The sequence below is a fragment of the Albibacterium sp. genome, from assembly GCF_035514885.1.
In the GTDB taxonomy this organism is placed as follows: Bacteria; Bacteroidota; Bacteroidia; order Sphingobacteriales; family Sphingobacteriaceae; genus Albibacterium.
This window is the reverse complement of the sequence record NZ_DATJCH010000023.1, coordinates 1-57,671: the sequence shown is the minus strand read 5'-3', so window position 1 is coordinate 57,671 and position 57,671 is coordinate 1. Positions and strand designations below refer to the sequence as shown.

At 36.8% G+C, this 57,671-nt stretch carries 55 protein-coding genes, 3 tRNA genes and 1 pseudogene (1 of these 59 running past the window's edge); 32 read left to right on the top strand and 27 right to left on the bottom strand.

Going from position 1 to position 57,671, the window contains the following annotated elements; all coding sequences use genetic code 11:
- The 3 genes from glmM to VL047_RS10955 form a co-directional block, all read left to right on the top strand.
- Window positions 1-43, top strand: the 3' portion of a protein-coding gene (gene glmM / locus VL047_RS10965; RefSeq protein WP_325360521.1) for a phosphoglucosamine mutase. The gene continues 1,349 nt to the left of window position 1, outside the view; the window shows 43 of its 1,392 coding nt (coding positions 1,350-1,392); the start codon falls outside the window, past its left edge; the stop codon is at window positions 41-43.
- 9 nt (window positions 44-52) lie between these two features.
- The gene (locus VL047_RS10960) at window positions 53-1,195 is read left to right on the top strand and encodes a cysteine desulfurase family protein (protein ID WP_325360519.1); all 1,143 of its coding nucleotides are present in this window, start codon (window positions 53-55) and stop codon (window positions 1,193-1,195) included.
- A gap of 63 nt (window positions 1,196-1,258) precedes the next feature.
- Window positions 1,259-1,462, top strand: coding sequence for a hypothetical protein (locus VL047_RS10955; protein ID WP_325360517.1), 204 nt, complete (start codon window positions 1,259-1,261; stop codon window positions 1,460-1,462).
- A gap of 37 nt (window positions 1,463-1,499) precedes the next feature.
- On the opposite strand, the gene accD is transcribed toward VL047_RS10955, so the two are convergent.
- Window positions 1,500-2,342, bottom strand: coding sequence for an acetyl-CoA carboxylase, carboxyltransferase subunit beta (gene accD / locus VL047_RS10950; protein ID WP_325360515.1), 843 nt, complete (start codon window positions 2,340-2,342; stop codon window positions 1,500-1,502).
- A gap of 168 nt (window positions 2,343-2,510) precedes the next feature.
- Here accD and fbaA point away from each other — a divergent pair, with 168 nt between their 5' ends.
- On the top strand, window positions 2,511-3,590 hold the full coding sequence (gene fbaA, locus VL047_RS10945) for a class II fructose-bisphosphate aldolase (RefSeq protein WP_325360513.1): 1,080 nt from the start codon (window positions 2,511-2,513) through the stop codon (window positions 3,588-3,590).
- Window positions 3,591-3,718: 128 nt separating this feature from the next.
- Window positions 3,719-3,916: a cold-shock protein gene (locus VL047_RS10940; RefSeq protein ID WP_325360512.1), complete on the top strand. Its 198-nt coding sequence runs from the start codon at window positions 3,719-3,721 to the stop codon at window positions 3,914-3,916.
- A gap of 74 nt (window positions 3,917-3,990) precedes the next feature.
- On the opposite strand, the gene murI is transcribed toward VL047_RS10940, so the two are convergent.
- Complete coding sequence (murI, locus tag VL047_RS10935; RefSeq protein WP_325360510.1) at window positions 3,991-4,815, bottom strand: glutamate racemase; 825 nt, start codon at window positions 4,813-4,815, stop codon at window positions 3,991-3,993.
- 112 nt (window positions 4,816-4,927) lie between these two features.
- Between murI and aroQ the strand changes: the two genes are divergently transcribed.
- Entirely contained in the window at window positions 4,928-5,341 is a 414-nt protein-coding gene (gene aroQ, locus VL047_RS10930; RefSeq protein ID WP_325360572.1) for a type II 3-dehydroquinate dehydratase, read from the top strand.
- A 4-nt stretch (window positions 5,342-5,345) separates the two neighbouring features.
- On the opposite strand, the gene VL047_RS10925 is transcribed toward aroQ, so the two are convergent.
- Both VL047_RS10925 and VL047_RS10920 read right to left on the bottom strand, forming a co-directional pair.
- The gene (locus VL047_RS10925; protein WP_325360509.1) at window positions 5,346-6,374 is read right to left on the bottom strand and encodes a glycosyltransferase family 2 protein; all 1,029 of its coding nucleotides are present in this window, start codon (window positions 6,372-6,374) and stop codon (window positions 5,346-5,348) included.
- Complete coding sequence (locus VL047_RS10920) at window positions 6,367-7,236, bottom strand: lysophospholipid acyltransferase family protein (RefSeq protein ID WP_325360508.1); 870 nt, start codon at window positions 7,234-7,236, stop codon at window positions 6,367-6,369. The genes VL047_RS10925 and VL047_RS10920 overlap by 8 nt, the downstream gene beginning before the upstream one ends.
- 71 nt (window positions 7,237-7,307) lie before the next feature.
- On the opposite strand from VL047_RS10920, the gene VL047_RS10915 reads away from it, so the two are divergent.
- Window positions 7,308-7,919: a WbqC family protein gene (locus VL047_RS10915; RefSeq protein ID WP_325360506.1), complete on the top strand. Its 612-nt coding sequence runs from the start codon at window positions 7,308-7,310 to the stop codon at window positions 7,917-7,919.
- Here the strand turns inward: VL047_RS10915 and VL047_RS10910 are convergent.
- Both VL047_RS10910 and VL047_RS10905 read right to left on the bottom strand, forming a co-directional pair.
- Window positions 7,914-10,106 (bottom strand): FUSC family protein, encoded by a 2,193-nt coding sequence (locus VL047_RS10910; RefSeq protein WP_325360504.1) that lies wholly within the window; start codon window positions 10,104-10,106, stop codon window positions 7,914-7,916. The genes VL047_RS10915 and VL047_RS10910 overlap by 6 nt on opposite strands.
- A gap of 126 nt (window positions 10,107-10,232) precedes the next feature.
- Window positions 10,233-10,643, bottom strand: a complete 411-nt coding sequence (locus tag VL047_RS10905; RefSeq protein WP_325360502.1) for an organic hydroperoxide resistance protein — start codon at window positions 10,641-10,643, stop codon at window positions 10,233-10,235.
- 280 nt (window positions 10,644-10,923) lie between these two features.
- Here VL047_RS10905 and VL047_RS10900 point away from each other — a divergent pair, with 280 nt between their 5' ends.
- From VL047_RS10900 to VL047_RS10865, 8 genes are all read left to right on the top strand, one after another.
- Window positions 10,924-13,488, top strand: a complete 2,565-nt coding sequence (locus tag VL047_RS10900) for a phosphoenolpyruvate carboxylase (protein ID WP_325360501.1) — start codon at window positions 10,924-10,926, stop codon at window positions 13,486-13,488.
- Window positions 13,489-13,544: 56 nt separating this feature from the next.
- On the top strand, window positions 13,545-14,123 hold the full coding sequence (locus VL047_RS10895) for a hypothetical protein (protein WP_325360499.1): 579 nt from the start codon (window positions 13,545-13,547) through the stop codon (window positions 14,121-14,123).
- Between the two features lie 17 nt (window positions 14,124-14,140).
- Window positions 14,141-15,175 carry a Gfo/Idh/MocA family oxidoreductase gene (locus tag VL047_RS10890; RefSeq protein ID WP_325360497.1) on the top strand — a complete coding sequence of 345 codons (1,035 nt, stop codon included), beginning with the start codon at window positions 14,141-14,143 and terminating at the stop codon, window positions 15,173-15,175.
- A gap of 100 nt (window positions 15,176-15,275) precedes the next feature.
- Window positions 15,276-17,348, top strand: coding sequence for a polyphosphate kinase 1 (ppk1, locus tag VL047_RS10885; RefSeq protein WP_325360495.1), 2,073 nt, complete (start codon window positions 15,276-15,278; stop codon window positions 17,346-17,348).
- Window positions 17,345-18,223, top strand: a complete 879-nt coding sequence (locus VL047_RS10880; protein ID WP_325360493.1) for an exopolyphosphatase — start codon at window positions 17,345-17,347, stop codon at window positions 18,221-18,223. Before ppk1 ends, VL047_RS10880 begins: the two co-directional genes overlap by 4 nt.
- A gap of 89 nt (window positions 18,224-18,312) precedes the next feature.
- Window positions 18,313-18,397: transfer RNA gene (locus tag VL047_RS10875), tRNA-Ser, on the top strand.
- Between the two features lie 227 nt (window positions 18,398-18,624).
- Window positions 18,625-20,103, top strand: coding sequence for a tetratricopeptide repeat protein (locus tag VL047_RS10870; RefSeq protein ID WP_325360491.1), 1,479 nt, complete (start codon window positions 18,625-18,627; stop codon window positions 20,101-20,103).
- Window positions 20,104-20,219: 116 nt separating this feature from the next.
- A complete protein-coding gene (locus tag VL047_RS10865; RefSeq protein ID WP_325360489.1) occupies window positions 20,220-20,801 on the top strand; it encodes a hypothetical protein in 582 nt (193 codons plus the stop codon).
- 39 nt (window positions 20,802-20,840) lie between these two features.
- On the opposite strand, the gene VL047_RS10860 is transcribed toward VL047_RS10865, so the two are convergent.
- Entirely contained in the window at window positions 20,841-22,298 is a 1,458-nt protein-coding gene (locus VL047_RS10860) for an NAD(P)/FAD-dependent oxidoreductase (protein WP_325360487.1), read from the bottom strand.
- 557 nt (window positions 22,299-22,855) lie between these two features.
- Between VL047_RS10860 and VL047_RS10855 the strand changes: the two genes are divergently transcribed.
- The 6 genes from VL047_RS10855 (at window position 22,856) to VL047_RS10830 (ending at window position 28,197) form a co-directional block, all read left to right on the top strand.
- Entirely contained in the window at window positions 22,856-24,049 is a 1,194-nt protein-coding gene (locus VL047_RS10855; RefSeq protein ID WP_325360485.1) for a glycoside hydrolase family 88 protein, read from the top strand.
- Window positions 24,050-24,084: 35 nt separating this feature from the next.
- Window positions 24,085-24,927 carry a 5-dehydro-4-deoxy-D-glucuronate isomerase gene (gene kduI / locus VL047_RS10850; RefSeq protein WP_325360483.1) on the top strand — a complete coding sequence of 281 codons (843 nt, stop codon included), beginning with the start codon at window positions 24,085-24,087 and terminating at the stop codon, window positions 24,925-24,927.
- Window positions 24,928-24,941: 14 nt separating this feature from the next.
- Window positions 24,942-26,084 carry a DUF4861 family protein gene (locus tag VL047_RS10845; RefSeq protein ID WP_325360481.1) on the top strand — a complete coding sequence of 381 codons (1,143 nt, stop codon included), beginning with the start codon at window positions 24,942-24,944 and terminating at the stop codon, window positions 26,082-26,084.
- Window positions 26,085-26,087: 3 nt separating this feature from the next.
- Window positions 26,088-26,858, top strand: a complete 771-nt coding sequence (locus VL047_RS10840) for an SDR family NAD(P)-dependent oxidoreductase (protein ID WP_325360479.1) — start codon at window positions 26,088-26,090, stop codon at window positions 26,856-26,858.
- Between the two features lie 124 nt (window positions 26,859-26,982).
- Window positions 26,983-27,150: a hypothetical protein gene (locus VL047_RS10835; protein ID WP_325360477.1), complete on the top strand. Its 168-nt coding sequence runs from the start codon at window positions 26,983-26,985 to the stop codon at window positions 27,148-27,150.
- 96 nt (window positions 27,151-27,246) lie between these two features.
- Window positions 27,247-28,197, top strand: a complete 951-nt coding sequence (locus tag VL047_RS10830) for a sugar phosphate isomerase/epimerase family protein (RefSeq protein WP_325360475.1) — start codon at window positions 27,247-27,249, stop codon at window positions 28,195-28,197.
- Between the two features lie 71 nt (window positions 28,198-28,268).
- Here VL047_RS10830 and VL047_RS10825 read toward each other — a convergent pair whose 3' ends face one another.
- From VL047_RS10825 to VL047_RS10810, 4 genes are all read right to left on the bottom strand, one after another.
- Complete coding sequence (locus VL047_RS10825) at window positions 28,269-29,141, bottom strand: alpha/beta hydrolase (RefSeq protein WP_325360473.1); 873 nt, start codon at window positions 29,139-29,141, stop codon at window positions 28,269-28,271.
- Between the two features lie 58 nt (window positions 29,142-29,199).
- Window positions 29,200-31,386, bottom strand: a complete 2,187-nt coding sequence (locus VL047_RS10820) for an alpha-galactosidase (protein WP_325360471.1) — start codon at window positions 31,384-31,386, stop codon at window positions 29,200-29,202.
- A 64-nt stretch (window positions 31,387-31,450) separates the two neighbouring features.
- Window positions 31,451-34,165 carry a PQQ-dependent sugar dehydrogenase gene (locus VL047_RS10815; RefSeq protein WP_325360470.1) on the bottom strand — a complete coding sequence of 905 codons (2,715 nt, stop codon included), beginning with the start codon at window positions 34,163-34,165 and terminating at the stop codon, window positions 31,451-31,453.
- Between the two features lie 51 nt (window positions 34,166-34,216).
- On the bottom strand, window positions 34,217-35,071 hold the full coding sequence (locus VL047_RS10810; RefSeq protein ID WP_325360469.1) for a sugar phosphate isomerase/epimerase: 855 nt from the start codon (window positions 35,069-35,071) through the stop codon (window positions 34,217-34,219).
- Window positions 35,072-35,305: 234 nt separating this feature from the next.
- Here VL047_RS10810 and VL047_RS10805 point away from each other — a divergent pair, with 234 nt between their 5' ends.
- On the top strand, window positions 35,306-36,478 hold the full coding sequence (locus VL047_RS10805) for an alpha/beta hydrolase-fold protein (protein WP_325360467.1): 1,173 nt from the start codon (window positions 35,306-35,308) through the stop codon (window positions 36,476-36,478).
- A gap of 14 nt (window positions 36,479-36,492) precedes the next feature.
- On the top strand, window positions 36,493-37,569 hold the full coding sequence (locus VL047_RS10800) for an esterase (protein WP_325360465.1): 1,077 nt from the start codon (window positions 36,493-36,495) through the stop codon (window positions 37,567-37,569).
- Window positions 37,570-37,639: 70 nt separating this feature from the next.
- Here VL047_RS10800 and VL047_RS10795 read toward each other — a convergent pair whose 3' ends face one another.
- Window positions 37,640-37,858 (bottom strand): hypothetical protein, encoded by a 219-nt coding sequence (locus VL047_RS10795; protein ID WP_325360463.1) that lies wholly within the window; start codon window positions 37,856-37,858, stop codon window positions 37,640-37,642.
- Between the two features lie 214 nt (window positions 37,859-38,072).
- Here VL047_RS10795 and VL047_RS10790 point away from each other — a divergent pair, with 214 nt between their 5' ends.
- Window positions 38,073-38,615, top strand: coding sequence for a dihydrofolate reductase family protein (locus tag VL047_RS10790; RefSeq protein ID WP_325360461.1), 543 nt, complete (start codon window positions 38,073-38,075; stop codon window positions 38,613-38,615).
- Window positions 38,616-39,192: 577 nt separating this feature from the next.
- Here VL047_RS10790 and VL047_RS10785 read toward each other — a convergent pair.
- The 4 genes from VL047_RS10785 to trxA form a co-directional block, all read right to left on the bottom strand.
- Window positions 39,193-39,579 (bottom strand): hypothetical protein, encoded by a 387-nt coding sequence (locus tag VL047_RS10785; RefSeq protein WP_325360459.1) that lies wholly within the window; start codon window positions 39,577-39,579, stop codon window positions 39,193-39,195.
- A 180-nt stretch (window positions 39,580-39,759) separates the two neighbouring features.
- Window positions 39,760-39,846, bottom strand: a tRNA-Ser gene (locus VL047_RS10780).
- Window positions 39,847-39,895: 49 nt separating this feature from the next.
- Complete coding sequence (locus tag VL047_RS10775) at window positions 39,896-40,372, bottom strand: rhodanese-like domain-containing protein (protein ID WP_325360457.1); 477 nt, start codon at window positions 40,370-40,372, stop codon at window positions 39,896-39,898.
- Window positions 40,373-40,376: 4 nt separating this feature from the next.
- Window positions 40,377-40,673, bottom strand: a complete 297-nt coding sequence (gene trxA / locus VL047_RS10770; protein ID WP_325360455.1) for a thioredoxin — start codon at window positions 40,671-40,673, stop codon at window positions 40,377-40,379.
- A 129-nt stretch (window positions 40,674-40,802) separates the two neighbouring features.
- Here trxA and VL047_RS10765 point away from each other — a divergent pair, with 129 nt between their 5' ends.
- From VL047_RS10765 to VL047_RS10745, 5 genes are all read left to right on the top strand, one after another.
- Window positions 40,803-41,588 (top strand): beta-carotene 15,15'-monooxygenase, encoded by a 786-nt coding sequence (locus VL047_RS10765; RefSeq protein WP_325360453.1) that lies wholly within the window; start codon window positions 40,803-40,805, stop codon window positions 41,586-41,588.
- A gap of 15 nt (window positions 41,589-41,603) precedes the next feature.
- A complete protein-coding gene (locus VL047_RS10760; RefSeq protein WP_325360451.1) occupies window positions 41,604-43,097 on the top strand; it encodes a GH3 auxin-responsive promoter family protein in 1,494 nt (497 codons plus the stop codon).
- 4 nt (window positions 43,098-43,101) lie between these two features.
- Entirely contained in the window at window positions 43,102-44,286 is a 1,185-nt protein-coding gene (locus tag VL047_RS10755; RefSeq protein WP_325360571.1) for a 1-deoxy-D-xylulose-5-phosphate reductoisomerase, read from the top strand.
- A gap of 5 nt (window positions 44,287-44,291) precedes the next feature.
- Window positions 44,292-45,614, top strand: coding sequence for an RIP metalloprotease RseP (rseP, locus tag VL047_RS10750; RefSeq protein ID WP_325360449.1), 1,323 nt, complete (start codon window positions 44,292-44,294; stop codon window positions 45,612-45,614).
- 58 nt (window positions 45,615-45,672) lie between these two features.
- Window positions 45,673-45,755 (top strand) — tRNA-Leu (locus VL047_RS10745).
- On the opposite strand, the gene VL047_RS13575 is transcribed toward VL047_RS10745, so the two are convergent.
- A complete protein-coding gene (locus VL047_RS13575; protein WP_414635308.1) occupies window positions 45,706-46,803 on the bottom strand; it encodes a recombinase zinc beta ribbon domain-containing protein in 1,098 nt (365 codons plus the stop codon). The two genes, VL047_RS10745 and VL047_RS13575, sit on opposite strands and share 50 nt — an antisense overlap.
- 111 nt (window positions 46,804-46,914) lie before the next feature.
- Here VL047_RS13575 and VL047_RS10740 point away from each other — a divergent pair, with 111 nt between their 5' ends.
- Window positions 46,915-47,139, top strand: coding sequence for a zinc-binding dehydrogenase (locus VL047_RS10740; RefSeq protein WP_325360447.1), 225 nt, complete (start codon window positions 46,915-46,917; stop codon window positions 47,137-47,139).
- 193 nt (window positions 47,140-47,332) lie between these two features.
- Here the strand turns inward: VL047_RS10740 and VL047_RS10735 are convergent, their stop codons facing one another.
- The 9 genes from VL047_RS10735 to VL047_RS10695 all read right to left on the bottom strand — a co-directional run bounded on the left by VL047_RS10735 (window position 47,333) and on the right by VL047_RS10695 (window position 54,079).
- Window positions 47,333-47,893, bottom strand: coding sequence for an alpha/beta hydrolase (locus tag VL047_RS10735; protein WP_325360445.1), 561 nt, complete (start codon window positions 47,891-47,893; stop codon window positions 47,333-47,335).
- On the bottom strand, window positions 47,856-48,152 hold the full coding sequence (locus VL047_RS10730) for a hypothetical protein (protein WP_325360443.1): 297 nt from the start codon (window positions 48,150-48,152) through the stop codon (window positions 47,856-47,858). The genes VL047_RS10735 and VL047_RS10730 overlap by 38 nt, the downstream gene beginning before the upstream one ends.
- 144 nt (window positions 48,153-48,296) lie before the next feature.
- Window positions 48,297-49,451 (bottom strand): ABC transporter permease, encoded by a 1,155-nt coding sequence (locus VL047_RS10725; protein WP_325360441.1) that lies wholly within the window; start codon window positions 49,449-49,451, stop codon window positions 48,297-48,299.
- A gap of 3 nt (window positions 49,452-49,454) precedes the next feature.
- Window positions 49,455-50,405 carry an HlyD family secretion protein gene (locus VL047_RS10720; protein ID WP_325360439.1) on the bottom strand — a complete coding sequence of 317 codons (951 nt, stop codon included), beginning with the start codon at window positions 50,403-50,405 and terminating at the stop codon, window positions 49,455-49,457.
- Window positions 50,406-50,435: 30 nt separating this feature from the next.
- The gene (locus VL047_RS10715; RefSeq protein ID WP_325360437.1) at window positions 50,436-51,830 is read right to left on the bottom strand and encodes a TolC family protein; all 1,395 of its coding nucleotides are present in this window, start codon (window positions 51,828-51,830) and stop codon (window positions 50,436-50,438) included.
- A 10-nt stretch (window positions 51,831-51,840) separates the two neighbouring features.
- Window positions 51,841-52,290 carry a MarR family transcriptional regulator gene (locus VL047_RS10710; protein WP_325360435.1) on the bottom strand — a complete coding sequence of 150 codons (450 nt, stop codon included), beginning with the start codon at window positions 52,288-52,290 and terminating at the stop codon, window positions 51,841-51,843.
- A 547-nt stretch (window positions 52,291-52,837) separates the two neighbouring features.
- A complete protein-coding gene (locus VL047_RS10705; RefSeq protein WP_325360433.1) occupies window positions 52,838-53,152 on the bottom strand; it encodes a hypothetical protein in 315 nt (104 codons plus the stop codon).
- Between the two features lie 367 nt (window positions 53,153-53,519).
- A complete protein-coding gene (locus tag VL047_RS10700) occupies window positions 53,520-53,864 on the bottom strand; it encodes an efflux RND transporter periplasmic adaptor subunit (RefSeq protein ID WP_325360431.1) in 345 nt (114 codons plus the stop codon).
- A 158-nt stretch (window positions 53,865-54,022) separates the two neighbouring features.
- Window positions 54,023-54,079, bottom strand: coding sequence for a hypothetical protein (locus VL047_RS10695; protein ID WP_325360569.1), 57 nt, complete (start codon window positions 54,077-54,079; stop codon window positions 54,023-54,025).
- 1,595 nt (window positions 54,080-55,674) lie between these two features.
- On the opposite strand from VL047_RS10695, the gene VL047_RS10690 reads away from it, so the two are divergent.
- A complete protein-coding gene (locus tag VL047_RS10690) occupies window positions 55,675-56,397 on the top strand; it encodes a class I SAM-dependent methyltransferase (protein ID WP_325360429.1) in 723 nt (240 codons plus the stop codon).
- A gap of 2 nt (window positions 56,398-56,399) precedes the next feature.
- On the opposite strand, the gene VL047_RS10685 is transcribed toward VL047_RS10690, so the two are convergent.
- Window positions 56,400-56,600 carry a hypothetical protein gene (locus tag VL047_RS10685; RefSeq protein WP_325360427.1) on the bottom strand — a complete coding sequence of 67 codons (201 nt, stop codon included), beginning with the start codon at window positions 56,598-56,600 and terminating at the stop codon, window positions 56,400-56,402.
- A 206-nt stretch (window positions 56,601-56,806) separates the two neighbouring features.
- Here VL047_RS10685 and VL047_RS10680 point away from each other — a divergent pair.
- Window positions 56,807-57,671: pseudogene (locus tag VL047_RS10680) on the top strand (sensor histidine kinase); the annotation flags it as partial.

The window sequence follows — 57,671 nt, the reverse complement described above, 5'->3', positions numbered from 1 at the left end:
AGTTATTAATGATGTGTTGTCATTGGTAGAGAGTAATTTGTAAATTTGCAGCATGCGTATATATTTTGATAATGCAGCTACAACTGCCATTGATCCGTTGGTCTTTGAGGAGATGACTAAGGTAATGAGAGACCATTATGGGAACCCTTCATCTATTCATGCACATGGAAGAGAAGTAAGGACCTTGATTGAAAAGGCCAGAAAGACTGTAGCTCATTTGCTCAATGTATCTCCTTCGGAAATATTTTTTACTTCAGGAGGAACGGAGGCAGATAATATGGCTATTCGTATGGCATTAGAAAGCTATAGCATTAATCATGTTATTAGTTCGCCAATCGAACATCATGCTGTATTACATACTTTAGAAGAATTAGAAAAATCAAAAGGTCTTAAATACAGTCTTTTGCAAGTTGATTCAAAAGGTAATATTAATTTGGAACAACTAGAAGAACTACTTCAGAACTCTCCAAAGACGCTTGTTTCTTTAATGCATGCTAATAATGAAATTGGTACATTACTAGATATTGAGCAGGTTTCTGCGATATGCCGAAAATACGATGCATTATTCCATTGCGATACAGTGCAAACTATGGGGCATTATAGGCATGATCTAGGGAAATTGCCCGTTGATTTTGTGACTTGCGCTGCTCATAAATTGCACGGACCTAAAGGGGTAGGATTTATTTATATCAACCATAATATAAAGATAAAACCTTTGTTGTTTGGTGGTGCTCAAGAACGTAATATGCGTGGCGGGACTGAAAATGTTTATGGTATTGTAGGTTTGGCTAAAGCTTTGGAGTTAGCTTATGATGAAATGGAAGATCACCAGAACTATATTCAGAATTTGAAGACCTACATGATTCAACAAATAAATGAGCATGTACCTGATTGCACTTTTAATGGAGAAATTGTTCCTGAAAAAAGCTTATATACTGTACTAAATGTTTGTTTCCCTGAAATGGATATGGCTGATATGTTACTATTTAACTTAGATATTGCTGGAATTTCTGCATCGGGTGGTAGTGCTTGCAGTTCAGGAACTAATATTGGTTCACATGTTTTAACGGCCATCGGAGCACATTCTGAACGTCCTTCTGTTCGTTTTTCTTTCAGCAAGTACAATACTAAAGAAGAAGTTGATATAGTAGTATCGAAGGTCAAGGAGATTTTTCTTCATGAAGCCTTAAGATAATCAAACATAATCTTTCTTTTCTTGTTTAACCTTTAATTGTATAATTAATTAAAGGAGGATATTATGTCAAATAACAATGAAAATAAAAAGGGGAAAATTATTACGCCAGATCGAATAGAAGAGGAAGGCTTGGCTGATATTAATTCATCAAGTGGAGATTCTCCAGATAATGTAATTTCAAATACCCAAAAAAAGATACAAGATGCTAAGCATGGAAGAAAACATGGAGAGCCTTTAACAGGGACCAGTCCCAAAGCGGGAGATTAAAATCAACTGTGCTTATTCACAATTATATAATTGCATCCTATTGTACTACACGTATAAAGGATGCAATTTTGTTTTTCATATTTCTGCGATCTTCAATAAAGTCTAAGAAACCGTGTTCTAATACGAATTCTGCAGTTTGAAAACCTTTTGGTAAATCCTTTTTTATAGTTTCTTTAATTACACGCGGACCAGCAAATCCAATTAGAGCTCCCGGTTCAGATATGTTAATATCGCCCAACATTGCATAAGAAGCAGTTACGCCACCTGTTGTTGGATCAGTTAAATAGGATATATAAGGGACTTTAGCTTTGCTTAGAAGAGCAAGTTTGGCAGATGTCTTAGCCATTTGCATTAGAGAGAATGCAGCTTCCATCATTCGTGCTCCTCCAGATTTTGAAATCAAAAGAAACGGAACTTTATGGTTGATACAGTAATCAATCGATCGAGCAATTTTTTCTCCAACTACAGAGCCCATCGATCCTCCAATAAATGCAAAGTCCATACAAGCAATTACAATATCCTCTCCCTGTATTTTTCCATGTCCGCAACGAATAGCATCCTTAAGGCCCGTCTTTAAATAGCTTTCCTTTAAGCGGTCTGTATATTTTTTTGTATCTTCAAAATTGAGAGGATCTCCTGATGTTAGGTTAGGAAATAACTCCTCAAAAGAGTTATTATCAAATAATATTGAAAAATATTCAGCAGAACCTATGCGTAAATGATAGTTGCAATATTGACAAACGTATTGATTCTCAATTTGCTCTGAGTTTAAAAGAGGTTTCTTACAAGAAGGACATTTCTTCCATAATCCATCTGGTGCTTCTTTCTTATTTTCTGTTGCAGTATTAATACCAATTTTACTACGTTTAAACCAAGCCATTCTTAATCTTTGAAGTTTATGCAAATTAACAAAAAAAAATAGACATAGACTTCCATAATATTTTTACTTCATTCCGTATGCATCATTGTTAAGGTTTTATCATTTGCATTCGGAGTTTTTTTGCTAAATTCGTACAGTTTTAATTAAATTCTTATAAATTCTTATTTAATGAGCTTAAAAAATTATAAAGGAGTATTGCACGGTGATGCGGTACAAGAGTTATTTGAAATAGCGAAAAAGCATCAGTTTGCTTTACCCGCCGTAAATATTATCGGAACTAATTCAATCAATGCAGTTATGGAAACTGCTAAAGCAGTTAATTCTCCTGTTATTATTCAGTTATCGAATGGTGGCGCGCAATTCTATGCAGGTAAGACACTGGATAATAGTAAATTACAAGCATGTGTACTTGGTGCAGTATCTGCGGCTCAACACGTGCATTTATTAGCAGAACATTATGGTGTTGCAGTAATCTTACATACAGACCATGCTGCCAAAAAACTCCTTCCTTGGATTGACGGTTTATTAGATCATGGTGAAAAATTCTTTCAGCAACATGGTAAACCTTTATTCTCATCTCATATGCTCGATCTTTCAGAAGAAACGCTTGAAGAAAATATTGAAACTTCAGCAAAGTATTTAAAGCGCATGAAACCAATGGGTATGACAATTGAAATTGAACTTGGTGTTACGGGTGGTGAAGAAGACGGGGTTGATAATACAGATGTTGATAGTTCAAAATTATATACACAGCCAGAAGAAGTTGCATATGCCTACGAGAAGTTAAAAGAAGTTAGCGACAAATTTACAGTAGCAGCGGCTTTTGGAAATGTTCACGGGGTGTATAAGCCTGGAAATGTGAAGCTTCAGCCGGTTATTTTAAATAACTCGCAAAAGTATATTAAAGAAAAATATAATACTAAAGAAGATAAACCAGTAAACTTTGTATTTCATGGTGGATCTGGATCTTCTCCAGAAGAAATAAAAGAGGCATTGTCATATGGTGCTGTAAAAATGAATATTGATACAGATATGCAATGGGCTTTCTGGGATGGAGTGAGATTATATTATCAAGCAAATGAAGATTCACTTCAATCACAAATCGGTGATTCTAAAAGTCCGGATACTCCTAATAAAAAATTCTACGATCCGCGTGTTTGGTTAAGAAAAGGTGAAGAAACTTTTGTAAAGCGCTTAACACAAGCATTTAATGAGCTGAATTGCATTGATGCAAATAGCAAATTATAAAAGGGGATTTATTCGTTTTATTCTTCCATTTTTATATCTTTGATATAATCAACTAACCAGCAATCTTTAGCTGTTGTATCACTATACAGTTAAAGATTGTACATTATAACAATTATAAATTTATAGTAATGAAAACCGGAAAAGTAAAATGGTTTAATGCCCAAAAAGGATTTGGATTTATTGTTCAAGAAGATGGCCAAGACATCTTTGTACATTTTAAAGATGTGATTGGTGGAATCGATGTTTTAAGAGACGGAGATGCCGTAGAATTTGAAGTAACAGACGGACGTAAAGGTCTCCAGGCTGTCAATGTAAGAAAGCTATAAGTACATATAGATTAATCCATAAAAAAAGTGGTCCTATTTAGGCACACTTTTTTTTTGCACCAATATTTAACAGCTCATAAAGATATGTGAGTAGAATTAACTTCTTTTCCAAAAAACAATCCTGCTTTTTCATTAAAAACCTCCGGACTTTCAGTTGTATAAAATAATATCTCCGAATCTTTCTTTAATTGATGATCGATTTCCGGATGATGTTCCAAATATTTGCTCAGACTCTTCGATACAATTTCTCCTTGTTGCAATATTTGAATAGATGGAGGGGTGAATTTTCGAATAAGAGGATAAAGTAATGGATAATGTGTACAAGCTAATAGAATGGTGTCAATCTTATCAGATTTTGCTAGTAACTGGTCTATGTGTTTCTTTACAAAATATTCTGCACCTGGACTGTTAATTTCGTTGTTCTCTACCAAAGATACCCATATGGGGCATGCTTCCTGAAATACCTCTATATCTGGAAAGAATCGTTTGATTTCTATCTTATAAGAGTTTGACATAACCGTTCCCGGTGTTGCTAATATTCCTACACTTCTGCTTTTTGTAAACTCGCCGATCCTTTCTGTTGTAGGACGGATTACTCCCAACACTCTCCGATTATCAGGGAATTGAGGAAGATTAATGGTTTGAATGCTTTTTAAAGCCTTAGAAGAAGCGGTATTGCAAGCTAAAACAATAAGTGGGCAGCCCAATTCAAACAGTGCCTGAACAGACTCCCAAGTATACTGATACACGGTTTCAAAAGAACGAGTTCCGTATGGAACACGGGCGTTGTCGCCTAAATAAACAAAATTATATTGAGGTAATTCTTTTATAATTTCTTTGAATACAGTTAACCCACCGTAACCTGAATCAAATATTCCTATTGGTCCTTGTTTATTCACTTTGATGTTGATAATTTCAGCTATTTTTCGTCTAATATCCGGAAAAAACGCCGGAAATGAAATTAAGAAAATAGAAAATGCTTTATTATCTTTGGTGAAAGATCTTAGCAACATGGAAGTATTGATAATTAACGGACCGAATCTAAATCTATTAGGGAAGCGTGAGCCTGATGTATATGGAAACGAGTCTTTTGAAAGCTATTTGGACACTTTGAGAAAGGATTATCCGCAGATTAAGATTGATTATTATCAAAGTAATAGTGAAGGAGCTATCATTGATAAGATTCATGAGGTAGGATTCTCAATAGATGGAATTATCCTTAATGCTGGTGCCTATACACATACTTCCTTAGCAATTTCTGATGCTATCGCTGCAATTTCATCCCCTGTTATTGAAGTTCATATTTCAAATATTCATGCTAGAGAGGCTATTCGTCATCATTCCTTTATAGCTAAAAATTGTAAAGGCAGTATTTGTGGATTTGGACTTAACAGTTATAAGCTTGCTCTTCAAAGCTTCTGTTAGAGTGCTATTTTTCGAATTTTTCAGGGTCTAGGTTATTGAAATGCCTTTTCCCCAGTATAAAATAATCCCATATTATTATTCCATTATAAATGTTTGTTACTTTATAAGGAGTTTTATTAGCATGCCGTTTCTTCTTGATATTTTTTAAATTTTTAAAGAAATGAAAGTGCGATTTACTTATCGCTTTGGCATCCTGAAACTTCCTGGAAAATATAAATCGTATTAATGCAATAAAGTCTAGCCAAAATCTAATAAAAAGAGTTGGATATGGATTCGGGTCATTCTTATAAATCATATATAAGTTATTCCGGAAATTTAAATAGGTTTTCATAGGGTTAGCTTTATCCAACGTTCCTCCACCCACATGTAGAATCTCAGAATTAGCACAATACCAAATTTTATACCCCATTCGTTTTAATCGCCAGCATAAATCTATTTCTTCCATATGTGCAAAGAAATCAGCGTCGAAACCGCCACTCTCCTTCCAATACTTGCTTCGAATAAAGAAGGCTGCCCCACTTGCCCAGAAAATTTCACAAGAGTCATTGTATTGCCCCTTGTCGATTTCTACACTTTGAAAAATCCTTCCTCGACAGAAAGGATAGGCGTACCGGTCAATAAAACCACCGGCGGCCCCAGCATGTTCAAAAGTGTTACGCTGTGTCCAGGATAGTATTTTAGGCTGGGCCACTGCAATTTGTATATCAGCCTCCATTTCCTCAATAACCGGTTCTATCCAATTTTCCTTAACTTCTACATCAGAATTCAGAAGTATAAAGTAATCAGCTTCAACATGTTTTAATATTTGATTATACCCCTCTGCGAAACCATAATTCTTTTCATTCTCAATAATGCGAATCTTGGGATATGTCTTTTTTATAAAAGCAACCGAATCATCACTAGAAGCATTATCTCCAACTACGAATTCCAGATTCGGATAAATAGTATTATAAATGGAAGGCAAAAGACTTTCAAGATAAAATCTTCCATTCCAATTAAGAATTACAATTGCAACTTTGGGGTAATTAGTCATTCGGTTTGTGCTTCCATCGTTTATGCGACCATAACCACAGCTCAGGTCTTTTACATATTATATCATCCAAGAATTTGGTATGAATGTTTGTTATCTCATCTTCCAAGAACTTGGCTGGCTCTTCTGCAAGTATAGTGAATTTAGCAGTATAATAACCACGTTTTATACGATCAATATGACAATAAATAACTGGATTATTAGTTTTTTTTGCAATTTTCTCTATCCCTTTAAATACTGATGTTTGCTGGTTTAGGAAAGGAATGAAATATTTGGATTCTTTCTTAGTCGGCGTTTGATCTCCCAGAAAAACACTACTATGAGTTTGATCTTTATACTCGATGATTTTGCGCAAAGTTTGCTTCATAGGTACCATGATTGCCCCAAAGCGACTACGCATCTTGTTATATAAATCTTCGAAAATTGGATCGTTTATAGGTTTGTAAATAATTAAGGAAGGGTGATTTGTCATTAATGATAATGAATGTATACCCCATTCCCAATTAGCATAGTGGCCGGTTACTATTATTATGGATTGATGATTGTTTAAATAATTTAAAATAATCTCAGGGTTTAATAATCTTAAACGTTTTTTTGATTGAGCAACTGTCATTGTTTTCATCTTTAGATTCTCAATAACTAAATCTGCTAAGAATTGGTAAAATTTATTCTTGATTTCCTCTCTTTCCTCTATGGATTTATCAGGAAAAGCAGATTGTAAATTTTCCATGATCACAGCTTTCCTGTATCTAATAACACGTCTTAAAAAAAAAGAGATAATATCTGACAGAACGTATAAAACCCCAAAAGGAAGAATTGAGATCAGGTGAATTGTGGTGGAAAGTACCTTGGATTTAATATTCATGTATCTGTTAACAATGCAAATATCTTTAATTATATTATTTTCGCATCATAATTTCTTATTATTACGAATATATGCAAAAAGGAATTCTTTTACCTGTGTTTTACTTAGGATCTCTGGAATATTATAGCAAAATAAAGCACCACTCAGATAATATTACCTTAGAAGCATGCGAGCATTATCCGAAACAAACTAATCGTAATCGAACCATTATCCATTCTGCCAATGGCAAATTAAACCTAACAGTGCCAGTGAAAAGTGGTTCAAATGTGCATACTAAAATGAAGGATGTTCGGATTAGTTATGATGCAAACTGGCAAAGATTACATTGGCGCAGCATTCAAACATCCTATCGGAGTTCATCTTTTTTTGAATATTATGAAGATGATTTTGCTCCCTTTTTCCATACGCAGACCGAATTCCTATTCGATTTTAATATTGAATTAATGCAGCTATGTCTTAAGCTTCTCAATTTAAAGCCTCATATTTCCGTAACAACTGAATATGTTAAGGATGTAGAAGGCTTAGAAGACTATAGAAATGCAATAAAATCCAACAGGCAGTCTGATTCATATAATCTAAAGCCTTACTTTCAGGTTTTTGAAGATAAAAACGGATTTATCCCTAATTTGAGTATCATAGATTTGCTATTTAACCAAGGTCCTCAAAGCAAACAATTCTTATAAGGCCGAACTATTTGATAAGGTACCTGTCATAAGAGGTGTTTTATCTCCAGAGTTTAAAAGCTCTTCGGAGTTTCTTTGCAGGTCATTACTAATTTTCTTTAGTTCCAATATTTGCCCATTAATGAATTCCTTTTCAGCACTTTCTTTGATATCAATTAGTAAGTAATCGGGGATTTTGAATTTTACTTCTTCAAAATTTGCTATCCCTTCCGACTTATAACTTTTAATTACCTTTTCTAAGGTAGCCAATACACGTCTAAGGTTTTTTACTGGTTCCCCTGCTATTTCATCGTTGGAGAGACTCCTTACGGTACTAATTAAGTTTGCAGTATGCGAAGAGAATAAATGATTGAAAACAATGAATTTATTCAATTCCTTTGAGTTCTTCTGCTTGCTTTTTGGTTCGGTAATCATCCGCTGGAAAGCCGAAGCCATATTTGCAGTTGTGATATAAACGTCTTTTCTGGCCAACTTATAGTCGGTAGGCGTTAAATCCCTATTGATAACTGTTTCTAATATTTTTGTGAAATAATTATAATTAGCTATTAAAAGCCTCTGCATGTTATCTTGTATTTTATGTTTTTCCCAATTTGGAAAAATGATATAGCTGGAAATAAATGCCAAACCACTACCTATAAATGTAGCGAAGATTCTTTCTTGAGCAATCTCCATGGTGTCTGCTCCTAAAAAACTAAACAGAATAAGGAGATATGGTGTCATAAACATTACACTAATAATATAGTTGATACGAATCAAACTATATGTCAAAACCATGAATATCAATAGTATAACAAAGCGTGCAGATGGGTCTTTTATCCAGATCAGAATAATAATACCAGCAATACCGCCTATGATGGTTCCTGCTAAACGCTGAAAATTCCTCTCTTTCGTTAAACTCCAACCTGGTTTTAAAATGACTAATATGGTTAGAAGTATCCAGTGAACATGTTCATTAAAATTGATAAGGTTAGCTAAAAAGAAACCAGCCACTAATACAATTGCCAATCTTAAAGAATGCCGAAACGTGTTAGATTCAAAGCTTAAGTTGTTGCGAAAACTTCGAAGGTCAAAAACATCGTGAGAGATAAATTTACTGATATCACCGATATTACGTTTTGTGTCTATTTCTTTCTTTTGAAAATAGTTGTACAATGTTTGAATTCGCAATGAAATACCTCTAACATTTATTAGAATCTTTTTGAGTACAAAGGTTGTTTCATCGCTTTCTTCAGTAGTTTGGTCAATTAGTTTCTTTAAATTCTGAAGGTCATCCTGAAGATTAAATAAGGGCTTTGGTCGGCGGTTTGCTGCCAAAGAATAACCGAAATTATCTAACTCATTGGCTAATCTTCTCAAGGTAATCTTAATTTCATTAAAGGCTTCTGTTTCTCCAAACTTCGATCGGATTTCCGCGTAATTATACTGGGTAGCCATGGTCTTCTCAAATAGATCAAGCGTGTCTGAGAAGATTAGAATAAGTGTACGGCCGATCGATGTAGAATCTTTAACAATCAACTTACTTTTAAATAGAATTTCTCGCAGACTATCTAAATGAGTATTAATTATTATTTGCTGGTCAATCATTTTACTAAATGATTTGTCTGTGTCAGAATTAAGATCATAGAATTCTGATTTTATTCGAATAAATGTGGCCACCTCCCGAATACCTTCCGCAAGCTCCTGCTGAGCAAGTCGGTAAGGCATAAATTGACTTAAGGAGAGGCTGAGCAAAGTGTACCAAGCACATCCTACAGTAACAAATATTGAATATTCTACCAGGTCACTTGTGCTTCCTGATTCAATTATGCTTAAGAAAATCATGATCAGGGTAGAGGTACCAACTGCAGCTGCTCTTGGTCCCCATGTAGAAAACATTCCAAATATGAAACCAAAAACAAGTAGTTCTATTCCTATTAGAATAGGGTATTTATTAATTAGCTGAGTTATAAGTGTGGTAACGAAAAATAGAAATAAGGTTGCTAACAATGCATTGCGACGATGAGAAACAGGGCCAGGTGTGTCTGGAATGCTTGAAATTAATGCTCCAAGTGAAATAGCGATACCAATGGATAGGTCGCCAAAATAGTAGCCAATTACTGCAGGGATAATGGCTCCAAAGGAAATGCGTAGTCCATTTTCAAAATGTTGACTATACAAAAAATGAAAAATATCCTGAGTTTTTACCATTTAGAAGCAATTCGCCAATAATTAGATCATCACTAATTTATAAAGGCTAAGCTATCAAAAAAAATACCTCAAGCAAACCCTTTCTATTGGGTTTATTTGAGATATCTTTCTGTTGATGGTAATATTTTATAGAGCAACGACGGTTGCATCTATATTACCCTTTGTAGCTTTAGAATAAGGACAAGCATGATTTGCTTTTTCTGCCAATCGTTGAGCTTCTTCAATATGGATACCGGGAATATGCACATCTAGCTCTGCAGATAGTAGAAAAGAATTGCCATCCTTATTAAAGGATACACGCGTGGTGACCTCTGCATTCGTAACATCAATTCCTTCTTTAATAGCTACAACTTCCAATGCGCCCAAATAACATGAACTCCATGCAGCTGCAAATAGTTGTTCAGGATTAAAGCCATCTCCCTGACCATCCATTTCTTTTGGTTTGCGCATTTCCCAGTCAATCATTCCATCGGTCGACTTTACATGACCATCTCGGCCACCAGTTGCGGTTACTTCTGCGGTATATAACTTTTCCATTTAATTTATTTCAAGTGCTAATCTGAATATTTTATTTTCATTAATTAAACAAAGATTGATTAGGAATGTTTAGCAAGAAATAAAATTCCCGTTTTTAAAGTTTTAACCAGGAAAAGAATAAAGATTGCTATTTTCGTATGAAATGGGCTGATTTAATGATAGCATTTCATGAATATTGATTAGTTAAAGAATTATTTTAAATATAAAAGGTTTTAATTTTGAAATATTTGAATTAACTTCGGGCATTTCCAAGAATATTATTATTCAAACCAAGGCTTATATGAAAGTAGAGAAGCAAGAGACAATTTACAAAAATGAAGTATTGACTCGTTTCGAGTTATATAACAGCTTATTTCAAACATTACCTTTTCAAAAAGTAAAACATACAGGGGCTCTATTGCCATTTTTTACGGCTCATTGTGAACGTGAAGTAGAAAATAGGGTTAATCCAAAAGAGATCATTGAACACTTTTTTGAACAATACGGGCAGTATCAACTAGAAATGGATGAAGTTGATCTGTTATTTCGTATCATTCAATATATAGAGCGCCGTGTAGTTTTGTTTGATGCTGTTGAAGATGCAGAATTCGTTAAAACAGGACGTTCAGAAGATGCCTATTTATTAGGATCATTATTAAAGCAGGCTGCTGCCAATCCAGAATTAAATGAGAAGATTGTAGAGAAGTTTAAGAATTTCTCATTGAGATTAGTGCTGACTGCTCATCCAACTCAATTTTATCCAGGTGATGTATTAGGGATTATAACTGATCTGACAGCCGCATTAAAGAAAAATGATTTAGATAATATAATATCTTTATTGGAGCAATTAGGGAAGACTCCCTTTATTAAAACAGAGAAACCAACACCAGTGGATGAGGCTGTAAGTTTAGCCTGGTTTCTGGAAAATGTATTCTATCCAGTAATTTCTACAATTCAAAAGAGATTAGATTCTAATTTCGAAAGTTTAGAGACTAAGGATCCTATTATTCAGCTAGGCTTTTGGCCAGGTGGCGACCGTGATGGAAATCCAAATGTAAGTGTACAAAGTACTAAAGAGGTTTCTTCCTTACTTAGAACCATTCTTTTCCGCGCTTACTACCGTGATTTCCGAGTTATAAAACGTCGTATTACTTTTAGAGGTGTAGAGCATTTTATGGATAATCTCCAAGAGATTTTCTACGAAAATAGTTTTAATCCGGCAGATGAACCAATAAATGTAAAACCAGTTATTTTAGAAAATTTAGAAGCCATCAAACATGTTTTATCAGAGAAACACGGAGGTTTGTTTGAAGAACTGGTAGACGATTTAATTCTGAAAGTTAGAAACTTTGGTTGCTTCTTTGCAAGTTTAGATGTCCGTCAGGATAGTAGCATTTTAAGAAAGGCTCATAAATATGTTCGTGAAAAAACATATCCAAATATTATAGATGGCTACGAAGAGCTATCTGAAGAAAGTAAAAATGCTGCACTTCAGTTTAAGGAAGCTAATATTGAATTTGATGAGGGACTTGACCCATTAGTACTAGATACATTTAAAGCAATCCGATATATAAAGAAGATGCAATTGGCAGGTGGCGAATTAGCTGCGCATCGTTTTATTATTAGTAACTGTCAGCAGGCATCGGATATATTTCAACTAATGGAATTATTCTTAGCGAATGGCTGGACAGTTGACGAATTACCAATCGACTTTGTTCCATTATTTGAGATGGTAGATGATTTGAAGCGTGCAGGTGAAGTTATGAAAACACTTTATACCCATCCGCTTTATAAAGAACATCTTAAAAAACGCAAAGGTCAAACCATCATGCTTGGTTTCTCTGATAGTACAAAAGATGGAGGGTACTTAATGGCTAATTGGTCTATATATAAGGCCAAGATTGAGCTGACCGCAGTTTCACGGGAGTATGATGTCGATCTGACCTTTTTCGATGGTCGTGGAGGCCCTCCCGCAAGAGGTGGTGGTAAAACCCAGGCCTTTTATGCTTCCATGGGTGAAGAGGTAGAAAACAATCATATTCAGTTAACCATTCAAGGACAGACGATTAGTAGTTTGTATGGATCATTCGATACAGCCCACTATAATATTGAACAATTAATGCAAGCCGGATTGGCTTCAACATTAAACCCAAGACCTGGTGATACCTTGAATGTAAATGAAAAGAAAGTGATCGAAGACATGGCTCAAGTTAGTCATGAAAAGTTCTTAAAACTACGTCACCATCCTTTGTTTTTACAATATCTGGAAGAAAAGAGTCCTTTAAAGTTCTTATCTGATATTAATATCAGTAGTCGTCCGGTAAAAAGAAATGGTAATTCTAAACTTCGCTTAGAAGATCTGAGAGCCATTAGTTTTGTAACTTCATGGAGTCAACTTAAACAAGGTATTCCAGGTTTCTACGGAATGGGTTCCGCATTAGAGAGTGCAGAAAAGTCTGGAGCATGGGATAAAGTACAGGCATTATACAAAAGCTCAGGAATGTTTAAAACAATCATTGATAACTGTGCTATGGCTATGTCAAAGATTAATTTTAACATTACTTCTCACTTATCAGATGATCCGGTATATGGAGATTTCTGGAAGATTATGAAAGATGAATACGATCGTACAAAACATTATTTATTAAAGATCAGTAATTCTGAGAGGTTAATGGATGAGTTTCCTGTAGATCGCGATTCAATTGCTATGCGTGAAAGGATTATTCTTCCACTAGTAGTGATTCAGCATTATTCTATTCAGAAATTAAGTGAACTGGATGAAAACGATCCTCAATACCACATTTATAGTAAGTTAATTACTAGAACTATTTTTGGTATTGTGAATGCAGGAAGAAATCTGGCATAATTGTTTCTTTTAACTAAAATATGTTATTTTTACTACTTATCTAATAATGTCATAAAATGAAACAGTTACAATTAATGATTGCTTTACTTTTGGTAGGAGTTGTTTTTTTAGGATCATGTATTGATCCCAATAAGGACATCAAATATAATCACTATACAAAAGCTGATACAGAAGCGTTTGAATTTCTTAAGACCACATACGAAGAGGCATTGTTTCAGCAATATGCAGCTAAAAATTATAATCTGGGAGCCGAATCTCAACAAATAGCTCAGGAATATAAAATACTTTCAGAAGAGTTAGTTAAACTAGCAACAGAAAATAACGTTTTAATGCCTAGTTTTTCTGCTACTCATTTTGATGAGAAAGCAGCTCCGGCAATTAATACTTTTGCAGTAGTAACAGAATCAACAGTACCTGATTCTGCTGCTACAGCAAGTCCTGTTGTTGTGCAAGAGCAAACTCAACCTGTTTCCAAAGAAACCCCTGCTCAAAAAGTAATTCATTCTCAGGAGACAATAGTTCATCAATTTGAGGTTGTTAGTAGGAACACCAATGTTTCTGTTCGCAATTACGCTCAATCTAAGTTAGAAGGTTTAAAAGAACTACTTGAAAGAACAAGGTCTTCAATTAATTAAAAATATTTGTTGAGATAATGACTGGAAAACCACTTAAAACCGGCTTGCTATCCTTTGGTATGTCAGGTAAAATATTTCACGCACCCTTTATAGCAGATAATCCATTGTTTGAATTTGTTGCTGTTGTTGAGCGCAGTAAAAAGGAAGCAGATAAACATTATCCAGGCATTATTTCTTATAATTCTGTGCAAGAATTACTTGATAATCCAGATATAGAACTGGTAATTATCAATACTCCGAATGACACCCATTTTGAGTTCTCTAAAAAGGCTTTAGAAAGTGGAAAACATATATTGGTTGAGAAACCCTTTGTGCCAACTTCACAAGAAGCAAGAGAATTGTTTGATTTGGGGAAATCGTTAAATAAGAAAGTGATGGTTTATCACAACCGTCGTTGGAATAGTGATTTTCTATCTGTTAAGAATGTTATAGAAAGTGAACGGATCGGAAAGCTGATCGAATTGCACATTCGTTTCGATCGCTATAAACCCGAAATTGGACCTAAGACTTTTAAAGAAGCTCCCATTCCGGGCAGTGGCATTGCTTATGATTTAGGCTCACACATGATTGACCAAGCAATTCACTTATTTGGCGCACCACAGAAAACTCTGAAAATAGGCACTAAGAATAGAGTAAATACTCAAATTGAAGACTATGTAAACTTTGTTCTTTCTTATGGAGAAGGATTGCAGGTTTTCATAACCATTAGTAACCTTGTTGTTGACAAAGGTCCGGCATATGTATTACGAGGTTCAGAAGGTACTTTCAAGAAATTAAGGTCTGATGTTCAGGAAGATCAATTAATTGAAGGTGTAAAGCCAAATGACCCTAGCTTTGGAGTTGAACCCGAGGGCAGTCAGGGTATACTTACTTATATTAATAACTTTGAAGAGAAAGTAGTATCACGCATAGCATCCCCAACGGTTTCCATTATTGGTTTGTTTGAAGAGGTATATCATACCATTCGATTTGATAAGCTTTTCCCGGTTACAGAAGAACAAGTTATTACCCAACTGGAAATATTAGAACAGCCTTACTGGAACCAGGAATAAATTCCTTTTAAATTTTATTCCTTAATTTTAATATTAGCTTTATATATACTTTATATTGCATTACAATATTTGTTATTGCTTTTAAGTTCGAGTTAATAATATGCAGAATAGTTCTGAATTAAAGGATATCCCCCTTATTAATAGGGAAATAAGCTGGTTGCATTTTAATGAACGAGTATTGCAGGAGGCTGCAGATCAGTCTGTCCCGCTTATCGAACGTTTACGATTTTTAGCTATCTTCTCTTCTAATTTGGATGAGTTCTACCGCGTTCGTGTAGCTACCTTAAATCGTCTATCAAATATAAATGTTCAGGCTAAGGAACTATTGGGATTCAGCCCTAAAAAAATTCTTAAGCTTATAAAGGAGCTAGTAGTAAAGCTAGAGCGGCAGTTTGATGATTTATATGAGGAAATAATCAAATTATTAGCAGCAGAGAAAATCTTTATTATCAATGAAGGTCAACTTAATGTAGGTAGGGGACAGTTTGTTCACAGATATTTTGTGGATGAAGTTCTTCCAAAGCTTGTGCCTATAATGCTCGATCATGGAAATATTAGCAGGCCTTTTCCTGATCTGAAAGATCGGAGAATCTATTTTCTAATTAAGCTTACGCATAAGAAGAAAATAAGCTATTCTTTATTAGAAGTACCAACTAAAGTCTTATCCAGATTCTTGATTCTTCCGTCCGAGAGAAACTTAAATTTCATCATTCTACTGGAAGATATTATTCGTTACTGCTTTAGTGAGCTGTTTTTTATTTTCAATTATAATAGTATCGAGGCCTATACAATTCAATTAACCAGAGATGCAGAGCTAGACCTTGATTTAAACCTCCAGGAGGAGTTTATCGATATACTAGCATCCAGTCTAAAGAAAAGAGATAAAGGTAAGCCTATGCGTCTGCTTTACGATTCTGAGATGCCGCAAGATATGCTCAACTATTTAGTGGATAAGATGAAGCTGGATTCGGATGCTTTTATTCCGGGAAACCGATATCATAATTTTAAAGACTTTATAAGATTTCCCAATGTTGGTGGAAAGCATCTTGAATATCGAAAGTTAAATCCTTTACCTGTGGCAGGCTTCAATTTACAGAAAAGCCTATTTAGTCAGATGAGGAAATCAGACTTTCTGATTAATTTACCTTACCAATCTTATGATTATATCATCCATTTTCTTCGCGAAGCCGCTATTGATCCGAAGGTGGTTTCTATTGCCATTTCTTTATATAGACTAGCTGAGTATTCAGATGTTGTTAATGCACTTATCAATGCGGTTAGAAATGGTAAAAAAGTTTACTGTTTTCTTGAGTTAAAGGCAAGGTTTGATGAGCAGGCCAACATAGACTGGAGTCAGAAATTAACAGAGGCAGGAGCTAAAGTTTATTTTGGTTTAGCAGACTTTAAAGTACATGCCAAAATATGTTTAGTTGGTAGAAAGGAACGTAAAGATATTCAATATTTTGCCACTTTAGCAACTGGAAACTTCAATGAGCAGACTGCTCATGTTTATTGTGATTATAATTTATTTACAGTAAATGATGCCATTATTGAAGATTTAAAACGCCTCTTTGCAGGCTTGGTACATAATGATTTTAATGATGATTATCAGGCTCTTATAACCTCTCCATTAGAAACTCGTCCTAAGCTTATCCAATTTATAGATAGAGAGATCGAATATGCAAAGGCAGGCATACCTGCGTCTATAATTTTTAAGCTAAATTCTTTAACTGATGAGGAAATCATTGCAAAGATGTATGAAGCAAGTAATGCCGGTGTGAAGATAGATTTGATTGTTCGGGGAATGTGTTGCTTAATTCCTGAAACCCCTGGTTTCAGCGAAAACATTAAAGTTCGTAGTATTGTTGATCGTTATTTAGAGCATGCCCGTGTATGGATATTCTCTAATAATGGAAACGAAGAGATTTATTTGAGTTCTGCTGATTTTATGAATCGCAACCTGGATAGAAGGGTAGAGGTAACTTTCCCGATTCTTGACCCTTCAATTAAACATCAGATCCGAAAAGTTATTGGATTTCAATTAAAGGACAATACCAAAGCAAGAGAAATTAATGCCGAGAATGACAATCGCTATATAAAAACTGAAGGTCGTTCTTCTCATCATTCACAACTAGAAACCTATTTATATTTTAAAAATAAAGTAAGCCCATGAGATACGCCGCGATAGATATTGGTTCCAATGCAGTCCGTTTATTAATAGCTGAAATAAGAGAAGACGGTAAAGAATATAATTTCAATAAGGATACGCTAATCCGTGTTCCACTTCGTCTGGGAGATGATGCTTTTCTGGAACATCGTATATCTGACAAGAAAACAAGTCTTCTGATAAAAACCATGTCAGCCTTCCGCAATCTTATGGATGCATATGAGGTGAAGGATTATATGGCTTGTGCTACTTCTGCTATGCGTGAAGCTGAAAACGGACCCGATTTAGTTGATAAAATAAAAGAAATAGGGATTGACTTACGAATTATTGACGGTAATCAAGAAGCTGAAATAATTTATTCCAGTCACGTTATAGAAAAATTAAATAGCAATAAGTCCTATCTATATATTGATGTTGGGGGAGGAAGTACAGAGCTTTCAATTTTTCATGCTGGTAAATTAGAAGCATCCAAATCGTTCGATATAGGTACTATCCGTATATTGGATAATCAAGATAAAGATGAAGTTTGGGATGATATGAAAAAATGGGCCAAGGATCATACAAAAGGTTTTAAACAGGTAATTGCAATCGGGTCGGGCGGGAATATTAATAAATTATTTTCTTTGTCGAATGAGAAGCCCGGCAATTTATTAAGCTATTCCACTCTGAAATCCCTATCAGATATGCTTAACAGTTATACATTGAAGGACCGAATTCAAATATTAGGTTTAAAGCCCGATAGAGCTGATGTTATTATCCCCGCTTGTGAAATATTTATCAGCTTAATGAAATGGGTAAAGATAAAAGAGATCGCTGTTCCACGTATTGGTTTAGTTGATGGAGTTATTCAGACATTAATTGATAAGAATCTGAAAAGTTAATCTTCAAAGAATGAACAGGTTAATGTGAAAGTATAAAAAAAGACAGCTTATTGTTTGCAGAATTGAGTAAAGTGTGTACTTTTGCCTCCGGAAAGCTGGCAGAGTGGTCGAATGCGGCGGTCTTGAAAACCGTTGACTGTCAAAGGTCCGGGGGTTCGAATCCCTCGCTTTCCGCACTCATAAAGGGCAATTAACTTAATTAGTTAGTTGCCTTTCTTTTTTTAAGGGCTGCGTAACTTAATGAAATTCAATAACATAGTTTGTTGTGAATAGGGAACTGCTGCAAAATTCCTGAAGGGTGGAGTAGTCTCAATGAAATACTTTTAAAGAATTAATTGATATTTTGAAAAAACCGCATGTTTTTTGCTTAGTAGTTGGCTAAAAAACTATTCACACGAATAATGATAAGGAAAGCTTTTATTTTAATAATACTCTTGGGCATTGAATTTCAAGCAAGTGCCAATTTTGACTTTAACGCTCGATGCAAGCAAGCCTATCAGGCAATATTTGATCTTCGTTTAAATGATGCACGAGATCTAATAGCACAAGAGAAATTGAGTAATCCCGATAATGGGATAACTATCCTTTTGGATAACTATGTTGATTATTTCACAATATTAACTTCAGAAAATAAAGCCGACTATGAAAGACTTAAAGGATCAAAATCAAGCCGACTAAATGCCTTGGAGAAACTGGATAAAGATTCTCCTTATTATTTATTTAGTCAAGCAGAAGTTAACCTTCAATGGGGAATGCTGGAAAGTCGGTTCCAGGAATACCTTTCTGCAGGCCTGACTATCAAAAAGGCAGATAAACTCTTATCATCAAATCAGACGAAATTTACAACATTCTTGCCTAATAAAAAGAGTTCAGGATTAATAGATGTAATTTTTGGCTCAATTCCGTCAAATCTGAAAGGAATATTCTCCACTATAGGCATTAAAGGAAATGCAAGTAGTGGAATTAGGACCTTGGAAAATCTAGCTATAACCTTACCTAAATCTTCGTATGCTTTTTATAAAGATGAAGTGGTTTTCTTCTTATGTTATATTGAGACGGATCTGGTGCAAAACAAATCCAATTACAATAAGATAATGGGCCATATTGCTACTTTAAATGATTCAAGCTTACTAAAAACATATTTACAGGGTTATGTGTCGGCTAAAAGTGGACGTAATGATCAGGCAATTGCGTACCTGCAAAAGCGCCCTGTAGGTGCTGATTACATTAAATTTCCCGCTTTAGACTATTTGTTAGGAAATGCAAAACTTCATCGTATGGATCCCGATGCAAATACATATCTTTCTAATTTTCTAAAAGAATATAATGGAATAAACTATGTGAAAGATGCCTACCTTAAACTTGCTTATTATTATTATTTAAAAGGAGATAATAATACGTATACTTCCTATTTGAAGGAAGTAAAGAGTAAAGGGGATTTATACGATGAGAAGGATAAACAAGCGCTTAAGGAAGCAAATGAAGCTGCACCAAATTTAAGCCTTTTGAAGGCTCGCTTATATTTCGACGGCGGTTATTATAGTAAAGCATTGGTTCAGTTAAGCAAGAAAAAGGAGAGTGATTTTAAACTGCAAAGAGATCGGATTGAATTCTATTATAGGTTGGGTAGAATTTACGATGAATCCGATAAGGTTTCATTCGCTATTGCAAATTACCAGCGTGCAGTTGAGATAGGGAAAAAGGCAACTTATTATTACGCAGCTAATGCAGCCTTGCATATCGGGGGTATTTATGAAAAGTTAAATTTTAAAAGCCAGGCAGCTAGTTATTATAAGCAGGCTGTCGCTATGAAAAATCATGAATATGAGAATAGCATTGAATCCAAAGCAAAAGATGGTTTAAAGCGGATAGGATATTAGTTAGCACCATTACTTAATATTGAATGCTGTTTACAATTTTCAATAAAAATTCTAAACTTTTTTCCCGGTTTGTTGGTTATGTAGTTATGAAGAGGGAATCAATAACTACAAAGCTAATGGATATAGTTAGGCAACTAAGCTTTCAGACTAACGTTAGGCCTAAATTACTGTCATCTTGTGAAATTTATGGCATGTGGGCACCCCCCGAAACCAAAGGAAATTGTAAGCGTTATGATTTTAAACTCGTTATTGCAATCGAAAATAAATCGATGCATACAGCTTATTCTGTTCGCATACAGCATATTTTACTGAAAGATAAACGAGTTTTTAATTTAACTGAAGAGGATACGGATCAGCCGGTAACTATTTCAGAAGGAAGTACACATAGCTTTAAATACAATTTCTCAGTGTGGTTACCGATTAGTCAGAATAAATTCTCTTCAACCACCAGACTGGATGAATTAAAAAAGAATATCGAGTTTGCATTGGTTTTTGAAGACGCTGCGGGAAAGCGATACGAAAGAGTTCAAGGTCTCCATTTTAGAAAGGGAAGTTTATTTGCAGCTGTTTCTATGAGCAATTTAAAAAAGAGTGGCGAGAATACAGCAGGAGGGAAATCCGGTTCTGGTACTAGCTTTCCATCTGTAACCCAAGGGAAATTCTCAAGTACGAGATATAAATATCTTAGGAGTCAATAAGTATCATAAGTTTCGAGATAAATTAAAAGCGAACATTCTTTATAAAGGGGTGTTCGCTTTTAATTTAAAGATATCTTTAAGAGCCCTTTTTGCAGCGTGATATCCACACATACCATGGACGCCTCCGCCCGGAGGTGTGGAAGAAGAACAGATATAGATTCCTTTGGCAGAAGTTCTATAAGGAGAAGCACTAATAACCGGACGAGTAAACAATTGTCCGATATCAATGATTCCACCATTAATATCCCCTCCGATATAATTTGGATTGTAGTTTTCCATTTGAGCCGGGTTAAAGCTATGCTTCGCTAAAATCCGATCTCTAAAGCCTGGTGCAAAGCGTTCTATCTGTTTTTCAATCCGGTCGGTCATATCCGTTGTAGAGCCATTGGGTACATGACAATATGCCCAGGCAGTATGCTTTCCGGCTGGTGCCCTGCTTTCATCAAATAAGCTTTGTTGAGCTAACAATACAAAAGGTTTTTCTACAATTTTACCTTTTGAGGATGTCTGTTCGCCAGCCGCAATTTCCTCTATTGTATTGCCAATATGAACCGTTGTTGCCCGCCTTGCTACATCTGCTGTAAATGGTATTGCTTCATCTAAGGCCCAATCTACTTTAAATACACCCATTCCATAGCGGTATTTTTCCAATTGCCATTTGTAAATTGATGAGAATTTATGTCCGGCTATTTCAAGTAATTGTTTGGGCGTAACATCCAGCAAAACGGCATGAGAAGAGGGTAATTGCTTGAGGGATTTTATATAAGTTCCGGTTTCTATCTTTCCCCCAAGAGAGGTGAAATAGGAAGCCATAGCATTAGCAATTTTTATGGATCCACCTTTTGGGATTGGCCACCCACCCAGATGTCCGGCAGCCATTAATACCAAGCCAATAGCCGATGTCGTTAGGTTGGATAAGGGTTGAATAGAATGTGCAGCCATCCCAGCCCATAAACCTCTTGCTTCTTGGGTCTTAAAGCGTTTGGCAAGCATTAAAGCAGATGTTAATGCCTTTAAACCAAATTGAGCCATGGGAATAGGTGCATCTGGAATTCGGAGTGCAGGCCCCAAAACATCTTTATCTATCTTGGGCCAATAGTTAACTATCGGTTTCATCAGCTTTAAATAGGTCTCTTTATCTTTTCCTAAAGCGGATGCTGTTTCCTCTATCGACTTAGTAAGGAAAGCTGCTTTCCCATTATCGAAAGGGTGAGCAGCAGCTATTTCAGGGTAAATAAGTTCCAAACCATGCGATTCTAAGGGGAGTGATTTGAAAAAAGGCGAAGCCGCTGCCATCGGATGAATAGCTGAGCATACATCATGAATAAAGCCCGGTAAAGTCAGTTCAGCAGAACCCATTCCACCGCCAATTGTATCCTTTCCTTCAATCAGCAAAGCGGATAAGCCAGCCCGTTGCAAAGTTATTGCAGCAGCCAAGCCGTTTGGCCCAGATCCAACCACTATAGCATCAAAATCTTTCTTTTCTAAATTATTCATCCGTATCAGTTATCCTTTCAAATTTAAGGATTCATTATTCATTTGAGGTGAAAGATGGTGTTTTCTTCTCTAGATTTGAAATGGAAAAAGCTTTAGGCAAATTTATACTAAATAGGAAATATACAAGAATTAAACAGGGACCAGACAGGGACCAAACAGGGGTAATATACGAGTTTTGCCCCTGTTTGGTCCCTGTTTGACCCCTGTTTGGTCCCTGTTTGACTAAATTGAGTTTTAAGCGATTCTTTAAGCCTTTACCTTTTATTTATTTGTTTTTTCTAACGAAATAAAAGGAAACTGTCAGGAAGGGTTCGAATGGGTTAGCGGATTATTTACTTTCACAAAGCGGCTTCCACAAGTTTTAGTGCAAAATGATGGATAGCTAGAAATTAATCGATTTTAAAAATTCTTCTTCCAATGATTATATTTATACAGTTAGTCGTAGATTCTTATTAATCCTTACATTAAACAGGGATTAAAATATTTTTCTAGTATTGTTATCGTAATACTTTAAATTTACAATATTAGATCATCCACTATATATTAAATTAACCAATATGAAAGTTAAACTATTGACTGCGCTATGCTTTTTATTAATCAATAGCGGAATGCTGAAAGCCCAGGCAAAGGATCAGAAGATGGGTGAATTAATTGATCAACAATTTAAGTTTGCTGATCAGCAGTATAAGATATTGGCTAAAAATGTTCCGGCCGATGTGATGCCTAAAACCTTGAATGCGACAACAGGAGAGGTGGTGACCAGTAATACAGCATGGTGGTGCAGTGGTTTTTTTCCCGGTTCTCTGCTCTACATTTATGAATATACGCAAGATGCTGAAATACTAGATGAAGCAAAGAGGAGGCTTACTATTCTTGAAAAGGAGAAGAATAATAAAGGTACGCACGATCTCGGCTTTATGATGTATTGCAGCTTTGGAAATGCATACAGGCTTCTGCATGATCCGGCATATAAAGATATTATAGAAGCCTCTGCTGCTTCTCTTTCAACACGGTATCATCCAGGTGCGCAGGTAATTCAGTCATGGAATTCAAATGATATGTGGGCTGGTCCTGTAATTATCGATAACATGATGAACTTAGAATTGCTAAGTTGGGTGAGTGATCATGGAGGTGATAAGAAATATAAGGAGATTGCAGTTAATCATGCTAACTCGACGATAAAGAATCATTACAGACCGGATTTCAGTGCTTATCATGTTCTTGATTATAATATGGAGACAGGGGAGGTATTGAAAAAAGTGAACTGGCAGGGATTTGCAGATGAATCTGCATGGAGCCGCGGACAGGCTTGGGGATTATATGGTTTTACTATGATGTATCGTTTTACAAAAGATAAACAATACTTGGATCAGGCAATACACATTGCGAACTTTATGTTAAACGATACCAATATGCCTGCTGATATGATTCCTTATTGGGATTATGATGCTCCGGAGATTCCAAATACCTATCGTGATGCTTCTGCTGGTGCAATTATGGCTTCTGCCTTATTGGAATTAGCTCAGTATACTGATAAAACAGCGAGTAAAAAGTATTTAGATGCTTCAGAAAAGGCTATCAGAACTTTGGCCTCAGATGCTTACCGTTCGAAACTTGGAGAAAATGGTGGCTTTCTGTTAAAACACGGAGTAGGGTTTTTACATCAGAATTCAGAGGTGGATGTTCCCCTTACCTATGGCGATTATTATTTTCTGGAGGCCTTACATCGTTATAAGGATTGGTATTTATAATTCTGTTTTTATTACAAATCGATTAAAATTAAATCATGCAAGAACATTTTGAGAAACGATATGCATTTAGTCCTGGTGAAACCAAGTTAATGGACACTGAGAAATTGCGAAAGAACTTTTTAATTAGTAAAATATTCGAGGCCGATCATATTCACCTTACTTTAACTCATTACGATCGATACATAGCAGGTGGGGCGATGCCGACAAGTGAGACTCTGCAACTTTCCAATCCTGATTATTTAAAGGCTTCTTACTTTTTGGAAAGAAGAGAGATGGGAATTATTAATGTTGGAGATAAAGGTACAGTAACGGTTGATGGAACTGCTTATGAACTTCAGTTTAAGGAGGCACTTTATATCGGTAGAGGATCAAAAGGGGTTAGTTTCTCTTCGGCTGATAAAGGTAAGCCGGCTAAGTTTTATATTAATTCGACTCCGGCTCATCATGCTTATCCTACTAAAAAAGTAACAGCGGCAGATGCAGAAGTTGTTGAGATGGGAAGTTTGGAAACTGCCAATCATCGGGTAATCAATAAGTTATTGGTTAATAGTGTCCTTCAAACCTGTCAGCTTCAAATGGGAATGACGGAATTAAAAACTGGAAGTGTCTGGAATACCATGCCTGTACATACCCATGATCGAAGAATGGAAGTTTACTTTTATTTCGAGGTGCCTGAAGGTCAGAGTGTTTGCCATTTTATGGGTGAAACACAGGAAACGCGTCATATCTGGATGCAGAATGAACAGGCAGTAATTTCTCCGGAATGGTCAATACATTCAGGTGCGGGGACCAGTAATTATACTTTTATATGGGGAATGGCGGGAGAGAATTTAGACTATGGCGATATGGATCATTGTGCTATTAATGATATTAAATAATTGAAAAGCATAAGATGAAAAAGATATTGATTCTTTTGTCATTGCTTTTTGGAACGGCACTAATGCTTTCTGCACAAACAAACGCAATAAACATAACCATAAGTAATTCGTTGGATATAGCAAGGGCAGATGAAGTAGTGGCTATTAGCTGGGCTTCCATTCTAAATAAATACCCTTCTATTGATACAGCAAATTTTAAAGTTGTAGATGCAGCAAGCAAGCAGGAGGTTCCTTTTCAGTTGGAGCATGCAGGACAGAAAGCTATTCAGAATTTATTGCTGCAGGTGAATGTGGTAGCCAAGGCAAGTATTCAGCTTTCGATCGTAGCAAATAAACCCGAAACTGTAGTTAGTAAAACTTACGGCCGCTATGTTCCTGAGCGTTATGATGATTTTGCCTGGGAGAATGATAAGGTAGCTTATCGGATGTATGGAAAGGCTCTGGAAACGAGACCCGACAATGCTTTTGGAATTGACGTTTGGGTTAAAAGAAGCAACAAACTGGTTATTAATGATTGGTACAAAACAGCCGATTACCATAAAGATCATGGTGATGGGATGGATTATTATAGCGTAGGATTGACCTTAGGCGCTGGTGATATTGCACCTTTTGTGATGGATTCTGTTTATTATTCTAAGAATTACCACCATTGGAAAGTGTTGGATAACGGACCCTTGCGCACAAGTTTTCAGTTAGGGTACGATGCATGGGATGTTGCTGGAAAATCTGTAAGTATAGTAAAAACTATATCGCTAGATGCAGGTTCTCGCTTTAATAAAATCGAGGTTGTTTACAGCTATAATGATGGTGAGGATTTGCCTGTAGTGATCGGCATTGTAAAGAGAAGTGAACCCGGTATTGTGATGATGGATGAGCAGCAGGGAATAATGAGTTATTGGGAACCGGAACATGGTGCAGATGGTATTACGGGCGTTGCTACAATTTATCCGCATGGATCCGTGAAAATGGATTCAGATAAAATTCATTTACTAACACATGCATCTGTTAAGAGCAATGTGCCTTTGGTATATTATAATGGTTCTGTATGGAGCAAAGCAAACGATGCTTCGGCGGGTACTTCTGCTAAGCAGTGGTTTAAATACGTAGATTTGTTTAATCAGAAGTTGAAAGAGCCACTTAAAGTTACAATTCAATAAATTATGTCAGTATTAGATTTATTTAGTTTAAAGGGAAAAATAGCCTTGGTTACGGGTTGTAAAAGAGGAATTGGAAAGGCTATGGCAGAAGCTTTAGCGGAAGCTGGTGCTGATATTATCGGTGTTTCTGCCAGTCTGGAGTTAAGAGATAGTGATGTAGAGCTTTCTGTTAAAGCAATGGGTCGGCAATTCTATGCCTACCAATGTGACTTTAGTGGCCGGAATGCAGTGAATCAGTTTGTTGAACAGGTGAAAAAAGATCATCCTGTTATTGATATCCTTATTAATAATGCCGGCACGATTTTGAGGAAGCCAATTGCTGAACATCCGGATGAATATTGGGATGAGGTTGTTGCAGTAAATCAAACTGCTCCGTTTATTCTTACCAGAGAAATCGGAAAGGAAATGCTTAAACGTGGAAGTGGTAAAGTGGTTTTTACTGCGTCGCTGCTTACTTTTCAGGGCGGAATAACTGTACCCGGCTATGCAGCCAGCAAGGGAGCTATCGGTCAGCTTACAAAAGCTTTTTCAAATGAATGGGCTGCAAAAGGTGTAAATGTAAATGCAATTGCACCGGGTTATATTGCCACTGATAATACAGCTGCTTTGCGCAAAGATGAAAATCGTAGTCGTTCTATTATGGAGCGTATTCCTGCAGGTCGCTGGGGTAATCCGGATGATTTTAAAGGGCCAGTGGTTTTTCTGTCTTCAAACGCTTCAAATTATATGCATGGTACTGTAATGACGGTTGATGGTGGATGGATGGGCAGATAATTGTTGCCTATGAATTCGTTAGCCGACAAAAACCTGTTATTTACCGACTAAATGAGCTGATATAACGATTAAGTGTTTATATATTAGATAGATGAGATTATGTTTGGTAATCAATTATACCGATATGTTCTCAGATTTTACTCCAATTAAGTATATTTTAAAGGCGATAGAGATAATAATTCTGTATTTGGCTTTGCTGTTTTCAGGTACGGGGAATGCTCTTGTTCAAAATGCAGAAATGGATACTCAAAATGAAAATACCGTAAAAACGACAGATCGTTATTTACCTTAATCATCTTTTTAAGAATTCTGGAACTTAGTATTGCTTCTCTGTAATTAATAATTGTATTTTTACGACAAAAGGATTACAAATAAGAGATTAACCAATATGACCGACTTTTCATTAAACCGCCGACAGGTATTAAAAACATTGGGTTTAACGGCAGGAGCTTCGCTGTTAAGATTACCAGCTTCTGCAAAAGAAAGTTCAACACAAGCAAATCCTAGTTTTAAGTATGCGCTCAATATGAGTACTATTCGTGGACAGAAATTAGGTTTTGTGAAAGAGTTGGAAGTTGCCTCGAAAGCAGGTTTTGGTTCAGTTGAAATATGGATAGATTCCTTTCAAACATATCTAAAAGGAGGAGGCTCGGTAAAAGAAGCTAAAAGAATTATCGATGATTTAGGTCTTGAAATAGAGAATGCAATTGGTTTTGCCAGATGGATTGTTGATGATGAGGCTGTTCGTAAAGCAGGACTTAAGCAATTGCAGGCAGAAATGGAGCAATTAGCAGGGATAGGTTGTAAGCGAATTGCTGCTCCACCATCGGGTGCCAATAGTGCTAACGCTGCATTAATTGATTTGAATGTTATTACTGAAAGATATATTAATATTCTTGAATTGGGGGAGCAAACTGGTGTGAAACCTGTGCTTGAGATGTGGGGTGCGTCACCTAATTTGAAGAAAATTAGTCAGGTGCTTTACGTGGTTGCAGAAAGCGGACATAAAGACGCGAGTGCTTTATTGGATATTTTTCATATTTATAAAGGGGGCTCAAGTTTTGACAGCTTGCCATTTGTAGGTAGGGGAGCTATTGATATCTTTCATGTTAATGATTATCCATCAGGCATTGTTCCTGCTAAAATATCTGAACCAGATCGTATTTATACAGGAGATGGTGTTGCACCGATTCGCCAAGCTTTGCAGGCGATTAAAAATCCTGATAAGCCAGTAATTATATCGCTGGAAGTTTTCAACGAAAGTTATTATCAACAGGATGCATTATTGGTTGCACAAACCGGTTTAGCTAAGATGAAAGCGATTGCTGAAGGAGTATAGTAACAGACAAATATAATTTACAAGAATCCCTAACAAATTGTATTAATAATAATTTGTTAGGGATTCTTGTTTTAGAATTGCATAAATGATTTTGATACAAATTCCAGGACTAAAGGTAGTTCGTGTCGCCAGTATGTCCAGGTATGGCCACCGTCTTTAACTCTGTATTCATGTGGAATTTCGTTTTTGCGAAATAGGACATGCATATCGCTGTTTCCTTCATAAAGAAAATCATCGTCGCCGCAGCTTATATACCAACGTATTCCTTTAATTTTCTTTAAGTTATCTTCTGACGAATTACTAATAATGCTTTCTATGCTGTGACGGTTAAAGTAATCTTCGAATTGTTTTTCCGTCGGACTAGTAGATGCATCTTTATACCTTGATTTAAGCTGATCAATATTCCAGCTACCGGTTGCTGCACTTAAGGGTGCAGCAGCAGCAAACATGTCTGGTTGATGTAGTGCGTAGAAAATGGTACCTCCGCCACCCATCGATAAACCTGCTACAGCACGGTAACGTTTTTCGCTGCGCACACGGTATGTTTTTTCGATGTGTGGAATTAGTTCCTTAAAGAAGAAATCCTCATAGTTATAGCTGCCGTCAATAACATTAAAATAACCTCTGGTTCCGGTATCGGCATCTGGCATTACAATAATCATGGGGCCAGCACTGCCTTCATTAATTGCTTTGTCAGCAATATTTTGAACTTGTCCGAATTGCACCCAGCCTGTATGGTTGTCCCCGCTGCCATGAAGGAGATACAGAACAGGATAGCTACGATCGCTTTGATCATAACCGGGTGGTAAATAGATTGCATATTTGCGATCCATTTTAAGAATTTCACTTTTTACTGTGCGTGTTTCAAAAACTTGCCCTTCTTGTGCCAGCGCAAAGGAAACCGTGCATAGAGTTAAGAATGCAATAATTACTGATCTTTTCATAATTGTTTGGTTTTATGGTATATACAATAATATAAAAAAGATTGATAGAAAGAGATTATTATTCAACTTCGCTCAATTGTAAAACTACACTTGTTCTTCTTGCATTTACATCCGGATTAAAACCAATCTTCATTAAGAATTCTCCAGAATAGATTTTCTCAGAATCAATACTTGAAGATGTTCCCGGATATAGATTTACTTCTTTGATACTATATTTCTTATTAGCATCAAGTCCTTTTAAACGGATGGGTAATTTACTGTTATCTCCGTATCTGTTTCCAACCAGATAGTTAAAGATGACTCCATTGCTTTTACTTTCATCAATGTAAAGCATAGATGCAACCTGACCCTCGGTAGGATTTGCTAAACGGTACTGATCACCATGCCAGATAGTTGATTTTAAACCGTCATATAATTTTATAGCAGCTTGGCAGAAGGCAAGTTCTTTTTCCTCCAACTCGCTTACTACAATATCAAAACCTAATTTACCCATCATGGCAACATCGGTACGAAACTTTATAGGCTGTTTTCCCCAATCGGTTACATGGTTAGCTGAAACAATCGCCGGGTAGAAATAAGAATACTCCCATTGCATGAAAATACGTTCTAATGGGTCTGTATTATCGCTTAACCAGAATTCAGTGAAATATTGCAGAGCTCCATAATCTACTCTTCCTCCACCTCCGGAACATAGCATGATTGGAACCGTTGGATACTTCGCTCTGATTCTTTCCAGTACTTTATATAAGCCGCGTACATACTCAATATAAAAATGAGATTGATTCTTTAAATAAGAAGAATGTGCATTGTAAATAACTGCATTGCAATCCCATTTGATATAAGCTAAGTCAGGATTTTCAGTAAATAAATCATCTACAATGCCATATACAAAGTCTTGTACCTCTGGATTACTAAGATCCAACACCAGTTGATTTCGATAATAATATTCCTCTCTTTCAGGTTGTTTAATTACCCACTCAGGATGCTTTTCGTATAATTCGCTTTTAGGACTTACCATTTCGGGTTCGATCCATATACCAAATTTCACATCGTTGTTTTTGGCTTCTCTTACTAGGGAGGATATGCCATTAGGCAATTTTGTTTTATTCGCTTCCCAATCTCCTAGGCCTGTATTATCAGCATTTCTAGGATATTTATTAGCAAACCAGCCATCATCTAATAAAAAGAGGTCTACGCCGAGCTTTTTAGTATCCTTTATTAATTCAAATAGCTTGTTTTCATTAAAATCAAAGTAGGTAGCCTCCCAATTGTTTAATAAGGTTAATCTTGTACCATTTCCATCCAATATTTTATAATCCCTTGCCCAGCTCTGAAGTTTTCTACTTGCATCTCCTTTCCCTTTATCAGAAAAAGTATATAAAAATGGGGGAGTTGTGAATTCTTCATTGGGCTTTAGTGTATAAGCAGATGCGTAGTTATTGATACCGGCTATGATTCTTAAATTATTCTGATTATCCAGTTCAAGGTCAATGCGAAAATTTCCACTCCACTCTAATGAGCCATAAAGAACTTTTCCTTCATCTTCGGTTGCAATTTTATCCAATGAAACCATAAATACAGATGGCTGAAATATATTGGCTCTGGTGCCCAGTTTTGTATCCAATGTTTTGATACCATGGGTTAGTTTTGCTTCTTCAGGCTGCATTTCTCTGGCCCAATCACCATGAAATTGTTTAAGCCAATAGCTATCAGCCTTCACGTACAAATTAGCTGATGCAAACTTGTTTAAGATAACATTCCCTTTTTCATGATGCTTTATTACACTCCATTGTTCCGTTACATCTTCTTTATAATAAGTTTTATAGTGTAAAGTAACTTCAAAGTTGTAAGCCGGATCCTTTAATAGAATGCTTGTAAGGGTAACATTCTCATCAATCTTAAATATGTTATGACTAACATATTTAAGGTCAAGTGAGTTGTTGCCATCTGCATGTGTAACCGATATTGCAGGTTCCATTAAATTTCGTGAACCAGAGGGTGTATAAGCTGAATTTAACACTCCTGTATAGTCTTCTGCTTGCTTATAAGTAGATGGTATTTGAGCATACTCTTTAGGGTCACCCAGTTTTTCACCAAAGTGAATAATATTTAAGCCTTTGTTGGAATTTACTTGTAAAACTAAAGCGTTGCTTTTCGTTTCGATTGGAATATTTATTGTTTGAGCTTTGCTATATCCAGCAATAAAAACAAGAAGAGATAGGATAAAAATTTCTTTAGATCGCATGTTATATTAATTAAAGCCAAAAGGGATCAATTACGATCCCTTTTGGTTTGATAGAATGATTGAACTAATTTAGTTTGACTCCGACTAAACGCAGAGTATCACCTTTAAAAACAATGTATAGGTCAGTTAGGCCTGCTTTGGAGCTTACTGGGATTTTTAGGCTTTCTTTTCCTGCATATACGCCAGAAAATTTACCAAGCAGCTTTCCGGTTGGAGAGCCATCGTATATTTCAATCGTTCCCTGAGTCTCAGGGTTAGTAGACTGTTGTCCTCCTGATCTTGAAGAAATAAGTTCTATTTGACTTATTCCTGTTAAGTCTATTTGGTCAAATTTTAATTCTGAACCTTCTTTTACAGTTGCCCGAGTGCTATCCGCATTAAGCTCTGTATTCTTAATTTGATTCGCTTGTCTGAACGAAAGGAACGGACTGCGTAAGACAAGAATATCTTCAGAGAACTGTGCCGGTGCTGTACTTGTTCCACGATCTGTATAAGCAGCACGTATAATAAAGCTACCAGTTCCATTTTCACCTGCAGGAACAACCGTAGTATAAGATCCTTTTGCCGGAAGTGTTTTTGCAACGCGTGGAGGATATGCCAGGCTAAGTATATATTTTATAATTGATTGTAAATCAGCATCCGCCATATTAGGGTGTGCCGGCATGCTGGCGTGTCCCCATACACCCGCACCACCTTTTGTAATTACTGAAGCTAGATGTGCTGGTCCTTCAGGATCATCTTTATATTTTTTAGCAACTTGAACGAATGCAGGGCCGAGTAAAGTTTCGTTGACCGAGTGACAGGCTTTACAGTCACTGTTGTTGATCAATGAAATAGCACCGGCATATTGTGCTGATGCATCTACACTTAACTGCTTCTGTGCTAGTACGGTTGGATTAAAGCCTTCAGCGAAGTAATTTCCGCTAACTGATATCTGTGCAGGCAATATATTCTTATCGGATAAACTACCATCTTCTTTATCCGTTACATCTACTTCATAATTTATCGACTTACCGGGAAAGAAAAACTGGCTGTTTCCGGAGGTAACATTTAATTTTACAACCGGTGGCTCATTTCCAACTTTGATTTCTACTGAACTACTATTGCTTGCGCCGTCTTGGTCTTTTACGGTAAGGGTTGCAACATAGATACCCGGAGCATCGAATGTTACTTCTGGATTGGCTTCTTCCGATGTGCTGAAAACTGCGTTATCCTTGGTGATCTTCCACTCATAAGTTAACACATCACCTGCATCAAAATCGTGGGTTCCTTCAGAAAAAAGAATGACCTTTAGGGGAACGGCACCCGCAACCTTAGAAGCAGAAGATTCAACCTGAGGTTTTCTATTGCCTCCATTATATTCGATTCTTACCAATTGCGCTTCCGGATTATCCTTGAAATAACCTTGACCGTACTCTATTACATATAGATCACCTTCAGGGCCAAATTTCATATCTAATGGACCTAATAACTTTACATCAGGAAGGAAGCTTTCCATTGATTTAACATCTCCTTGTTCGTCGAGTTCTACTAAATTGATCCATCCACGAGCAAAATCAGTGATAAACCATTTGCCTTCATAATAGGCAGGGAAAGGACGTTCGGGATTGTCGAAGTCTGATCTGTGATAGATTGGACCTCCCACTGCGCTGTTTCCTCCGCTTCCTAGTAAAGGATATTCTTCGCTTTCTGATTTTGAGTATTCTATAAGAGCGGGAATAGCTGGAGGAAGTTCGAGCATTCCTGTATTGTTTGGTGAGTTGTTAATTGGCTTGGCAGGATCATAGAATTCTCCAGATTCTTTGGTCTCAAAGTCATATTCGTTATAGGCTCTGTTATTCCCTACAAAATATGGCCAGCCATAGTTACCCGGTTCTTTTGCACGGTTAAATTCATCATAAGATTGAGGTCCTCTTTTCTCATAGTCGTCTTGTGACCCATCTGGACCTACTTCTCCCCAATACAACCAGCCAGTTTTGCTGTCAATGGTTAGTCGCCATGGATTGCGATTTCCCATTGTATATATTTCGGGTCTTGTTTTAGGTGTTCCTTCAGGAAATAAGTTGCCTTCTGGGATCGTATAAGTACCGTCGGCTTCAGGATGAATTCTTAATATTTTTCCTCTCAGGTCATTGGTGTTACTAGAACCTTTTTGTGAATCTTCGGCAGACATTCCCGGACGTTCATCAAGAGGAGAAAAGCCGTCTGAAGCTCTGGAGAACGTGTTATCACCTGTACTAAGATAAAGGTTTTTATCTTTATCGAACAATAAACCTCCGCCCACATGACAACATTCCTCACGTTGAGTAGGTACATCCAAAACTACTTTTTTGGAACTTAATATAAGTTCGTCTCCAAGCCATTCATATCTTTCTAATGTGTTTTTTGGAGGGTCTCCGGCAGGAGAATAATATACGTATATCCAATTGTTCTCTTCAAAATCCGGATCTAATATAACTCCCTGTAATCCATCCTCACCTTCAGTAACTTCGCCTTCTTTGCTTACATATTTGGTGCTTACCGGAAAATTGGCAATAACCTTTACATCACCGGAAGCCGGGTCGTAAACTTTTAACTTGCCTTTGCGTTCTGCAATGATAACCCTGCCATCTTTCAAAACTTGAAACTGCATGGGTTCTTCTAGCCTTTGAGCCAGTATTACTTTGGTAAACCTGTTGTCGTCAGGTTTTTCTAGGGAGTCTTGGGATGTTTTACATCCAAAAATAATTAAAACTAAAAAAAATGCACTCTTTAATGTAAAGTGTAAAATACGCTTCATGAATTTATTATATGTTAAATGGTTAATTGTTGATTTGAAATATGAAGCTTATTATATATCTAAATTATGCAGATATTCCATATTTTGTTTCATACTCTCCATAGGAGTACTGGTATATTCTTCTTGCTCTACGAAGAAGTATTTTAATCCAGATAGTTTACGGTTTTTTAATAGGTTGACTACATCTAAAGATCCTTTGCCGAATTCAGTACTGGTGTTACCATTCATGTCTTTTAAATGCCATAGTGGGAATCGACCGCTAAAGTTCTTAAAATATTGAATCGGATCTTTACCTGCGGCAACCACCCAGCCAATATCCATTTCCATGTGTACGAGCTTAGGGTCTGTATTGTTCAAAAGTACATCAAAAAGTATTTGTCCGTTTTCTTCCTGAAACTCCTCTCCATGATTGTGATAGCCGAATTTGATATTCAGTTTTTCACATTCTTCCCCGGCTTTATTAAACATTTCTGATATTTTCTTGTAATTATCAACTGTTTGACCGCGGCTAGGTAATGATGAAACAATCAGATATTCTTGTCCGGATTCAGCTGCATTATCCATTGTTTGTTGCCATTGCCCATTAAGTGATACATGGCCACTACGCAAGGTCATTCCCAAGTCTTTACAAATTTGTTTCATTTCCTTCGGTTGCAGACCATAGTAAGCTCCTTTAGCTGGATCACTTGCTGACTCAATTTCTTTTATACCGAGTGCAGCTAATTGCTTTAAAGTTCCAGTCGGATCAGTTAACATTTCTTTACGGACAGTATACAGCTGTATGCCTATATCCTTTACTTTGCCTAAGCTGCTGCCTTTAATAGATGCTTCTGCTAACGAAGGTAAAAATACCGATCCTAATGCTAGAGCACTGAGATTCTTTATAAAATCACGACGTTGTTTCATGTGTATTTGTTGGTTAATTGGTGATTATTGGGCTTAAAGGTAATTATTTTTTAAATAATGGCTATGTTTTATATATTGCATACAATAACCGATATATGAAAAAAGACCTAACCTATACTATTCTTTCTCTATTGCAATGGTATTCTTCCATTGAGATATTATCACAGATCAAACTTTCATGAATGTAATTTAATAGCAATAAACCTATAGTCAAATAATCAAAATCAGAATTTTATGAAACACAGTATGTACAGAACAACTGTTCTCAGACTATTTTTTACCTGTCTGACACTTTGCCTTTTCCTTTTTGTGAAGGCCCAACCTCCAACAGGCCCGTTTGTAATGTCGCCTCGGGTATTGTCTGATAAGAAAGTTGCATTTAGCTACCTGGCGCCATCGGCAAAAGAAGTAAAGCTTGCAGGTGGTGGATTTGGAGCTTCAGACGTTCCGATGATAAAAGATAGCATTGGCACCTGGCGTGTTACCGTTGGGCCTGTAATACCAGATATTTATTCCTATAATTTTGTGGTAGATGGAGTAAGAGTAATGGATCCGGCCAATGAATACTTTTTCCCTAATGAACGATTTAAATCAAGTTTATTAGATGTTCCTGGTTTTACGCCATTGATAAGTGCAGTTCGTGATGTACCTCATGGTTCTGTGAATTACGAATATTATACTTCTGTGGAAGGTACAACCGGCACTGTATTGGTTTACACACCTCCAGGTTATGATAAAAATTCTTCTGAAAAATACCCGGTTTTTTATTTAATAAGCGGGACAACAGATACAGAAGAAGCATTTTTTAAGGTTGGGAATGTCAACTTCATTTTAGATAACCTAATTGCAGAAGGAAAAGCAAAACCTATGATCGTTGTTATGCCATATGGCAACATCGAAGCAAGAATAGCTGAGCAGAAAGGTGGTGCTAAGCCTGCAGACCCGGTAAGAGACAGCCCGGATGCAATTACTCGCATGCGTCGATTTGAACAGGATCTGACAAAGAATGTGATTCCTTTCGTTGACAAAGCCTATCGTACTATTCCAGACAGAGATAATCGTGCAATTGGTGGTTTTTCTCGAGGTGGCGGACAAACTTTACGTACGGCATTTTGGAATCTTGATAAATTTTCTTGGATTTGTGCTTATAGCGCCAATTTGCCTTCTGATGAAATGGAAAGCACATATGCATCCATTGTTTCTAATCCGGAAAGTACTAATAAACAATTAAACCTCCTGTGGGTAAGTGTAGGAAACGAAGATTTTCTGTACAATGATGTTGCTTCATTCTTGAACTACCTGAAGTCAAAAAAAATCAATTATGAAAGCTTAATTACAGGGGGAGGTCATACATGGATGAACGTTAGGACCTATTTGACAGAAACTACTCAATTGCTTTTTAAATAAACAAACACATAATCATGAAATACTACATTATTATAATCCTATTATTTTGGGGATCAGTTACCTCCTTTGCGCAGCGACCACCATCTATCAGTTCGCCTGAAGTACATAAAAATAACACGGTTACATTTAAATATTATTCGAATACAGCTCAAAAGGTGTTATTACATGGAGAATTCCTGAAGACTCCTTTGGAAATGACCAAAGATGCTTCTGGTGTTTGGAGCATTACAACTGATCCGGTTAAGCCAGATATTTACCCATATTTTTTTGAGGTAGATGGTATACAGCTGGCTGATCCGAATAACACATACATTTTTGCTAATGAACGATTTAAACGTAGTATTGTTGATATTCCAGGAGACACGCCTTTAGTTCATTCTTTACAAAATGTTCCGCATGGGAAAATCAGCTATCGTTATTATCAATCAGAAACACTGGGAACAACCCGTCAGTTGTTGGTGTATACTCCGCCGGGCTTTAATCCAAGCGAGGCAAAGAAATATCCTGTTCTTTACTTAATTCATGGAGGATCGGATACTGAAGAAACATGGACCAAAGTAGGGCGTGCTAATTTAATTGCAGATAACCTGATTGCTCAAGGCAAAGCAGTTCCAATGATTATTGTGATGCCTTATGGAAATGTACGGCCTGCTCCAATGCCCGATTTTACCAAAGATGTCATGAACGATGTTATTCCTTTTGTGGAATCAAACTACCCGGTGCTGACAGATAGCGAGCATAGAGCTATTGCAGGATTCTCTGTTGGAGGAGGGCAAACACTTAATATTGGATTAACCAATACCGACAAATTTGCCTACATAAGTTCTTACGCTCCATATACAGCTACCGAAGAATTTCAAAAGAACTTTTCGAATTATTCTCCCGATGCGGACAAAATCAACAAGCAGTTAAAGCTGTTTACGATCAGTGTTGGTACAGATGATTTTCTGTACGAAAGTGTGAAGAAGAATATAGCTATGTTTGAGGAAAAGGGAATTCATCTAAAGAGTTATATTGTTCCTGGCGGACATGATTGGATGAACTGTAAGCTGTATTTGGCTACAACCTTACAGGAAATTTTTAAAGATTGATTTTTATAAATAAGTAGGAAACGGGGAAACCCGTTTCTGAAAATTTGATTTGACTACATATCTTTGGTTTCTAATCTAGAATCAGAATATCTTCTTTCCAAAGATTTGATATCGGGAAATCGGTGTCTTCAGCATCAACATTTACGTATTCTACATGAAAGGTTTTGCTATCCGCATAAGGAGCAAGTATGATGACGGGTTCGAAATGTTGTGTTATAGGGTCTAGTAGTACAAACAGTTTATCCCCAATTCCAACTTCTTCTTCTTTGACTTTAATGTATTTTGGCATAGTGTTTTTAATTTTTAACAATATGATGAGTGCTAAGTTTGGAATATTTTGAAAAAGCGAGATAAGAGCAGAGTAAACATTGAAAAGACACAATCAGAAGCATGGAAAGCTGTTTATGCATTGTCGACTGCCGTAGGAACTTCAGCTTTTTTCTTTTGTGATAAGTGCAGATTCAGTCTTTTTAGTATTTTCGAAGGTAAACTAATTGGAAGAAGTGAAAAAAGTAATTTTAGATTTGGCTGTAAGCTTAGATGGTTTTATTGAAGGTCCGAATGGAGAAATTGATTGGTGCATAATGGATGATGATATGGATTTTGATGGTTTTATTTCAAGTATAGACACCATATTTTACGGAAGAGTGAGTTATGATATCTGGGGTAATTATCAACCAGACATCAATGCGAGTATACCTGAGCAAATGTTATGGAAGGAAGTACATTCAAAGGAAAAATTTGTTTTTTCAAGTCAGAACAGGCAAGATGAGAGAGCTATATTCATTAAATCTGACATAGCAAATAAGGTGACGGAAATTAAAAAGCAGGGAGGAAAGGACATTTGGTTATATGGTGGAGCGAGTCTTATCAAGACGTTTATCAATTTAGGTCTTATTGACTTATTTAGAATATCTGTACATCCAATAGCTTTAGGAAGTGGGAAGCCTTTATTTGAAAATTTAAAAGAACGAATAGGGTTGAGGTTGATTAAAACCAATATCTTTAAATCGGGTGTTGTTCAACTTATCTATGAGCTAGAGTAGGGAAGGAAAACTGGATGAAAAGTGATCATTGTGTCAAATCAGTATAGAGAAAAGGTAATATGAAACCAACGAAAGTGCCTTTAAAAAGAAAGAGCGACTTGAAAAGTCGCTCTTAGTTCAGCGGAGAGACTGGTTCTTGAACCTTTGATATTAGGGTTAAGCGTAGGTTAGTGATATTGCGTTTTTAATATCTTTAGGCCACTTTTTACAAAATATAACAAACACAAACTAAGTCTAAATATCAACTAAATTGCTACCCATTATATTTAACTTCGACCAAGTATATTACGGAAAAGAGGAAAGCGGATTTTTTGATTGTTGGTTATTGTGTTACCCTGAAAGGTTAACTAAACCATACCCGGCACAAAGACACATAGATCCTAATATTGCCGCTACCTATGATGCTATTATTCAAAGCTTACTATCTTTGAAGTTGGTGTAGATGACCAACCTACAAAAGTATTTTACACCCGAAAGGGAGAGAATATTTACCGAGGTTTGTATGCGTAAAGGATGGCCACACCTTTGAAATAACCTAAATTATTAAGGATTAGAAGGCTGTTTTGATGAAATACTGCTATTTTTTCACAGCCATGCCACTAGCTGAATATGACGGAAATAATTGATTTACAGAAGTATTTATTATTTTCAATCCAATAAGGGCATTTGCACCAAGTCTTTGAGACTGTACTACAAGATAAGCTAATGCATCTTCTGCGGTTGCATAGATTTTTTCATTTTTACCACCATCCTTAGAACTTAAATACCCTGTTTCGATACTAGAACCAACGGATGCCACCGGTACATATTCAAATCCAACAGATTCAGATTCTGTAATAAAGAAATCATCTTTAGTATACATAGAATAGTCAATTGAATAGGTGGTTGCCTTATAATTCAACTGCATGACACCACATGAGGTAATAAATACCGAAACGATAAGTAAAGTAAATATTTTTTTCATAATTGAAAGGTTATGAAACCCCTACCAAATTAATGATACGGGTTTTGAATTTTGCCTTATAGCATCAAGGCATTACAAAGATAACTATTTTCCTATTGACTATTATTTTCAATAATTGCTACCTTTCATAAAAATACAAATGCAACTATCCGTTTTCTAGATAATTGCATTTGTATTCTGCGGAGAGACTGGGATTCGAACCCAGGATACCCTTGCGAGTATACAAACTTTCCAGGCTTGCTCTTTCGACCACTCAGACACCTCTCCGGATAATTTTGAGTGGGCGAATTTACACCTTAATTTGTTGATTTGGAAATTATTCTTGGCTTGTTGGTAAATTAGCTGCTTCCCAAGAGATCATCCCTCCATCAAGTTCGACGATTTTAGTGAAACCCAATTCTTTCATTATTTCAGCAGCACCAGAGCTTCGTTTACCTGATCTGCAGTAAACCAATACAGGTTTACTTTTGTCAAGACTGCTTACCTTTGATTTGAAATCGTCCTTGTTATAATCAATGTTTAGAGCATCCTTAATATGACCGGTTTGAAATTCTTCAGCTGTTCGAACATCAACTAGTTGTATATCATCCAATACTAGAAGTTTATTGAATTGTTCAGGAGCTATCGTTTGAATTTGCCCGCTAGAATTTGTTGTTGTCGTATTCTCAATCTTGTTGGCCGGAGGAGCAGTACTTACAACTGTGACCTCTGGAGCTTTTTTGAAAGTAGAACAACTGCTTATCAAGAATATTAGTGCTATTAGACCTATTGAATTTAAAAATCTTATATTCATTTTGTTAGCTAAGTTTTAAGAGTTCAGTGCTAAGTTCATTTGCTGTTCGGACACCACTTTGCCGCCATTTTAACTCGCCTTTCTTGAAAATAATAATAGTTGGTACCCCTTGGATATTATAAGATCTGGCCACAGCCGGATTTTTATCGATGTCTACTTTGAGGATGGTTGCCCGATCGCCTACTGTTTTTTTGACATCGTCTAAAATCGGTTTCATCATTTTGCAAGGACCACACCATTCGGCGGAAAAATCCACTAATACGGGCTTGTCAGCATTGATTATCTCTGAAAATTTGCTCATGTACTTAAAACAATAGAATTTTAAAAATGTTCTAAAAATATATTGATAAAGGTAAGGTATTATTGTTTAAACTAATTTTTGTTGTCTCCTATTTTTCTATCTTTGTAAACAAATTTTCCAAGTAAATTCATGATTGAATACCTAAAAGAAAGCACTTTCGTAATTAACGATGTTATAAGCGACGCTTGGGATGTTTTAAAAAAACGTTATTTTGCGATTGCCGGCATTTGTTTTTTACTATTCGTTGTTTCCAATGTCTCAGGAATATTGGCAATGTATCTGAATAGCATTAGTATTGTTTTGAGTGTGTTTATGGCATTGCTCTTCTTGGTTGTCTATTTCGGACTTCAGTTAGCCCTGTTTAAGCATATTTTTCAAGTCCTTGATCGTGATCAAGAGGATATTCGGTGGCGCGACAGTATTCCCGAGCTGAAAGAGCTTATTTACTTTTTTGCTTGTGTCGTTTCGATACTTGTAGGCGCATTTATAACCTACCTTTTAATTTCGGTAATCTTTTTCCCGTTGATTTATTTGATATCTGTAGAGGTAATGGTGCAAATCGTTTATTTCATAACTTTTGTATTAGCTTTTAGCATGTTTTTGAGAATTGCTTTTTTTCCATTTTTTATCTTGGATAAAGGAGTGAAACCTTTTAAAGCAATCCGTTTAAGTTTGGCAACTACCAGAGGTAATTTTATAAGAATAGTTTTACTATTAGCATTTTTTGCTTTATTTGGTTCGTTGTATTTGTATTTCAGCTATCGAGGATATGCAGTAATCTCAACTGGTTTAAGCATGGTAAATTCTTTTGTGATAGTTCCTCTATCAAGCGTAGCATTTATAATTGCTTATCGAAAAATGATGCGCGACTATCGTGGGGATGCAGATCCATCAATCATGGAAAATATTATCTAAAAGCAATAAAAATTCATGGGTTTAAAAGCATCATTAAGTAAAGTCTATGCAGCTATTAATGCAAAGAAAATTACTCGTTGGCGTAAAGATGCAGTATCAATCCAACAGAAAGTACTCAACGAATTAATACATTCTGCAAGGAAAACTGCGTTCGGAAAGGATCATCATTTTGATAAAATAAAAAATTATGATGATTTTAAAAAGAGAGTCCCGGTTCAAGATTATGAAGGTTTAAGAAACTATATCGACAGAGTTGTAGCCGGTGAGTCTGATGTATTATGGCCTGGTAAACCAATCTATTTAGCTAAAACCTCTGGTACCACATCGGGTGTGAAATACATTCCTTTAACGAAAGCTTCTCTTCCTGAGCAAATTACTGCCGCTAGAGATGCCTTGTTGAACTATATTCATGAAACAGGCAATAATGATTTTGTCAACGGGAAAATAATATTTATTCAAGGAAGTCCCTTATTAGAGAAAAAGAAGGGAATTGATTTCGGAAGGCTTTCTGGAATTGTAGCTCATCATGTTCCTGAATATCTACAGAAAAATCGCTTACCATCCTTTGAAACGAATTGTATTGAAGATTGGGAAACGAAAATAGACGCCATTGTAGATGAAACGATAGACCAGGACTTAAGATTGATATCGGGCATTCCTCCTTGGATTCAGATGTATTTTGATAGGTTATCCGCTAAAGCTGATGGGAAAAAGATAAAAGATATTTTCAAAAACTTTAGTCTCTTTGTTTACGGTGGAGTTAATTATGAACCCTATCGTGCTAAATTAGAAGAGAGTATTGGTAAAAGTGTAGATTCCATAGAAACCTATCCTGCTTCAGAGGGCTTTATTGCTTTTCAGGATGTGCAAGGACAGAAAGGCATGTTATTGCTTCCTGATTCAGGAATCTTTTATGAATTTATTCCTGCAGATGAATATTTTAACGAAAACCCCACACGATTATCTTTAGAGCAGGTTGAATTAGGAGTTAATTACGTGCTTATTTTAAATACAAATGCCGGCCTTTGGGGTTACAGCTTAGGAGACACAGTAAAATTTGTTTCTTTAAATCCTTATCGTATTATTGTAAGTGGAAGGATTAAACATTTCATTTCAGCATTTGGCGAACATGTAATAGGCGAGGAGGTAGAACATGCTTTGCTATCGGTAGCTAAAAAGGAGGGTATAGAGATTGTTGAATTTACTGTTGCTCCGCAAGTAGTTCCAAAAGAGGGTGAGTTGCCTTTTCATGAGTGGTTTGTTGAGTTTAATAAAGCACCTCAAGATTTAGATGCTTTCCGATTAGAAGTAGATAAGGCTTTACAAAAGAAAAATCCTTATTATTTTGATTTGATTGAGGGCAAAGTGCTTCAGCCATTAAAGATGAGGAGCATGAAAAGAGGTGCGTTTATCGATTATATGCGTTCGAATGGGAAGTTGGGAGGACAGAATAAACTACCTCGTTTGGCCAATGATCGGAAGATTGCAGATGAATTAGAAAAATATTAAAGTGATTAAAAAGAATATAGCAATACTGGGTTCTACAGGAAGCGTTGGAACACAAACTCTTTCGGTTATAAGCGAATACCCTGATTTGTTTCAAGTGCAGGTTTTAACAGCTGCTAATAATTATCTGTTGCTGATAGAGCAGGCCAAAAAATATAAACCATTAGCTGTTGTTATCACAAATGAGAAGTATTATTCAATTGTAAACGAAGCTTTAAATAGCAGCGGAATTCAGGTTTATGCAGGTTCTGAGGCTTTAGTGGAAGTTGTTAAAATATCATCGCTTGATGTTATCTTAACGGCTTTGGTAGGCTTTTCCGGACTGGAACCAACGCTTGCAGCTATAAAAGAAGGAAAGACTATTGCTCTAGCTAATAAGGAAACGTTGGTAGTTGCAGGTGCTCTTGTAACGAAGGCTGCTAAAGAACATAATGCTAAGATTTTACCAGTTGATTCTGAACATTCTGCTATTTTTCAATGTCTGGTTGGAGAACAGAGTTCGACGATAGAAAAGATAATTCTGACAGCATCTGGTGGGCCATTTCGTGGAAAAGACCGTGCGTTTTTATCAACAGCTTCATCAAAACAAGCATTGAAACATCCTAATTGGCAGATGGGGGATAAAATCACGATCGATTCAGCAACCTTAATGAATAAGGGACTGGAGGTTATTGAAGCAAGATGGCTGTTTGATGTAGACCTACGCCAAATTGACGTAGTGATTCATCCACAATCTATCATTCACTCTATGGTGCAGTTTAAGGATGGATCTATTAAGGCGCAGTTGGGTTTACCCGATATGAAATTACCTATTCAATATGCACTTTTTTATCCGGAGAGGATTGAGAATGACCACCCACGCCTTGATTTTGAACAATTTTCACAGTTAACATTTGAGAAGCCGGATAGAGAAGTTTTTGCTAATCTAGATTTGGCTTATAAGGCATTGGAAGTTGGCGGATCAATGCCATGTGTGCTGAATGCTGCCAATGAAGTAGTAGTGGCAGCATTTTTGAAGCAGGAGATTGGTTTTCTTGAAATGAGTGATGTTATTGCTGATACCATGGCAAAAGCTAATTTTACAATGGAACCAAGTTTATCAGATTTTTTGGAAATTGATCGTTTAAGTAGGATTTATGCAGAAGAATCTGTGAAGAGAAAGAAAACTATAGCAAGTACAAATTTTAAATAAAATATATGGATGGTTTGATAATGGCCGGACAGTTAATTCTGGGCCTATCAATATTAATAGTGTTGCATGAATTAGGGCATTTTTTGGCTGCTCGTGCTTTTGGTATTAAAGTGGAGAAGTTCTATCTTTTCTTTGATGCTTGGGGAGTGAAGCTATTTAAGTTTAATTATAAAGGATGTGAATATGGTATCGGATGGCTGCCTTTGGGTGGTTATGTGAAAATTGCCGGAATGATTGACGAGTCGATGGATACTGAACAAATGGCAGGTCCACCTCAACCTCACGAGTTTAGATCAAAACCTGCTTGGCAACGATTAATTGTCATGCTAGGAGGCGTTTTCGTAAATATAGTTCTGGGTATTTTCATTTTCTGGATGATGACTTTTAAATACGGTGAAACATTTATCAGTAATGATAAGCTGGTTCAAGGTATTGTTCCTGGATCCATCGGCAAGGATATTGGTCTTGTTGCAGGAGATAGAATTACAGCAGTAGATGGTGAAAAAGTAGTTCGTTTTAACGAATTATTAAGCTCAAAAGTTTTGATGGGGGGTGTTGACCTAACTGTGGAACGTAATGGAACAACAGAGCATATCGCAGTTCCTAATGATGTCTTAAACGATGTTGCAGACTTTGGTATGGATGAGTTTGTCAGAGAACGCGTTTATTTAAATGGAATAGCTGACGTTCAGAAAGGCGGAGCTGCTGATCAGGCGGGATTTTTAGCAGGAGACAGCATTCTGGCATTAGCCGGAACACCTTTAACGTTTTTTGATGAATTTCAAGCGAAGCTAGCAGAGAATAAAAATAAGGAAGTTGATGCGTTGGTTTTTCGTAATGGACAAGAGATCAATCTTCAGATTAAAGTTCCGGAAGATGGTGTTTTAGGTGTTAGTATACCATTTAATCTTCCTGTTGAAACTGTTCAGTACAGTTTTTTACAATCTTTGCCTATTGGTGCTTCAAGAGCATGGGGCTCTTTAGTTGATAATGCAAAAGGACTTGGAAAAGTAGCTACCGGACAAGTGAAAGCGACAAAAGCTTTATCCGGACCCGTTGGAATTGCCGAGATGTTTGGTGCAGAAGTGAACTGGGTTCGTTTTTGGACATTAGTTGGTTTGCTTTCTATGGCATTGGCTTTAATGAATTTATTACCGATTCCAGGTCTCGATGGTGGTCATACTATGTTTTTGCTGATCGAGATGGTACAAGGGAAGCCTATGAGCGATAAATTTATGGAAACTGCTCAGTTGGTAGGCTTCGTTATAATTGTTGCACTGATGGTCTTTGTAATGGGTAATGATATTTTAAAATTGATTCAAAAATAGTTGAAATAAATTTTGCGGTTGGGCGATTAATAAATACATTTGCATCCCCAACAAGTATGCCCAGGTGGCGGAATTGGTAGACGCGTTGGTCTCAAACACCAATGGGAAACCGTGCCGGTTCGATCCCGGCCCTGGGTACCAAGCCGGAGTTAGTTCTAACTCCGGCTTTTTTATTTCCTAACATATTGTTAATCTGATAGATAAGTAAGGCGGCGGAGTTCACTTTGCCGGTTCGACCTTTACTTTCTATAATTGTCCATTTTTCTGGAAAGATCGAACCGATGATATAACGTTTTTGCTCAATATTGCCGTTAGAATATAATTCCATGAGCTTTTTGAGCCTTAACAAGGCTTCGTCAACAATTTCATTTATATCAGTCTCTACACTAGCCTTACTTTTTAATTCATTTAGTTGAGCTTCAAGACGAACGATTTTATCTTCGCACTTCGATTTCATGATCTTGTAGTCCTCAATATCTATGTCATCAGATAAAAGCAAAGCCCTAACTTTGGTCAATACATTATTTTGTTCTGAAATATCAGTCACCAACCGTTTTCTGTTTTTTTTAAAGCCCTTTTTATCATCACCTATGGCATCAAATATTACTTGCTTATATAGCTCAGCCATGCCAGGTTTAGGAACAAATTTTTGCAACTCTCTTTCGAAGTCAATATTTATTTCATCAGCTTTAAATCTCGCCTTACATGGAGCTTTGCAGTGATAGTAATAATAATACCTAGGCCTACCTTTAGAAGCACTTCCAGTGAGCGTTCGGTTGCATTCTGGACAGTACAAAAATCCCCTTAATGGTAAATTAATAGGTGTTTCAACTTTCACACGCATAGTTTTGGTGCGTCCGCTTAAAATATCCTGTACTTCCCAAAATGGCTTCTCACTAATTAAAGGCGTATGCTTGCCATTTGCAAGAAACATCTCATTATGTTCATCAGGAGGAACCATAACTTTTCCGCAATAAATTGGGTTGCGTATTGCTGCTAAAAAGGTGTTCCTTTTGCAGCGCAAGCCTCTTGCGCTGGCTAATTTCCAAACATGATCGGTTGGATAGAGGCCCTCTGCTATGGTTTTAAATGCCCATTTTAAATGCGAGGCCTCTGGTTCAATTAATTCTATGTATTTGGTTTTGTCTTCACGTATCCTATTGATATAGCCCGCAGGTGCTTTACCCATCCATCGACCCTCTAATTTACCTCTTCGCAACCCTGCAACAACATTTAAACCTCTCCTTAGATTGTCAACTTCGGCCTGTGAAATGTATACCGCAAGCATAATCCCACTGTCATGGGCAAGAGCCTCACCATCACAGGAAGTTTTCTAAAACCCCAGCCCGTGGAAGTGAAAACACAAATCGCACAGGAAGTAGAAAAAAACATCTGGCCCATGTTCGATTCTAAAAAAATCCATCCCATAATTTATAAAAAACTGCCATTAGCAGAAGCTGCCGATGCACATCGGTTAATGGAAAGCAATGAACATATCGGAAAGATTCTTTTAATAATGGATTAGTTTACCAATGCGTTATGCACTATAATAGTTCATCATTTCTGACTAAGATTATTAAAAATATTTTTAAGCAAGACACTATCATCTTTTTCAAATAAATCGATCAATACCGTGAAATGATCTGCTGCAGGAATTGCCTTAATGTCCGCTTTATATTTTTTTCTCTTTAGCAGGTTGTAATAATTTCCTGATTGCTTTACCAACTCTGGTTGCTCATCAGCGCCATAGTACAAAAGCACAGGGCTGAATGATCCATGGCAGGAAGCAAATTGTTTATTGGACTCAATTTTGAAGCTTCAAGCAGATTAAGTTGTAATGCTTGTCCAATTTTTTTTGTTTTAGAAACAGGTATAAGGTCAAATATTCCGCTTATTGGCATTACGGCGCCGGTTATTAAAGGGTGATCTTTAAGCATTGCCGCCAGGTGCCCTCCGGCTGAATGACCACTCACATAAACCGGAATTTTGGACATGGATTCTTTAAAAGTATTCGACAGGTACACTTGTATTTTATCTAATGCAGTACCCAGCTCGTTTACAATAGCGGTCATGCTTACACGAGGTATTTGTTCTCCAAACTTTTCATTCTCTTTGGTCAAATCATACTCAATCAATATGACATCTATATTTCTTTCGAGTAGTTTTTTTGCGACAAAGGCATAGGATTCTTTTTTCACTTCGCCCTGCCAATATCCTCCATGAATAAAAATAAATACCCCTTCAGGATTTCTTAAATGCTGGATTGTGAAAATGATCAAAGGTTTCTCTTTTGCCTAAGCCGTACGGTATATCTCTGTGTAATAGGTACTTTTCATAGATTGGCTCGCTTCTTTCTTTAAAGCCATTAATAACGCTCAATGCATAGTCTTTACCCAAATATCCAAAAGTGTCATATTCTTCTACACCTGTATTTGCACCTGGGCGAACCGGCCTGGAAGTATCTCTTGATTGTCCGGACGCGTTTATTGTAAAAAAACAAGCAAACACAAGCATTGATAAATAGGTTTTAAAATTCATAACACTGTTTATAATTTCATTATTTATTTGCAAAATTACTTACTTCGTTGAGCAGCAATAAGCTAAAGTTAATTTTAGTTAATTTATAACGATCGGGCAGGTTTCCGGATTAGCCGCGGTGTTTCTTAATCAACAAAATTATTTCTAAAATTTCCCCGTTGCCTGCCTTCTTTTAAAATACAAGGCAATTATTGACCCGGCGGCACACACTAACCCGATCCACACCATACTCATTACATACGGGACCGTTTGCTGTATGGTTCCATCCTCTACCAGTAAAGTTCTAAATGCTTTTAAGAAATGAGTAAGCGGTATACCCGAAGCAATATGCTGCACCCACACAGGCATTTGGCTAAGAGGCCATGTAAAACCACTTAAAATAAAACTCGGCGTGGCAACCACCATCAATACTTCTGTAGCTTTTAGCTGGTTGGGGATCAAAATACTTACCAGAATACCCATAAAGCTTACCGCCAGCACAAATACGCCGGCTATCAGCGTAAGGCCGCCCAAATTTTCCTTTATCGGTATGCGAAACCAGAAAGTAAAGCCAAAATACATCAGCCATATTCCAAAGCTCATGATGAGGTAAGGAATGACTTTCACTGCGATCATACTGAAAACAGAGGTTCTTCTTGTCAACTCGGCGAAAGTGCCGTTTTCGAATTCGCTGGCAAAAGAAAGCGCTAAAGCCAGGAGCAATACCTGCTGCAAAACCGTGGCCAAAACACCGGGCCACAGGAAATACATATAGTTGGTACTCCGGTTAAATTTTTTGATAAAAGTTGTTTTGAATGGTTCATACGAACTCATCAGTAAATTTTCGGGTGTACCCTGTTTACGAAGCGTTTCCATTTGTGTACCCGCTTTAAAGGTTCCTAAAACCAATTGTATAGCGCCGGAGGCATAATTGGCGGTAAGAACATTACTGGTATTTACAATGGTAACGATTTCCGGGTTTTTCCTGGTAAGTACATCCTTTTCAAAATCCTTAGGGATCATTACCACACAATCCGCATCCAGATCAAGCACTTGTTTTGACAAACCGGACTCATCATTTTTCACCAATGCCACCTTTAATATTTCATTGTCGCCTAACATTTCTATCACCTTTTGGCTCATGCTGCTCCGGTCTTCATCCACAACGATAATGGGCAAATCTGTTACCTTCCCTTTTTGGTACACGTAGCCCAGTAACACGCCATACATAATGGGTGCGCCGATGAATAGCAAACGGAGAATACGGTTGGCCCAGAATAATTTAAACTCCCGCCCGAGTAAACTAAAAAAGTTCTTCATTTCTTATAATTTAAGAGTCACTGTAGTTTGGGAAAAAACATTTTTTACATCCGCTATATTTATGGGTGTGGCCTGTATCTCAAATAAAGATTCCTGCATTTCGTAATCGGGATAAGCGGTAGCGATATTTGCATAAGCGCCCAACTTTTTTACCAAAGTGATGGTGCACGGAACATCGCGGTTTTCATATACGACGTGAACTTTTACCTCCATTCCTTTCTTCACTTTATTCAATTCGCTTTCCGGAAGGGTAAACCTGAAATACATACTGCCTGGTAAAGTGCCCTTAAAAAGAGTATATCCGGGAAGCGCCAGTTCGCCAGGTTTTAAAGTAATGGTTTCAATGGTCATGTCAGCGGGTGCAATAATATAGCGCTCTTTCTCTGCGGTGTTTACTTCCTGCAGCGCGCCTAATGCCCTTTTCTTTTGCCCCAGCGCCATGGTTTGTTGCTCTATCCGCACCCCATGCTGTACGTCAGCTATTTCGGCTTCCACCGCTTCCAGTTGTGCCTTTGCGCCTTGGTATTTTGCATAGGCCTCATCATAGGTTTGCTGGGCTATCAGTGAATCTTTTACCATGTTTTTTAGCCGGTCAACCGATTTTTGCGCATAAGTATATTGCTCCATAAGAGCGCTTTTCTTTGCCGCTAGCTGCGTCAGTTGATTTTTTGTAGCTCCGTTCACACTCATCTGGTATTGTGCCGAGGCCGATTCTACCGCACCGGCGGCCTGCGCTTTTTTGGCATCCACTTCGGGTATGTCGAGCACTGCAAGAGTATCTCCTTTTTTTACGCATTCTCCTTCTTTTACCAATACATCAGCGATTCGTCCGGCAATTTTTCCGGTTACGGCAATTTCTTCCTGTTCGGTTTTTCCTTGTATTCCGCTATCTTTTAGTTTGCTTCCGCAGCTTGTTAGAAAAATCGCAGCGATAAGGATGGTTATTTTGTTCATTTGTATGCAGTTCTAAAATGATTAAATTGTTTATTTATATTGAATTTGTTGAGACAATTTTCCGGTTGACATTAAGGCTTCCAAAGCTGCCTGCCTCTGATTGATAAGTACCTCTGTTTTCCTTTGCCCGGCTTTGAAGTAATCATTTTCAGCTTCCAGCCGCTGAGAAATAGAGATCAATCCCTGGGTATATTGTTTACCCGCCAGGACGAGGTTGTTTTTTGCAATAGTTTCCTGTTGATTGGCCAGGTCTATCTGTTTCCATTGCGTGGTATAGGTTGAATATTTGTGCTTTAATAATAAGTTCAGTTTATCCCGGCTGTCTGACAGTTTATTCTCCAACTGCCTTTTATTTATTTCTGCTTCCTGCACTTTATGTTTTCGTTGAAATCCGCCAAAGATTTCCCATTTCAGTGCGATACCTGCCATCCAGTTGGGCGCCACGGTGAATTGATTCAGCTTCAGATTCGGCTGTGGCAATTGAGAAGGCAGCGGAAAGGGAAATTTCAGATTTGAGTTCACATCAAACAAACTGGTATAAGAGGCGCCGGCGAAGGCAACCACACCCGGCAGGTAAGTGCCTTTCTCTTTTTTAATCAAATAATCCGCCGCATTTTTATAAGCTTTCAGCGCTTCCAACTCCTGTTTGTTATCCACGTTTAAATTGTCCTGCAACACAAACGGGCTGAGTTCATAAGAAATGGCCGCCAACTCCTCTTCAGGCATTCCCGTCAGGTAAGAAAGTTTTTCAAACAATACTTTTTTTGACTCTTCCAATTCTGTTCTTTTTGATTCCAGTTCCAGGCGGGCCAGCTTAATTTTATCGCGATCGAAGGGTATGGCAAGCCCGTTTTGGATGCCTTTTTCCACTCTTTCTTCTTCTTTTCTTAACCGCTGATCGGTTTCTTCAATAAGTTTCGCTGAAGCTTCGATCAATTTTAGCTTGTCGAAGCTTTCTATAACATCTGCGATCAGGTTGTCTTTGTCGGTTTCTATCAGCAGGGAATCTCCGATGGCCTTTTGGTTCAATGCCCTGGCTCCGTTTTGAATTTGCCCTCCACTAAATATAATGCTTTTGGCCATTACCCCACCGTGTAAGGCATTTGCCCGGTTATCCATCTTTGTTTTTCCTTGAAATAATTCTATTCCGGTAATGGGAAGTGTTATCGAAGGCGCATCCAAGGTAATGTTATTGTTCAAATAGGCATAACCGGCGGTTGCTTCTATTGTGGGAACATGTTTATTGAGTACAGATTTTTGCTCCATTTGCACTTTTTGCACATCCAGTTGCTTATTAGTGATTTCTCTACTTTGCGTAAGCGCCTGCTCTATGGGTTTTTGTAAAATGGCCGGCAGTTGTAACTGCGCATACAAAGTAACAGATAAAAGCTGCAATCCGATAGCTGCTATTAATGCTTTTTTCATGATTCGGTGATTATAATTCAAGGTTTTGAATATTATTATTGATCTGCTCAAACGTTTTTCTCAGGTTGCTGAGTTGTGCATCGCTGATATCTTTGGTAGCCCCTTCAACGGTTTTTGTTAACGCCTTTACTACTTTAGCTTGCACGCTTTTTCCTTTTTGGGTAAGGAAAATGAGGTTGCTGCGCCTGTCCGTTGCATGAGCTCGTCGTTCTATAAAACCTTCCTTTTGCAAGTTATCGAGCAAGCGGGTAATGCCGGGCCGGTCGCGGTGGGTAACATTGGCAAGGCGCTGCTGTGTACAGCCGTCTTCTTTCCACAAAACCGCCATCACGCTCCACTGTTCCCTCGAAAGCGGTATCTGTTCTTCTTTGAGATGATAACTCAATAGCCTGTCCATATTCAGTGGGGTGCGCCCGGTAAGGAGATGAATAATGTCTTCATTTTTTAATGTTGTTGTCATGGCAATTGTTGTTGGAATAACAAAATTACATCAAATTCTGTTTATAGCAAAAGTTTTTATTGTTTTTTCTTAAAATAAAAGAAACGCATTCCTTTCTGAGGGTAAAGCTCTATGCGAATAAATGTAACGCAATTAGCTGATTTTGTAATTTCTAAAAGCGATATGTATATTTTAAAAAAAATAGAACAAATTAAAAATTTAGGTAGAGTTCAGCAAGTTTCCAGTATTCGGTGGATAAACCTGAAATCAAATCTTTATGCAATTTCGCTAACGTGCCAAATTAGGCACATTTGATAGGCATACAAGCTGACATACAAAAGTTAACCTTGAAAAAAAAGCCTGCCTAGTTCCTATGCTTCCGAGATATACTCTACTCGGTTGACACAGACTTTCAATTTCAATTACCAAGATGAAGGGCGGACATACAACATTAAGAACAATAGCTGCAGCCCCGCCATAACAAAGCCCCATATTAAATGAGATTTGTGGAGGCTTGCTATACTGCCCCCGATTCTTTAGACCATTTTTCTTCATTTCTTAGTTTGTTTTATGCAGCTTTTAGATACATTTCGGATGGTTTATTCCTAGCGATTCCCTGGTGTGCTTTATAGTGATATTTGTTCAGCCATTCTTTAATCCCTATATACAAACTGATTCCATCTGTTGCCGGGAACAGATGAATGTGCTGGTATTTAATTGTACGCCAAAACTGTTCTATATAAACATTATCCAAGGCTCTTCCATTTCTGGTCAAATACCTGGAATGATTTTTCCAGAAATTCACGTAGCCCAAAAGTTGATGAACACTAAACTTTAAATCCGATGTTTGTTGCGAATTGGGCACTAATGGCTTTTTTTCCATTAGTGCCCTGATTTGCGTTCTTACTTCTTCAATGCCATGTGAATTATTGATGCGATGCCCATCCCGTAATGGATATTTAGGGAAGCATGGTTATTTTTTTATTTTACCCTCTTTTATTTCTTCCGATGGTTTCAAAATGATTTTATCCTCTGGAGAAAGATTTCCGAAAACTTCTGTCAGTGTATCTAAACGAATACCCTCGCTTACGGCAATCCGTTTTACTTCATCGTTAAAACATACATTCCAGATTGTGTATTTAAAACCGATTTATTTTTTACCCAATACGATGGATTTTTACGCTGTAATTTTAGTTTTACCAGTGCATAATCACCCCCGTCCCTGCAATTTACCTGATGAGTTGTTTACATCAAACTCCAAATGTGAGGGAACGGTCCTGCTGGTCGAGCAAGCCAAATGTACGGGAAAGTTTGGCATCGAATGTTTTGCCCGGCTGTGAGCTAATGGTAAATGTTGCGGGCATATCTTGTTTTACGGATGCGGCGTGTTTTTCAGTCAGGGATCGTAACTTATTGCCCTGCGCCATCATAAACAAAGGCGTGTTACTTCCTGTACCAGCCAAAGCACCAAAAGAAACATTTCTCTGTGTAATAATCCCGTCGAAAGGCGCTGTAATGCGTAAATACTGCTGCAACTGCGAAGAATGCGTTGTATCTGCTTTGGAAGCATCATAAGCGGATTTGGCACTTTCCATAGCACTTTTAGCCCTGTCCAATTCCATTCCGCAACGGCTCTCCTTGTTTTGGAAGCCGTTACCAATTGGACATAAGCCTGTTTTGCATACAGGTAATCACTGTGTACCTTTTGTTCAGATGATTTGCTCGAAAGATATTGCTGCTGCATTTCGGGAGCTTACAATACCGCTAAAAGCTGTCCTTTGCGAACCCTGTCGCCACGGTCAACATACATTTTTTGCACAACGCCCGTAACCTTTGCAAATACAGCTCGTAGGGTTTCAATTCCGCCGGAACAGATATTTCGTATTCGGGATTGATGAACTGTACCGGAGCCGCCTTATAATTCACGGCTTTTGGCTGTTCGGTCTTAACCTGCTCTTTTTCCTTTTCTTTTTGGGAACAAGCCGAAAGCAGAACTACCAGTGAAGCGGCCAATGCTATTACTACTGTTGATTTTCTATTTATTGTAATGGATTTATGCGCGGTGACGATTATGATATTAATAAGGCATACGATCTCCTCAATTAGATTTTTTATTAACATGAGATTTAGATGAACATACACGATGGTAATACCAGGAAAAATAGAAGAAATGGTATCTGTTCTGGCTGATAGTATTTATACATATCCTCATTTCTGGCAGAATGTTGTTTAAAGATAGTTGATCAGGAAGATTATCAGAAAAAAGAAAGCAGGTTCTTTTATTCAATGTTATTTAAGGTTTCCAATGAACTCGCCGTTATAGAAACTCTGTTTAAGAACTTTTATCAAAAAGCGGCATTTCAAAGCAGTATGTTTTTGATTTTGCGTACCATTTTATCAGATTGTTTCGCTGCATGGCACGTAATTAAATTAAAGGAATTAGGTAAAGATCACTTATATATGATTGATTTAATAGACTACGACCATGTGTCGTTTGCTATAAAACAATAATAGGAACATTCAACCAAATACACCAGTTGTCAAAAGAAGAAATTGATAGACAGATCGAAAAAGTAAAAGCCGCCATGAAATTTCTTTGAATTGCACATAAATGAGGAAGGGCGGATACTGAAAAACTCTGTTGACAATACGTACAAGGTTTATTCGGAATCGATGTACAAAAAGTCTAGAGAATTATAGAATCAACTGGATGGCTTCTAGTTTGATTAGCAATTCTTTCTATTGATTTCTATATCTTATCTGAAATTAATAACTTCATTTGTTGCATGGAAGGACACCAATATTATGGATTATTCAAATTTAACAAAGACGTTTCAGGACTTAACAAATGCCTATTTCCAATTTTCTCGAAATAGGATAACCATAAGTGTACATCACGCGCCGTCTCCATTTTTACGTTGTTCAAAATCAATATAAAAATTTTGGAGCTGACGTTTCCTTGTAATCGGATGCGATACATCCATTAATCTCGGAAGAAAACCGTAACAAATACGTAACGAAGCTAAATTTTGAAATCCCAAAAAAAAGACATTATATTGTTCCTGTAAGTCAGAAACGAGGATTTTGTTCTATATAAGGCCATCAGACTAGAAGACTCATAATCTTTTACCCTAGTTTCGCGTTGAAGATACTCAAGCTTTTGTAAATATCTTAATTATTTAAGGGTCATATTTATATGTTTTATATAGGTATGCCGATGATTTTAAGTAAATCTTCCTTAAACTGGTTCGATTGTAATATGTCTAAGGGTACCAAGCCGGAGTAATAACTTCTCGAAGTTTTTACTCCGGCTTTTTTCGTTTACCATGTGCTGAATCGATAAAATAATTATATTTATATAGCCTATCTTTTAATAGATAGAAGATACCTGAGTTTTATCTAAATATGAAAACAAATCATTCCCAAAAAGCCAGTAACGAAGAAATCAGAGAAAGATTCGATAATGATGTTGAACGCTTTTCCAATCTTGAAACCGGACAACAAACAACCATTGATGCACCATTAACAATGGAACTTTGCACAGAAGCTGCAAAATATATCAATCCACAAGCAAAAGAATTATTAGATATAGGTTGTGGAGCAGGTAACTACAGCTTAAAGATGCTCAGTAAAATTCCTGATCTGAATTGCACGCTGAATGATTTAAGTATGCCGATGTTGGAGAGAGCAAAGGAAAGGATATCAGCGCAGACAAGTGGTAAAGTTACGATCATCCAAGATGATATGCGTAACCTGGATTTACCCAATAATAAGTTCGATATTATATTAGCTGCTGCTACGCTTCACCACTTACGCAGCGATGCCGATTGGGAGCTTGTTTTCACCAAATTTTACAATGCTTTAAAACCTGGAGGCAGTATCTGGATTTCGGATCTAATTACGCATGATTCCGAACAAATCAATAAACTTTTTCAAGACAAATATAGAGCTTACCTTGAAACGTTGGGTGGTCCGGAATATGGGCAAAAGGTCTTTGATTATATTGAATATGAAGACACACCACGTTCCCTAAACTATCAACTTGCTTTGTTAAATAAAGTAGGTTTTAAAGCGACTGAAATACTCCATAAGAATTCGTATTTCGCTGCTTTTGGAGGGATAAAATAGCATCATAAATGAGAATCGATTGCATTTAGAACTTTAAAATTTTGATAGGGAGCTAGGAATATCACCGACCGACTTTCCGAAACATAGTTGATACCATCCGTTTCATAACTAACAGGCTTACTCGCTAGCAGGATATGATATTTGCTGGAGCTAGATTTTTTAAAAAATGCCTGCGCTTCAATAGTTTGAACACTGATATTCATAAGTACAAAGATATTCCATTTTTCACTCTTTATTGTCTTCTAAATCGATATAGGCATTATTTCTTAAAGCAACCTGCCGGGTATAACGTGCTGTAGTTCAAAGAAGCAAATGAAAAAGGTCAGGATTTTCCTAAAAAAATAATACTAAATTTGAGGAGTATTGTTAGCTTATTACTTATAAATCATAGATTACAGTCTTATTATTCATGCCCAAATTCCAATTGTTTAATAACCTCTCATTAGAAGAAGAAGATGGTTTATGGTTGGCTCTAATAGGAAGCCCCTCAAGGTTCTCTTTAGAAAGCAGAATATTTCATTCAATTAGTATTGGGTTAATACCCATGGCATTTATCTATATATTCTATAATCTGTACGCCGATCTTTATGTTAGTTCTATAGCAGCCCTGGTTTTAGTTGTATTTTTTTCTCAGCAATATTATAATTCAAGAATTCGTGGTAGGCATCATAATAGTACTTTATTTGGAATAGTAGGAATCTTGATTTTTAGTCTTATCTTTTTTTCAAGTTCTGGTATTGATGGTTCTACAGATGCAATATGGCCAGCTTATTTAATACTGATATTCTCGATAACACCTTATAGGCAACATCTTACATGGCTGATCATATATCTATTGAGCTTTTCTTTAGTACACTTTATTGGCTATTATTATCCTTTTTTAGTGGAATATCCGTACGAAGGAGGGACCAAAGAGCAGTTTATTGATCGTATCACTGCATTTCCCATCCCGGTCATTGCTACTTATATAATCATTACTTTTATTAGAAAGAGCCATGACAAAGAGAAAGAAATTGCGGAAATTAAAACTTTGTCGGCAGAATCCAGCAAAGAAGAAGTGATGATTCAAAAACGTCAGCTGGAAGAAAGTAATCTGGAGAAGAGCAAATTAATGTCTATCATATCACATGATCTAAGAGCTCCATTAATGAATATACAAAGTTATTTGGTACTGCTTAATGAAAATGAGGTAGATAGTGCAATGCGTCCTGTATTAGAAAAAGCCTTGCTTAAATCTACTAATAATGCAATGGATATGTTTTCCAATTTATTGC

Excerpts from the sequence above, each read along its gene's own strand:
- VL047_RS10960 (WP_325360519.1), top strand. The coding sequence starts at position 53 with ATGCGTATATATTTTGATAATGCAGCTACAACTGCCATTGATCCGTTG.
- VL047_RS10955 (WP_325360517.1), top strand. The coding sequence starts at position 1,259 with ATGTCAAATAACAATGAAAATAAAAAGGGGAAAATTATTACGCCAGAT.
- accD (WP_325360515.1), bottom strand. The coding sequence starts at position 2,342 with ATGGCTTGGTTTAAACGTAGTAAAATTGGTATTAATACTGCAACAGAA.
- fbaA (WP_325360513.1), top strand. The coding sequence starts at position 2,511 with ATGAGCTTAAAAAATTATAAAGGAGTATTGCACGGTGATGCGGTACAA.
- VL047_RS10940 (WP_325360512.1), top strand. The coding sequence starts at position 3,719 with ATGAAAACCGGAAAAGTAAAATGGTTTAATGCCCAAAAAGGATTTGGA.
- aroQ (WP_325360572.1), top strand. The coding sequence starts at position 4,928 with ATGGAAGTATTGATAATTAACGGACCGAATCTAAATCTATTAGGGAAG.
- VL047_RS10925 (WP_325360509.1), bottom strand. The coding sequence starts at position 6,374 with ATGACTAATTACCCCAAAGTTGCAATTGTAATTCTTAATTGGAATGGA.
- VL047_RS10920 (WP_325360508.1), bottom strand. The coding sequence starts at position 7,236 with ATGAATATTAAATCCAAGGTACTTTCCACCACAATTCACCTGATCTCA.
- VL047_RS10915 (WP_325360506.1), top strand. The coding sequence starts at position 7,308 with ATGCAAAAAGGAATTCTTTTACCTGTGTTTTACTTAGGATCTCTGGAA.
- VL047_RS10910 (WP_325360504.1), bottom strand. The coding sequence starts at position 10,106 with ATGGTAAAAACTCAGGATATTTTTCATTTTTTGTATAGTCAACATTTT.
- VL047_RS10905 (WP_325360502.1), bottom strand. The coding sequence starts at position 10,643 with ATGGAAAAGTTATATACCGCAGAAGTAACCGCAACTGGTGGCCGAGAT.
- VL047_RS10900 (WP_325360501.1), top strand. The coding sequence starts at position 10,924 with ATGAAAGTAGAGAAGCAAGAGACAATTTACAAAAATGAAGTATTGACT.
- VL047_RS10895 (WP_325360499.1), top strand. The coding sequence starts at position 13,545 with ATGAAACAGTTACAATTAATGATTGCTTTACTTTTGGTAGGAGTTGTT.
- VL047_RS10890 (WP_325360497.1), top strand. The coding sequence starts at position 14,141 with ATGACTGGAAAACCACTTAAAACCGGCTTGCTATCCTTTGGTATGTCA.
- ppk1 (WP_325360495.1), top strand. The coding sequence starts at position 15,276 with ATGCAGAATAGTTCTGAATTAAAGGATATCCCCCTTATTAATAGGGAA.
- VL047_RS10880 (WP_325360493.1), top strand. The coding sequence starts at position 17,345 with ATGAGATACGCCGCGATAGATATTGGTTCCAATGCAGTCCGTTTATTA.
- VL047_RS10870 (WP_325360491.1), top strand. The coding sequence starts at position 18,625 with ATGATAAGGAAAGCTTTTATTTTAATAATACTCTTGGGCATTGAATTT.
- VL047_RS10865 (WP_325360489.1), top strand. The coding sequence starts at position 20,220 with ATGGATATAGTTAGGCAACTAAGCTTTCAGACTAACGTTAGGCCTAAA.
- VL047_RS10860 (WP_325360487.1), bottom strand. The coding sequence starts at position 22,298 with ATGAATAATTTAGAAAAGAAAGATTTTGATGCTATAGTGGTTGGATCT.
- VL047_RS10855 (WP_325360485.1), top strand. The coding sequence starts at position 22,856 with ATGAAAGTTAAACTATTGACTGCGCTATGCTTTTTATTAATCAATAGC.
- kduI (WP_325360483.1), top strand. The coding sequence starts at position 24,085 with ATGCAAGAACATTTTGAGAAACGATATGCATTTAGTCCTGGTGAAACC.
- VL047_RS10845 (WP_325360481.1), top strand. The coding sequence starts at position 24,942 with ATGAAAAAGATATTGATTCTTTTGTCATTGCTTTTTGGAACGGCACTA.
- VL047_RS10840 (WP_325360479.1), top strand. The coding sequence starts at position 26,088 with ATGTCAGTATTAGATTTATTTAGTTTAAAGGGAAAAATAGCCTTGGTT.
- VL047_RS10835 (WP_325360477.1), top strand. The coding sequence starts at position 26,983 with ATGTTCTCAGATTTTACTCCAATTAAGTATATTTTAAAGGCGATAGAG.
- VL047_RS10830 (WP_325360475.1), top strand. The coding sequence starts at position 27,247 with ATGACCGACTTTTCATTAAACCGCCGACAGGTATTAAAAACATTGGGT.
- VL047_RS10825 (WP_325360473.1), bottom strand. The coding sequence starts at position 29,141 with ATGAAAAGATCAGTAATTATTGCATTCTTAACTCTATGCACGGTTTCC.
- VL047_RS10820 (WP_325360471.1), bottom strand. The coding sequence starts at position 31,386 with ATGCGATCTAAAGAAATTTTTATCCTATCTCTTCTTGTTTTTATTGCT.
- VL047_RS10815 (WP_325360470.1), bottom strand. The coding sequence starts at position 34,165 with ATGAAGCGTATTTTACACTTTACATTAAAGAGTGCATTTTTTTTAGTT.
- VL047_RS10810 (WP_325360469.1), bottom strand. The coding sequence starts at position 35,071 with ATGAAACAACGTCGTGATTTTATAAAGAATCTCAGTGCTCTAGCATTA.
- VL047_RS10805 (WP_325360467.1), top strand. The coding sequence starts at position 35,306 with ATGAAACACAGTATGTACAGAACAACTGTTCTCAGACTATTTTTTACC.
- VL047_RS10800 (WP_325360465.1), top strand. The coding sequence starts at position 36,493 with ATGAAATACTACATTATTATAATCCTATTATTTTGGGGATCAGTTACC.
- VL047_RS10795 (WP_325360463.1), bottom strand. The coding sequence starts at position 37,858 with ATGCCAAAATACATTAAAGTCAAAGAAGAAGAAGTTGGAATTGGGGAT.
- VL047_RS10785 (WP_325360459.1), bottom strand. The coding sequence starts at position 39,579 with ATGAAAAAAATATTTACTTTACTTATCGTTTCGGTATTTATTACCTCA.
- VL047_RS10775 (WP_325360457.1), bottom strand. The coding sequence starts at position 40,372 with ATGAATATAAGATTTTTAAATTCAATAGGTCTAATAGCACTAATATTC.
- trxA (WP_325360455.1), bottom strand. The coding sequence starts at position 40,673 with ATGAGCAAATTTTCAGAGATAATCAATGCTGACAAGCCCGTATTAGTG.
- VL047_RS10765 (WP_325360453.1), top strand. The coding sequence starts at position 40,803 with ATGATTGAATACCTAAAAGAAAGCACTTTCGTAATTAACGATGTTATA.
- VL047_RS10760 (WP_325360451.1), top strand. The coding sequence starts at position 41,604 with ATGGGTTTAAAAGCATCATTAAGTAAAGTCTATGCAGCTATTAATGCA.
- rseP (WP_325360449.1), top strand. The coding sequence starts at position 44,292 with ATGGATGGTTTGATAATGGCCGGACAGTTAATTCTGGGCCTATCAATA.
- VL047_RS13575 (WP_414635308.1), bottom strand. The coding sequence starts at position 46,803 with ATGGGTAAAGCACCTGCGGGCTATATCAATAGGATACGTGAAGACAAA.
- VL047_RS10740 (WP_325360447.1), top strand. The coding sequence starts at position 46,915 with ATGGGCAAGAGCCTCACCATCACAGGAAGTTTTCTAAAACCCCAGCCC.
- VL047_RS10730 (WP_325360443.1), bottom strand. The coding sequence starts at position 48,152 with ATGAATTTTAAAACCTATTTATCAATGCTTGTGTTTGCTTGTTTTTTT.
- VL047_RS10725 (WP_325360441.1), bottom strand. The coding sequence starts at position 49,451 with ATGAAGAACTTTTTTAGTTTACTCGGGCGGGAGTTTAAATTATTCTGG.
- VL047_RS10720 (WP_325360439.1), bottom strand. The coding sequence starts at position 50,405 with ATGAACAAAATAACCATCCTTATCGCTGCGATTTTTCTAACAAGCTGC.
- VL047_RS10715 (WP_325360437.1), bottom strand. The coding sequence starts at position 51,830 with ATGAAAAAAGCATTAATAGCAGCTATCGGATTGCAGCTTTTATCTGTT.
- VL047_RS10710 (WP_325360435.1), bottom strand. The coding sequence starts at position 52,290 with ATGACAACAACATTAAAAAATGAAGACATTATTCATCTCCTTACCGGG.
- VL047_RS10705 (WP_325360433.1), bottom strand. The coding sequence starts at position 53,152 with ATGGAAAAAAAGCCATTAGTGCCCAATTCGCAACAAACATCGGATTTA.
- VL047_RS10700 (WP_325360431.1), bottom strand. The coding sequence starts at position 53,864 with ATGGAAAGTGCCAAATCCGCTTATGATGCTTCCAAAGCAGATACAACG.
- VL047_RS10690 (WP_325360429.1), top strand. The coding sequence starts at position 55,675 with ATGAAAACAAATCATTCCCAAAAAGCCAGTAACGAAGAAATCAGAGAA.
- VL047_RS10685 (WP_325360427.1), bottom strand. The coding sequence starts at position 56,600 with ATGAATATCAGTGTTCAAACTATTGAAGCGCAGGCATTTTTTAAAAAA.